At 40.4% G+C, this 57,671-nt stretch carries 49 protein-coding genes (1 of these 49 running past the window's edge); 19 read left to right on the top strand and 30 right to left on the bottom strand.

Annotated features, from left to right (window positions below):
• From AAEU30_RS19340 to AAEU30_RS19310, 7 genes are all read right to left on the bottom strand, one after another.
• A protein-coding gene (locus AAEU30_RS19340; protein ID WP_421961954.1) for a TonB-dependent receptor crosses the window boundary here: on the bottom strand, positions 1-701 show its start. It extends 2,329 nt beyond the left edge of the window; only the first 701 of its 3,030 coding nucleotides appear in the window; its start codon is at positions 699-701; its stop codon lies beyond the left edge, outside the window.
• Between the two features lie 71 nt (positions 702-772).
• Positions 773-3,529 (bottom strand): poly(beta-D-mannuronate) lyase, encoded by a 2,757-nt coding sequence (locus tag AAEU30_RS19335; protein ID WP_421961953.1) that lies wholly within the window; start codon positions 3,527-3,529, stop codon positions 773-775.
• Positions 3,530-4,063: 534 nt separating this feature from the next.
• Positions 4,064-4,996 (bottom strand): sugar kinase, encoded by a 933-nt coding sequence (locus AAEU30_RS19330; protein WP_421961952.1) that lies wholly within the window; start codon positions 4,994-4,996, stop codon positions 4,064-4,066.
• Positions 4,997-5,071: 75 nt separating this feature from the next.
• Positions 5,072-6,379: an MFS transporter gene (locus AAEU30_RS19325; protein ID WP_421961951.1), complete on the bottom strand. Its 1,308-nt coding sequence runs from the start codon at positions 6,377-6,379 to the stop codon at positions 5,072-5,074.
• A gap of 281 nt (positions 6,380-6,660) precedes the next feature.
• Positions 6,661-7,539, bottom strand: a complete 879-nt coding sequence (locus AAEU30_RS19320; protein ID WP_087533074.1) for an NAD(P)-dependent oxidoreductase — start codon at positions 7,537-7,539, stop codon at positions 6,661-6,663.
• Between the two features lie 652 nt (positions 7,540-8,191).
• Positions 8,192-9,004 carry a bifunctional DNA-formamidopyrimidine glycosylase/DNA-(apurinic or apyrimidinic site) lyase gene (gene mutM / locus AAEU30_RS19315; protein WP_421961950.1) on the bottom strand — a complete coding sequence of 271 codons (813 nt, stop codon included), beginning with the start codon at positions 9,002-9,004 and terminating at the stop codon, positions 8,192-8,194.
• 1 nt (position 9,005) lies between these two features.
• Positions 9,006-9,521, bottom strand: a complete 516-nt coding sequence (locus AAEU30_RS19310; RefSeq protein WP_421961949.1) for a hypothetical protein — start codon at positions 9,519-9,521, stop codon at positions 9,006-9,008.
• Positions 9,522-9,686: 165 nt separating this feature from the next.
• Here AAEU30_RS19310 and AAEU30_RS19305 point away from each other — a divergent pair, with 165 nt between their 5' ends.
• Positions 9,687-10,613: a manganese-dependent inorganic pyrophosphatase gene (locus AAEU30_RS19305; protein ID WP_421961948.1), complete on the top strand. Its 927-nt coding sequence runs from the start codon at positions 9,687-9,689 to the stop codon at positions 10,611-10,613.
• 181 nt (positions 10,614-10,794) lie between these two features.
• On the opposite strand, the gene AAEU30_RS19300 is transcribed toward AAEU30_RS19305, so the two are convergent.
• The 5 genes from AAEU30_RS19300 to ftsY all read right to left on the bottom strand — a co-directional run bounded on the left by AAEU30_RS19300 (position 10,795) and on the right by ftsY (position 18,261).
• Entirely contained in the window at positions 10,795-12,666 is a 1,872-nt protein-coding gene (locus AAEU30_RS19300; RefSeq protein ID WP_421961947.1) for a methyl-accepting chemotaxis protein, read from the bottom strand.
• Between the two features lie 406 nt (positions 12,667-13,072).
• The gene (gene rpoH, locus AAEU30_RS19295; protein ID WP_421961946.1) at positions 13,073-13,936 is read right to left on the bottom strand and encodes an RNA polymerase sigma factor RpoH; all 864 of its coding nucleotides are present in this window, start codon (positions 13,934-13,936) and stop codon (positions 13,073-13,075) included.
• Between the two features lie 224 nt (positions 13,937-14,160).
• Positions 14,161-15,147 (bottom strand): permease-like cell division protein FtsX, encoded by a 987-nt coding sequence (gene ftsX, locus AAEU30_RS19290; protein ID WP_421961945.1) that lies wholly within the window; start codon positions 15,145-15,147, stop codon positions 14,161-14,163.
• Positions 15,144-15,821: a cell division ATP-binding protein FtsE gene (gene ftsE / locus AAEU30_RS19285; protein ID WP_421961944.1), complete on the bottom strand. Its 678-nt coding sequence runs from the start codon at positions 15,819-15,821 to the stop codon at positions 15,144-15,146. Before ftsE ends, ftsX begins: the two co-directional genes overlap by 4 nt.
• A gap of 58 nt (positions 15,822-15,879) precedes the next feature.
• Positions 15,880-18,261, bottom strand: coding sequence for a signal recognition particle-docking protein FtsY (gene ftsY, locus AAEU30_RS19280; RefSeq protein ID WP_498049586.1), 2,382 nt, complete (start codon positions 18,259-18,261; stop codon positions 15,880-15,882).
• Positions 18,262-18,384: 123 nt separating this feature from the next.
• Here ftsY and rsmD point away from each other — a divergent pair, with 123 nt between their 5' ends.
• The 13 genes from rsmD to AAEU30_RS19215 all read left to right on the top strand — a co-directional run bounded on the left by rsmD (position 18,385) and on the right by AAEU30_RS19215 (position 33,848).
• Complete coding sequence (rsmD, locus tag AAEU30_RS19275) at positions 18,385-18,984, top strand: 16S rRNA (guanine(966)-N(2))-methyltransferase RsmD (protein ID WP_421961943.1); 600 nt, start codon at positions 18,385-18,387, stop codon at positions 18,982-18,984.
• 163 nt (positions 18,985-19,147) lie between these two features.
• Positions 19,148-19,363, top strand: coding sequence for a 30S ribosomal protein S21 (gene rpsU / locus AAEU30_RS19270; protein WP_002957797.1), 216 nt, complete (start codon positions 19,148-19,150; stop codon positions 19,361-19,363).
• Positions 19,364-19,383: 20 nt separating this feature from the next.
• Positions 19,384-19,830, top strand: a complete 447-nt coding sequence (locus AAEU30_RS19265) for a GatB/YqeY domain-containing protein (protein WP_421961942.1) — start codon at positions 19,384-19,386, stop codon at positions 19,828-19,830.
• Between the two features lie 163 nt (positions 19,831-19,993).
• Positions 19,994-21,748: a DNA primase gene (gene dnaG, locus AAEU30_RS19260; RefSeq protein ID WP_421961941.1), complete on the top strand. Its 1,755-nt coding sequence runs from the start codon at positions 19,994-19,996 to the stop codon at positions 21,746-21,748.
• 124 nt (positions 21,749-21,872) lie between these two features.
• Complete coding sequence (rpoD, locus tag AAEU30_RS19255; protein WP_421961940.1) at positions 21,873-23,717, top strand: RNA polymerase sigma factor RpoD; 1,845 nt, start codon at positions 21,873-21,875, stop codon at positions 23,715-23,717.
• Positions 23,718-23,784: 67 nt separating this feature from the next.
• The gene (gene prmA, locus AAEU30_RS19250; protein ID WP_421961939.1) at positions 23,785-24,669 is read left to right on the top strand and encodes a 50S ribosomal protein L11 methyltransferase; all 885 of its coding nucleotides are present in this window, start codon (positions 23,785-23,787) and stop codon (positions 24,667-24,669) included.
• Between the two features lie 278 nt (positions 24,670-24,947).
• Positions 24,948-25,919 (top strand): tRNA dihydrouridine synthase DusB, encoded by a 972-nt coding sequence (dusB, locus tag AAEU30_RS19245; RefSeq protein WP_421961989.1) that lies wholly within the window; start codon positions 24,948-24,950, stop codon positions 25,917-25,919.
• 20 nt (positions 25,920-25,939) lie between these two features.
• Entirely contained in the window at positions 25,940-26,230 is a 291-nt protein-coding gene (gene fis / locus AAEU30_RS19240; RefSeq protein ID WP_002957804.1) for a DNA-binding transcriptional regulator Fis, read from the top strand.
• A gap of 305 nt (positions 26,231-26,535) precedes the next feature.
• Positions 26,536-28,122 (top strand): bifunctional phosphoribosylaminoimidazolecarboxamide formyltransferase/IMP cyclohydrolase, encoded by a 1,587-nt coding sequence (purH, locus tag AAEU30_RS19235; protein ID WP_421961938.1) that lies wholly within the window; start codon positions 26,536-26,538, stop codon positions 28,120-28,122.
• Positions 28,123-28,230: 108 nt separating this feature from the next.
• Positions 28,231-29,049, top strand: a complete 819-nt coding sequence (locus AAEU30_RS19230; RefSeq protein WP_421961937.1) for a class I SAM-dependent methyltransferase — start codon at positions 28,231-28,233, stop codon at positions 29,047-29,049.
• A 14-nt stretch (positions 29,050-29,063) separates the two neighbouring features.
• Positions 29,064-30,347 carry a phosphoribosylamine--glycine ligase gene (gene purD / locus AAEU30_RS19225; protein ID WP_421961936.1) on the top strand — a complete coding sequence of 428 codons (1,284 nt, stop codon included), beginning with the start codon at positions 29,064-29,066 and terminating at the stop codon, positions 30,345-30,347.
• 99 nt (positions 30,348-30,446) lie between these two features.
• Positions 30,447-32,960, top strand: a complete 2,514-nt coding sequence (locus AAEU30_RS19220) for an EAL domain-containing protein (protein WP_421961935.1) — start codon at positions 30,447-30,449, stop codon at positions 32,958-32,960.
• A gap of 78 nt (positions 32,961-33,038) precedes the next feature.
• A complete protein-coding gene (locus AAEU30_RS19215; protein WP_421961934.1) occupies positions 33,039-33,848 on the top strand; it encodes a DUF2797 domain-containing protein in 810 nt (269 codons plus the stop codon).
• Here the strand turns inward: AAEU30_RS19215 and AAEU30_RS19210 are convergent.
• Positions 33,820-36,339: an EAL domain-containing protein gene (locus AAEU30_RS19210; RefSeq protein WP_421961933.1), complete on the bottom strand. Its 2,520-nt coding sequence runs from the start codon at positions 36,337-36,339 to the stop codon at positions 33,820-33,822. The two genes, AAEU30_RS19215 and AAEU30_RS19210, sit on opposite strands and share 29 nt — an antisense overlap.
• 75 nt (positions 36,340-36,414) lie before the next feature.
• On the opposite strand from AAEU30_RS19210, the gene AAEU30_RS19205 reads away from it, so the two are divergent.
• Entirely contained in the window at positions 36,415-36,711 is a 297-nt protein-coding gene (locus AAEU30_RS19205) for a DUF4144 family protein (RefSeq protein ID WP_421961932.1), read from the top strand.
• On the opposite strand, the gene AAEU30_RS19200 is transcribed toward AAEU30_RS19205, so the two are convergent.
• The 6 genes from AAEU30_RS19200 to AAEU30_RS19175 form a co-directional block, all read right to left on the bottom strand.
• Positions 36,697-37,614 (bottom strand): histone deacetylase family protein, encoded by a 918-nt coding sequence (locus AAEU30_RS19200; RefSeq protein ID WP_421961988.1) that lies wholly within the window; start codon positions 37,612-37,614, stop codon positions 36,697-36,699. The genes AAEU30_RS19205 and AAEU30_RS19200 overlap by 15 nt on opposite strands.
• Before the next feature lie 69 nt (positions 37,615-37,683).
• A complete protein-coding gene (locus AAEU30_RS19195) occupies positions 37,684-39,228 on the bottom strand; it encodes a serine hydrolase (protein WP_421961931.1) in 1,545 nt (514 codons plus the stop codon).
• 21 nt (positions 39,229-39,249) lie between these two features.
• Complete coding sequence (locus AAEU30_RS19190; protein WP_421961930.1) at positions 39,250-39,744, bottom strand: gamma-glutamylcyclotransferase family protein; 495 nt, start codon at positions 39,742-39,744, stop codon at positions 39,250-39,252.
• Positions 39,745-39,756: 12 nt separating this feature from the next.
• Entirely contained in the window at positions 39,757-40,380 is a 624-nt protein-coding gene (locus AAEU30_RS19185; protein WP_421961987.1) for a LysE family translocator, read from the bottom strand.
• 4 nt (positions 40,381-40,384) lie between these two features.
• The gene (locus tag AAEU30_RS19180) at positions 40,385-41,167 is read right to left on the bottom strand and encodes a hypothetical protein (RefSeq protein WP_421961929.1); all 783 of its coding nucleotides are present in this window, start codon (positions 41,165-41,167) and stop codon (positions 40,385-40,387) included.
• A 9-nt stretch (positions 41,168-41,176) separates the two neighbouring features.
• The gene (locus AAEU30_RS19175; RefSeq protein ID WP_087533097.1) at positions 41,177-41,647 is read right to left on the bottom strand and encodes a CreA family protein; all 471 of its coding nucleotides are present in this window, start codon (positions 41,645-41,647) and stop codon (positions 41,177-41,179) included.
• A 122-nt stretch (positions 41,648-41,769) separates the two neighbouring features.
• Here AAEU30_RS19175 and AAEU30_RS19170 point away from each other — a divergent pair, with 122 nt between their 5' ends.
• On the top strand, positions 41,770-42,357 hold the full coding sequence (locus AAEU30_RS19170; protein ID WP_421961928.1) for a hypothetical protein: 588 nt from the start codon (positions 41,770-41,772) through the stop codon (positions 42,355-42,357).
• A gap of 9 nt (positions 42,358-42,366) precedes the next feature.
• Positions 42,367-42,696 carry a 5-carboxymethyl-2-hydroxymuconate Delta-isomerase gene (locus AAEU30_RS19165; RefSeq protein WP_421961927.1) on the top strand — a complete coding sequence of 110 codons (330 nt, stop codon included), beginning with the start codon at positions 42,367-42,369 and terminating at the stop codon, positions 42,694-42,696.
• 53 nt (positions 42,697-42,749) lie between these two features.
• Here AAEU30_RS19165 and zapE read toward each other — a convergent pair whose 3' ends face one another.
• A complete protein-coding gene (gene zapE / locus AAEU30_RS19160) occupies positions 42,750-43,856 on the bottom strand; it encodes a cell division protein ZapE (RefSeq protein ID WP_421961926.1) in 1,107 nt (368 codons plus the stop codon).
• 58 nt (positions 43,857-43,914) lie between these two features.
• Here zapE and rsuA point away from each other — a divergent pair, with 58 nt between their 5' ends.
• Positions 43,915-44,613, top strand: a complete 699-nt coding sequence (gene rsuA / locus AAEU30_RS19155; RefSeq protein ID WP_421961925.1) for a 16S rRNA pseudouridine(516) synthase RsuA — start codon at positions 43,915-43,917, stop codon at positions 44,611-44,613.
• Between the two features lie 114 nt (positions 44,614-44,727).
• The gene (locus AAEU30_RS19150; RefSeq protein ID WP_421961924.1) at positions 44,728-46,356 is read left to right on the top strand and encodes a methyl-accepting chemotaxis protein; all 1,629 of its coding nucleotides are present in this window, start codon (positions 44,728-44,730) and stop codon (positions 46,354-46,356) included.
• 57 nt (positions 46,357-46,413) lie between these two features.
• On the opposite strand, the gene AAEU30_RS19145 is transcribed toward AAEU30_RS19150, so the two are convergent.
• The 10 genes from AAEU30_RS19145 to petA all read right to left on the bottom strand — a co-directional run bounded on the left by AAEU30_RS19145 (position 46,414) and on the right by petA (position 57,088).
• Positions 46,414-47,187 carry a YggN family protein gene (locus AAEU30_RS19145; protein ID WP_421961923.1) on the bottom strand — a complete coding sequence of 258 codons (774 nt, stop codon included), beginning with the start codon at positions 47,185-47,187 and terminating at the stop codon, positions 46,414-46,416.
• A gap of 110 nt (positions 47,188-47,297) precedes the next feature.
• Complete coding sequence (locus AAEU30_RS19140; protein ID WP_421961922.1) at positions 47,298-48,671, bottom strand: Gfo/Idh/MocA family protein; 1,374 nt, start codon at positions 48,669-48,671, stop codon at positions 47,298-47,300.
• Between the two features lie 174 nt (positions 48,672-48,845).
• Entirely contained in the window at positions 48,846-49,919 is a 1,074-nt protein-coding gene (locus AAEU30_RS19135; protein WP_421961986.1) for a phosphotransferase enzyme family protein, read from the bottom strand.
• 49 nt (positions 49,920-49,968) lie between these two features.
• On the bottom strand, positions 49,969-50,850 hold the full coding sequence (locus tag AAEU30_RS19130) for a nucleotidyltransferase family protein (protein ID WP_421961921.1): 882 nt from the start codon (positions 50,848-50,850) through the stop codon (positions 49,969-49,971).
• A gap of 193 nt (positions 50,851-51,043) precedes the next feature.
• Positions 51,044-53,116 carry a M13 family metallopeptidase gene (locus AAEU30_RS19125; protein WP_421961920.1) on the bottom strand — a complete coding sequence of 691 codons (2,073 nt, stop codon included), beginning with the start codon at positions 53,114-53,116 and terminating at the stop codon, positions 51,044-51,046.
• Between the two features lie 227 nt (positions 53,117-53,343).
• Complete coding sequence (locus AAEU30_RS19120) at positions 53,344-53,787, bottom strand: ClpXP protease specificity-enhancing factor (protein ID WP_421961919.1); 444 nt, start codon at positions 53,785-53,787, stop codon at positions 53,344-53,346.
• Positions 53,787-54,413: a stringent starvation protein SspA gene (gene sspA, locus AAEU30_RS19115; RefSeq protein WP_087533162.1), complete on the bottom strand. Its 627-nt coding sequence runs from the start codon at positions 54,411-54,413 to the stop codon at positions 53,787-53,789. The genes AAEU30_RS19120 and sspA overlap by 1 nt, the downstream gene beginning before the upstream one ends.
• 79 nt (positions 54,414-54,492) lie before the next feature.
• Positions 54,493-55,236: a cytochrome c1 gene (locus AAEU30_RS19110; protein WP_421961917.1), complete on the bottom strand. Its 744-nt coding sequence runs from the start codon at positions 55,234-55,236 to the stop codon at positions 54,493-54,495.
• The gene (locus AAEU30_RS19105) at positions 55,233-56,498 is read right to left on the bottom strand and encodes a cytochrome b (protein WP_421961916.1); all 1,266 of its coding nucleotides are present in this window, start codon (positions 56,496-56,498) and stop codon (positions 55,233-55,235) included. The genes AAEU30_RS19110 and AAEU30_RS19105 overlap by 4 nt, the downstream gene beginning before the upstream one ends.
• Positions 56,498-57,088 (bottom strand): ubiquinol-cytochrome c reductase iron-sulfur subunit, encoded by a 591-nt coding sequence (petA, locus tag AAEU30_RS19100; protein WP_087533109.1) that lies wholly within the window; start codon positions 57,086-57,088, stop codon positions 56,498-56,500. Before petA ends, AAEU30_RS19105 begins: the two co-directional genes overlap by 1 nt.
• Positions 57,089-57,671: the final 583 nt, after the last annotated feature.

Genomic DNA, 57,671 nt, shown 5'->3' with positions numbered 1-57,671 from the left:
AACTCAAATTGGTCTAGGTAACTAAACGTACCACGAAAACCAACATCACTTTGTAATGAGTTATCAACATTACTTTCATCTGGGTTATAGTTTACTTTAACTTCACCTTGAATACGTTGCTTACCATAATCAAGTGGCTGTACCGTTTCAAGAGCGATAACACCCGCTACACCACCTTCTATCATTGATGCATCTTGCGTTTTATAAATCGCGATCTTTTTAACTAACTCTGAAGGAAACTGAGAGAAGTTAACCGAGCGGTCACCACTGCCGTTAGTCGCTTCACGGCCATTAATATGGGTAGCACTTAGAAACGGGCCCAAACCACGAATAGTAATTTCAGTTGCACCACCATTTTCACGGTGCGAAGCCGCACCTGTGATAGATTCAAGTGCCTCACCAATTGATAGCGCTGGTAAATCACCAATATCTTCCGCAGATAAGCCATCTACAACCGTGGTTGCTTCACGCTTGATTGCGATTTGATCTTGTATGGTTCTACGCGAGCCTGTAACGCTGATAATTTCAATATTATCATCTTCAACTTCAGCATTTTGAGGTGCTTCTTGTGCATGCGCAGTTAAAGCCAATGAACCAGCCATACCGGCAAAAATAGTTGCTTTAACAAGCTTAGCAACTGGACGAAGAGCAAATTGATTTCGCGCTTCTTTTGCTATTGTGTGTTCTGTTGTCAACGACATGTCGAGATCTCCGTTGTTATTATAAAGGTAGCGTTCGCTACCTATTTAGCAATACAAAATTATTTATGAGGTTACTCTTGCTCTACTGTCCAAGTAGAACCAGCTCCAACTTCAGAGGCTTGGATATAGTGCAGGCCTTTTGCACCAGCAATAGCTTGAGCGCCATTAGGATCTGTCACTGTTAGTGTATTTGGCTCTGTAGCAATAATTAATTCAGGCACTTCTTTACCATTCTCAGCTGGAGATTGGTCAACCGCACCTTTAGAATCAAATTCGCCATTGCCATTTAATTTTCTGATATCTACCCAGTCTTCATCTTCAACATCACCTGAGGCGTAGCTCACAGTGAAACCAAAGTTGTTTGAAAATAAAGATTCGCCATGGTTAATTAAGTCACAATCGTATTCAAAAGCATGTGCTGAAGTACTGTCACCATTCGCTAAGAAGTAGCCATTGATTAATGCATCCGAAATATCATCATCTGACTCATCTGCATCGTCAACACCCACACCATTTGCAATTAGGTTCGCGTCGAAGTTAATTTTGAAAAAGTTTTTGGTTAATCCATATAATACTGGATCAGCTTCTGCGGTCAGTTCATCACAATCGTTAACACGTGATTTAGAGCCAATTTCAGTACTAAATACAATAGGTTGAATAGAATTCAACACGGTATTGTTACTCACATTTAAAGTAAAATCCCCCGCGGCATCTAATACAGCTTGGTTACCACCCTTTGGTACGCCATCATCCCCTTGCGAAAAGGGGTTTGCTGTAAATACGATGCCACCAGCTTCTTTGTTAGTCGCACGAATACCCGCTATATAATTGTTTGTAACGGTATGCCCTAATGGAGTCATAATTACGCCACTTGGTCTATCACTCGAATCCTCAATTTTAGATGTACGAATAATAATATTGTCACTAACCGTATTAAAACCGCCATCTTCTAATGCAATGCCGCCATTTGCATTAATAACTGTATTACCTAAAATAGATGCGTTCGAAGTTTGAACACGCATTAAGCGACGACCAGTAACAAAGTTATCAATACGATTATATTGAATCTTAAAGTTAGAGCTCGAAGCTGCATCAGCTTCTTGAGTGTTACCGGCGTTTATTAAATGTAAGCTTGATTCGCTGTAATTAGGGTTATTACTATTATTGAATAGATTGTATTGAACAATATGTTCTGTGCTTGAAGAAGACATTTTAATAACAGACCCTTTAACCGCGTTGTTTCGGTTAGAGAATGTATTACGCTCAACTAATGCGCCTTTACCTTTTAGTACAATCCAGTGATGTGTCTCTTCATGTAGCTCACTTACATCTACGTCACCGTCCATAATGTTATGAGAAAAAACAAAGTTATCACCTTCTGAATATACAATTGCAGCTTCTTCGTTTTCACAAAAAGAATCTAATTTTGTATTTAAACTTTTAAATGTGATGCCTGAAATTCCTGCACCATCAACTCCACTTGCAACATGAATACATGATTCACCCGAGAAAATAGGAGTCTCACCTTCCACTGCACGTATCGTAACCGCACTTGTTAGTAAGATATCTGGTAGGTCGCTGTATACAGCAGAGTTCAGCCCTAATACTGAACCTTCAACTAAACCACTTGTAAGCGCATTAGAAAGCTCTGTAGAGTCGCTAATGATTTGTGTGTAAACCGTGCCATCAAGTACACCTGTTACTGTCTCATCAAAACCATCATTATCGGTATATACTGCTTTGACTGAAATAGTTGCTCCTGCATAAGCAGTCGGTGTAAAAGTATTGCTATTTGTATCTGCAATTTCAACACCATCCGCTAGCCAAGTATAAGTAATACCTGTTTCATCAACACCATTTTGCTCATCAAGCTCTGCTGTAAGTTCACCTGTATTTAGAAATGGCATAGTACCAGTAATATTAATGCTGCCTTCGATATTAATTGCTTCTTCAGATACTGCTTGAGTTGGCTCAGAAAGGTTGTCTTCTGCAAAGCCGTTATCGTCGGTATAAGTTACTTGTACTGTAATAACTTGAGCTAGCTGTGCTTGCTTAACTACAAATTCACTCGCCGTTTCACCAGTAAGAGCAACTGAGTCAGCAAACCATTGATAAGTAATAGTACCCGTTGCGCCATCAACATCAGTAATCTCAGCACTCAACGTTTTGCCTACAGTAGGAACCCCACTAATACTAACCATGCCTTCAGTGTTAACACGTTCTACAGCTGAAGTAGCCGCAGAGATAGGAGATTCTGTAAAACCTCTCGCATCTTCGAATAGAGCTTTAACCGTAATCGTTGTGCCATACTGTGCTTCTGTTAAAACCAGCTCAGATTGCACCTCATCTTCAATTAGTACGTTATCGGCATACCATTCATAGACAACTATTTCATTGTCAAAACCGTTTTCATCACTTACATTCGCTGTAAGCGTAGAGCCAACTAAGGTATCACCTGAAATGGACACCGTTGCATCAAGAGGTACAGCTGCAACATCATCAGTTGGATCACTGATATGTGACTCATTAATACCGCCGTCATCAGTGTAGCTCGCTTGCGCTGTAATGCTCATATCAACTTGAGCATCAGTTAAGGTAAATGTAGCACTGTTAGCACCAACAATAACTTCGTTGTCGGCATACCAATAATATTTAACATCGCCAGAGATACCATCAGGGTCGCTAACACTAACGCTGAGTGTTTCACCCATTACTGCCACTCCAGACAGAGCAATAGAGCCCAATGTATTGTCTTCGTTCTTCGAGTCACTATTACAACCCACTATCGCAGCTGCTACAGCGCATAACGCAAAATGTTTCAATTTCATAACGGCTCTACTCTCCACTGTCATGGTTTTGGTATGCTTCATTATAATGTGTGTGTTCATTACCAAAACTCGTTAATTTGTTATTACCAAAATAATTACTTAAAAAGATAAATTGTTAACCAGAGTGGTAATATAACCACAATGTAAATATCATTACCAGTATAATCGTTCAAAAAATATAACATTAAATTCACATACTGAAGTATTACCTGCAATTTCGTGCTCTGCAGCCATGTCACTATTTTCAACACTTTATTCTTAACACACAGAAATCTTAGCGTTATAAATAGATTGAATTGGTAAACCAATAAACAAATAGAATCAGGGAGTAGAGTCTTTTAGCGCTAACTTAAATTTTTAAGCAGCAAACGTTTAAAAATAATTCTGTAAGAGTATTTAAATCACGTGTGTTAGTTGAGGGCAATCAGGGGTGACTTTCTGCGAAAGTAACAATAAAGCTATAGTGATATGCTTTTTATTTAGAGGGAATAAAAAAGGTAAGAAGAATAGACAACTCCCCCTACCTTTAATTAATTACAAACCGGCTTTTGCCATCGCTTGTTGGAATACATCTTTAGGTGCAATAGCGCCTGGCTGTTGAATAACCGTACCAGCGGCTTTAGCAGCTAAGTTAACCGCGTCAGCGATTTCACGATCAGATAAACGCGCACCTAGGTAAACACCATTAAACGCGTCACCTGCAGAAGTTGTATCAACAACATGGGTAACTGGGGTAATAGTATGGCTTAGCTGTTCGTTGTTAATAATAGTAACAACAGATTTCGGGCCATTTTTTACAACAATCTCAGCTATGTCATATGGCTTACAAAAATCAATCACACCTTGAACTGTGTCAATTTCGTATAGCATTTCAAAGTCTTCAACTCCAGGCAAAACAACATCTGCAGCAGTAAAAGCGTTATCATATTGTTGCTTAGTTTCATCAATGCTTTGCCATAAACGTGCTCTGTAGTTAGGGTCAAAAACAATTTTTACCCCAGCTTGTTTGAGCTGTGTTACTTTTTGCCAAAATAATTCACGTGCATCTTGTTCAATCACAGCAAGTGAAATACCTGAGAAGAAAAACATATCCCCACAAGACAATTGTTCAACAACATCAGTAGTTAAAAAATCAACGACCTTCTTAGCTGCTGAATCATTACGCCAATACGAAAAGCTACGCTCACCGAATTCATCAGTTTCAATGTAATACATGCCAGGCACTTTTTCATCATGAGCAAATACAAAGCGTGTATCTAGCTGCTCGCCGTTAAAGCGCTCTAACATTTGTGCACTTAGCTTGTCTTTCCCTATTGCAGTAACTACTGCAGCGTTTAACTCAGGAAAACATCGTTTTAAATACACAGCAGAGTTATACACATCACCTGCAAAAGATTGATGTAGAGCGGATTCGTTCATCGCTCTAAGCTCAACCATGCATTCACCTAGGAAGTAAATATTTTTCATTAATCACACTTACCATATGTAACTAACTGTTAAGCTTCACCACCTTAGTGGTAAAACCTAACAGTTACAGTTTAATTATTGTGGCTTTTTAAGAGGCTCTATTTTTGGAATTAATATCCAAACTGCTGCCATCGCAATAATAGCTAACGAAGCACCGATGATAAACGCAGGCGTATAGTTACCTCCCGCAGTTAAGATTGGCACTAACGATGTAAGGCCAACCGCACCTAACTTAGCAGCCATGCCTGAGAAACCAGATAAAGTACCCACGGCTTTTTTGCCTAACAAATCACTTGGTAAAGTTTGTACATTACCGATTGCCGTTTGGAAACCAAATAAGATCACAGCCATAATCATAACAGCGATTGCTGGTGCGCCAGGGTTTGCCATAGCTAGTAACGCCGGTAACATGATTAAACAGCCTAAAGTAATGGTTAGCTTACGCGTTTTATTGGTACTCCAACCTGCTTTAAGCCTATTTTGCGCGAGTAACCCGCCAAACCAAGCACCAAACATAGCCCCCACATATGGTACCCAGCCATATATACCAATAGCTTTGACGTCCATACCATATACTTCGTTTAAGTAAATTGGGATCCAGAAAACGAACAACCACCAAATAGGGTCGATAGCCGCAGAGGCAATAATTACACCCCAGCTTTCTTTGCGAGAAAGTAGCTCACCTGTAGAAGGGTTATACTCTTCAACTTCTGCAGAAGATGCATCATTAGGATCAGAAGTGCGGCGTTGGCCTGTTAATATATATTCACGCTCTTCTTCAGTGATCCAAGGGTGAGATCCTGGTGGCGCTTTTACCAATACTAACCAAGGTACAAGCCATAAAAAGCCCATTGCACCCACAAGTACAAACACCATCTGCCAGCTAAAATAAATGGTTAAATAAGCGATAAGTGGAATCGCAATAATGCCACCAATTGCAGCACCAGAGTTAAATATACCTTGCGCTAATGCACGCTCTTTAGTCGGAAACCATTCTGCATTACCTTTCGCTGCGCCTGGCCAGTTACCAGCCTCGGCAACACCTAAGATAGCGCGGAAGATACTAAAGCTTAAAACACCTTGCGCGAATGCATGAGCAATTGTTGCCAGTGACCAAACACCAATAGAAAGCACAAAGCCAAACCGTGTACCAACCCAGTCAAATATCTTACCAAAAATGGCTTGACCAAATGCATAAGCAAATACAAATACGATTGAAATATTAGCGTATATTTGCTTTCGCTCTAACGCTGATTTATCGGGAAATAAGTCTTCAACAATGTCAGGCCAAAGTACACTTAGTGCCTGACGGTCGATGTAGTTAATTATGGTAGCAAGCGCAATCAGCGCAATAACCCACCAGCGTAAACCTTTAAGTTTCATAGTTAATCCTTAAGATAAGTCTTCACGTAAAGTAAATTAATTCTGCTTTTAGCTATCACTCTACGAACAAAGCCCCATTAAGTTAACATTAATTAAATGTTTGGTTAACCACTTAATATTATGACAAAAGTTGTTCTACACAATTTTTAATACTGTCATAAATTAAAGTAGGCTAAATCTAGCTAACTAATATCAAGTGTGTGTATGACGTTTTAACCACCTACATTAAAATAATAAGCAGATGGTTAAATAAAAAACGTCGAGTTATCTTACTTACGTAATTACTTTTCTAGTTTTTTAAAGTAATCAAAGATCTCAGGTACGTTACCTTGACCCATACCGGCATCAAATGCTGCTTGTAAGTTTGCAGAAGAGCCTTCAGCAATCTTTGATTCAGTGCCTAAGTCTGCAACCATTTGTAAGAAGTAACCTAAATCTTTATTAGCATTAGCTATTGAAAAGCCAAGATCACTTACGTTATCTACAGCGTAGTTCTTACAGAACTGCATAAATGGTGAGTTAGATGGACCTGTCGACATGATGTCGAATAATTGTTGTCTATCAACACCTGCGCGATCCGCAACAGCAAAAGCTTGCGACATTGCACATACCGTTGTCATACCCATAAAGTTATTGATTAACTTAGTTGTATGGCCTGCACCAAGTTCACCTAAATGGAAAACATTTTCGCCTTGCTCATCAAGCACTGGCTTAACTTTATTAAAGGTATCAATATCACCTGATGCCATTATGTTTAGTAGGCCATCTTTAGCGTGCGCTGGAGTTCTACCTAAAGGAGCATCAATCATGCCTACACCTTTATTTGCTAAATCTGCACCAATTTTCTTAGTCGAAGATGGGATTGAAGTACCAAAATCAACCAGTACTGCACCTTCTTTAATCCCTGCTAAAATACCGTCTTCTGAGTAAACTACTTTTTCTACAATTGCAGAAGTAGTCAAACAAAGCATGACAATATCTGCGCCTGCAGCAAGTTCTTTCGCACTATCTGTGGTTTTTGCGCCTCTGGCAACACACGCCGCCACAGCATCTTTATTAAGGTCCATTACAATCAGCTCATAGCCTTTATTTTGTAAATTTTCGACCATATTGCCGCCCATTAATCCTAGGCCGATAAAACCGATGACTGGTTTAGACATGAATAACTCCTAATCTGTTGGCGTATGTTTATTGGTAAGTACAAAGTTATACTTACCTTTATAAAACTAACGCAGTGTCGCTGTTTGAATTCTGTAAAGTTACTTTCATTCACGCGATACAATTTTGCGAGTACGCATAAATAGCTAAATTGACACTCGTAAAATACGCGTTAAGAGTAACTTTGGTTATATACTGATATAGCTCTGACAGAAAAAATCAGAGCTTACCAATCGGTATGTAAAAACATTATTACTATATATCCAATTTGTCAACCAATAAGCAATATTTGTAAAACAAGTAATTTTCAATTTAACTACAATTATTTGACCACGATGAATGACAATACAGCACTGAAGAACTTGAAAAGAAAACTTAACCTGCTATTTTTGAAGAAAATTTCAAAAGATAAATTGGTAAAATGGAGGTGAAAGAGTATTAAATCTAGAGTTAGGTTATTAACCAGCTCAATTGACTGAACTGGTAATAAGCATGTGGTTTAAACTAAAGTATAATAAGTTAATCGGTATTGTTCGACAGCAAGAATGTAGCTGTACAACTGAAGATGGTACATGCTGAGAATAAACTATCCATAGTAAAATATATTGGCCTCCCTTTTAATTAGTATTACGTTTTATCGACAGTATATTTTTGCTATGAACGTTGGCATTGGCTGCAAAATACCGTACTGCGTTGTCCTAACCGGATTTCTGTTAACTCTTTATGACACACAAAACAAGGCTCACCTTTACGCCCGTACACAAGTAACTGCTGCGCAAAGTAGCCTGGCTTGCCATCACTTTGGGCAAAATCTTTTAATGTGGTGCCACCTTGAGTGATTGCTGACGCTAAAGTTTCTTTAATAATAGGCACTAATTTTTGATAACGCGCTAAAGATACTTTACCTGCTTCACGTTTTGGGTGAATGCCCGCTTTAAATAAAGATTCATTGGCGTAAATATTTCCCACACCAACCACCACAGCATTATCCATTATAAATTGCTTAACCGCCGTTTTTTTGTTGCGTGATTGTTCATACACACGTTTCGCGGTAAATTCATCGGTTAGTGGCTCAGGGCCAAGTTTGCTCAATAATGTATGGCATTCATTTGGCGCTTGCCATAAGCAACATCCAAATCGTCTTGGGTCGTTTAATCTGAGTGCTTTGCCATTTTCAAAAATAAACTCAATATGATCATGCTTTTTCAGCGGCTCTATTTTATCTACAACCCGTAAATTACCCGACATCCCTAAGTGTAAAATCACGCTACCAAGCTCACAGGTAAGTAATAAATACTTAGCCCTACGCTCAACAGCAATAACCGGAAGGTTGGCTATTTGGTACACTTCATCTGGTACTGGCCAGCGCATATTCGGGTTGTGAATATTCACCTTAACCACGGTTTGTTGCAAAATATGGGGTGTTATTCCCATTCGGCTCACTTCTACTTCAGGTAACTCAGGCATACTAGTTAGACTCACTCGGTAAAAATTCAAAATTAACAAATAACTGTTGGGCTTTATTTGCATCAATCAAAAATACCCGTTGCGTACTTTTATCTAACAAATAATAACCTTGTGGTGCGCTGTACAACTGATAAAGCCAAGGTAATTGCTCACCTGCCAACCAAAGCGTTGCAACTGTTATTGGCTGGGTCAATTTTGCTGGCGATACATCGCTCACACTTAACTCAGCGCTTTGCCAATCATTTATAAGTTTAACGATGTTTTCTTGATTTGCAGACCAATCGTTGCTGGTTGGATTTTCGATAAGAGGTAGACTGCGCCACGCCGTACCTATTCGCTCAATTTTTTGTTCAGGAAAGCTCAACGCCAGAATAAAACTTTGCACGGGCAAAACGGTTTGTATGCTGGGCTGCTCAGGCACACTGTTAAGCTTTTTATGAAGGCCATTAAAAAAGAAGATCATCAGTAACATAGAGAAGATTAGAACATTGTTCCATGCTTTACGGCTAAGCTGCATCTTATACTCTTTTAAACAGATTCAAGTAGTTAAAGTGTAACTAAAAAAGCCAATTAATGGCACTGGTAAATTTGTTATTGGCTATTACAAAAATTCACCTATGTGAAATGTGCCAAAGCACAATTACTTTGCTAGAATATCTGCAAATTTTAAGGAGCTCCGTCAATGTCAATGTATGTAGTGGGTCACAAAATCCCAGATTCTGATTCTATTTGTGGTGCAATTGCACTTGCTTATTTAAAAAACCAAATCGATGAGCCAGCAATACCAACTCGTCTTGGTGATGTTTCGCCAGAAACACAATTTATTCTTGACCGCTTTGGCTTTGAAGCACCTGAGCTTAAATTAAGCTACGCCGGTGAAGATGTTTACATAGTTGACCATACAGAAAAAACACAAGCACCTGATGATATTGACCAAGCCCGTGTTGTTGGTGTGGTTGATCATCACAAATTAGGTGACTTAACATCGTCCACTCCGCTTGAATGTTGGATCCGCCCCGTTGGCTGCTCAAACACCATCATCAAGATGATGTATGACTTCTACAATGTTGAAATTCCAAAAGACATTGCAGGCATCATGATGTGTGCAATTTTAAGCGACACTGTTATCTTTAAATCACCAACCTGTACGACCGCTGATATCAAGTGTGTTGAAGCACTGGCTGAAATTGCAGGTGTTGAAGACTTTAAAGAGTTAGGTATGGACATGTTCCGTGTTAAATCTGCGGTTGAAGACACCCCTGCTCGCGATTTAGTAATGCGTGACTTTAAAGACTTTAACATGAACGGTAAGTTAGTGGGTATTGGTCAATTAGAAGTTATCGACCTTGCTGTTTTTGATGATATTAAAGCAGACCTTGAAGCTGACATTGCGCTTCTTAAAGAAGAAGGCGGCCGTCACTCAGTATTTTTACTACTGACTGACATCATGAAAGAAGGCTCACAAATGCTAATTGCATCTGACGATGCAACACTTGTTGAAACTGCTTATGGCGAAATTCCTAAAGACGGTAAAGTATGGCTTGATGGCGTTTTAAGCCGTAAAAAGCAAGTGGTACCACCACTGCAAGATGCTTTTGCGAAGCTTTAAGAACTAGCAACTAGAATGATATGACTCTGTGCGGTTATAGAGTCATATCACGCCCCACTCTGTCGCCAGACTATTTCTTCTACCATAATTAATCACTTAAAACTTAGTGAGGGCTATTTAATCACCCCCACATACTAAAGGTTTTCTAACTTGATACTTACCCTTAAACAAACATGCTGTTTTACAGAATAAAAGTGGCGACTTTTTCATTCAGGTTAGCGGCACGATCTTTAAGTATTTTAGCTTGGCTTAAATGATCCGTTGCTGATGACGTGATTTCATCCGTCACATCTTTTATCGCGACTGTATTTCTAGTTATTTCATTAGTTACCTGAGTTTGCTCTTCTGCTGCAACGGCAATTTGCCCTGCCATATCAGAAATCTCATTCACTGCTTGAGTTATTTCTTCAAGTGCCTTTGCCGCTGCATTAACATCATCAACACTATTGCTTGCTAACCCCTTGCTACTACCCATTAAGCTTACCGCTTGTTTTGTGGTATTTTGCAAAGTTTCAATTGTTGTATAAATCTCAGCCGTTGAATTTTGAGTGCGATGTGATAGTACCCGCACTTCATCTGCGACAACAGCAAAGCCACGCCCTTGCTCTCCAGCACGTGCCGCTTCTATAGCTGCATTCAATGCGAGTAAATTAGTTTGTTCAGCAATTTCCTGAATCGTAGTTAGAATACTTGAGATTGCTTGTGCATGCTGACTTAGTTCACCAATAACCACTGTGGTTTCATCTATTTCAGATGCTAATGAGTTAATTGTCGTTCTGGTTTTATCAACCAAGCTTTTACCCTCAATACTGCTTTGCGCTGACTGTTGTGACGCTGCAGCGGTATTTTCAGCATTTGCTGCTATTTCATGTGTGGCACTGGACATTTCGGTAACAGCTGTAGCGACCATAGTGACTTCTTGCTGCTGACGCTCTAACTCATTAACGCTCGAGTGATTTGTTAACAAGCTTTTTTCTGCATCTAAATCCAAATCAATGGCTAGCTGACGAATATGGCTAATTAATTGATGCTGGCTACTGACAAATGAATTAAAACTGTCCGCCAATACTCTGACTTCATCTTGGCTGTCAACACGGATACGTTGAGTTAAGTCTCCATTTCCCTCTGCAATACGTGATAATGCTTGCGATACACGGCTTAGAGGACCTAATAATAACGTTAGTAACCAAGATATAGATAATACACTAACTATTAATGCGATAGTCGCGAGCCCTAATTGAGTGACCATTAAGCGCACCAGCGGTGCTTCTAATGTTTGTTTATCAAGAACAAAAATAAGTTGCCAATCAGTATTAGAAATTTTTTCACTCCATAATAGCTTTTCGCTATTTTCAGTTTCAAAATATACTGGCGTTAATTGACCCGCTTGGTTACTCGATTCAATTAGCCTATTGTTTAACTTACTCTCAATATTGGTTATCTTTCCCATCAGTTTACTCGCATCTTTATAAGCAATGACGGTTCCATCATCATGTATCATGATGGCATGACCATTAGCTGGTAAAGACATATTGCTAACACTATCGACAATACTAGCAATTGATACGTCACCACCAACGACCCCATTGCGAGCTGGCTGAGCAATACTCACAACAAGTAAATTAAAAGCTACATCTAAATAAGGCTTAGTAATAATACCTTGTCGAGCTTGTTGTGCTTGTTGATACCAAGGCCGAGTCCTCGGATCGTAGCCGGTACGATCTATACGCGGATCTGAATCCACCATTACCCCGTCACGATCACCATAATAAGTTAACTGAAAATCGCCTGATGCTTGTGCTTGTTGTAAAGCATTAAGCGTATCACCGTCAACTTTGTTGGCTAGCGAAGCGATAACTCGTTGACGATCTGCCAACCATGCTTCGATACGCTCTGCTTGCTGTTTACCTGTTTGCCTTACACTATCAACGCTACTTTGTAGCAACAACGCTTTTTGTGTGAAATAGCTATACCATGATAAAAGTCCAACAACAATTACAAGGGCAAGAACAACGGATAATAATATTTTTTTCTTTAGTGAATATGAGTTCATATTGAGTGCTAATACTGATTTTAATTAAATAGAAACGGAGATAAATACAGCTTAGGGTTAGCTTAATTTAGAGTATGAATTGAGAGGTAATCTCAACCTTGTTTTATTTTCGCATACAAGCTAAAAAAAACAAATTAAAATCAAAATATTAGGATCGATTTTAAAACAAGTAATATGGATAAAATGTAAAACTTGAATTAAAAACCTACCGACTGTAAATAAATAACTTTGTATAAAAACGGTATGTATATTTTTATTTAAAATACTGTTTTGCTCACCTTCTGTAAAAGGGCTTGATGGGGTTTTTCTCGTGCTTATGACTTACCACTTAAAGCTAAAGCCCCCCTAAACGCAAAAAGCCCCGCATTTTCATGCGGGGCTTTCAAATTCTATACAATATTAAGCGTTAGCTCATTGCTGCTTGTAGCTTTTTCATCGCTGTTTTTTCAAGCTGACGAACACGCTCTGCAGACACGCTGTACTTTGCAGCTAGCTCTTGCAAAGTTGCCTTGTCATCAGATAACCAACGAGCGCTTACAATATCTTGTGAACGTTCGTCTAGTGTTTTTAATGCGCTAAACAAACGCGTGTGAGATTGCTCTTGCCACTGCTGTTGTTCAACTTCTTCAGCTAGATCGTTACTACCGTCAGTTAAGTACTGTACTGGTGAGTAAGTGCTGCTTGGTGCGTCGTCATTATCGTCGCCCGTTAAGTCAAAGCCCATGTCTTGGCCGCTCATGCGCGATTCCATTTCACGTACTTCTTTTTCACTTACACCTAGCTCGCTTGCTACAGTTGCAACCTCAGCTTGGTTAAACCAACCTAGGCGCTTTTTGTTTTTACGTAAGTTAAAAAACAACTTACGCTGTGCTTTAGTGGTCGCAACTTTAACGATACGCCAGTTCTTAAGCACGAATTCGTGAATTTCTGCTTTTATCCAGTGCACTGCAAATGAAACCAAACGTACGCCCACTGATGGATCAAAACGTTTTACTGCTTTCATCAGACCGATGTTACCCTCTTGGATCAAATCAGCTTGTGGTAGGCCGTAACCTGAATAACCTTTAGCGATATGCGCCACGAAGCGTAAATGAGACATGATGAGTTGCTTTGCAGCATTAAGATCGCCGTCTTCCTGTAAGCGGGTCGCTAACTCTTTTTCTTGCTCAGCCTCTAGCATAGGTATTGTACTTACCGTTTGTAGGTAACCATCAATACTTGCGCTTTGCTGTCCAACTGTGAGTGCCATTGCGTATATATCTTTACTCATTTTTCACCTCGGTGATAAACATTTGAAACCATCTTAGCACTCTTTAACCGAGAGTGCTAACTTCAATTTAAATCTTTTTTTCGATTGAAGCAAGTGGTTTTTTTGATGTTTTTCATTGTACTTTAAACGTCTGAATATGCGATGAATTCTAGCTTTATGACGAGTTGATAAAAACAATGGAGGTTATTATTACCAACTCGCTAATTGATGATACACACCAATTGTTACACTTTATCGGGTTCGATTTCTTTAATATAACGATTAACGGATAGGTAGGAACCAACAAACCCTAAAGTGGTTGCTAGTAACACTAAAGAGCCAAATTCAACTAAGCTTAAACCTATTAGATCAAAGCTTGTTTGATACACCCCTGCCACTTCAGTGACAGCCGAGCCTAACCACCACATCATTAATGCAACACAGATAAACGCAAACAAACCACCGATAATACCATACCAAATACCCGTCCATAAAAATGGCGCGTGTATAAAGGTGTTGGTCGCCCCTACAAGCTTCATCACTTGTATTTCTTCTTTTTTATCCATGATAGATAAACGAATGGTATTGCCGATAATTAAAGTAACGGAAGTAAGCAATAATAAAGCAATGGTGATTACACTTTCTTTAAGTAAGCTCAGTAACGCATTTAAACGCTCAAGCCATGCAATATCTAATTTGCCAAAGTCTACTTCACGTTCTTTTTCAAGCTTAATAAGTAACGCTTGGGCTGCTTGTGGTTGACGGTGGCGCGAGGTCGGTGTCACTATCACTACATCTGGCAGTGGATTTTCATCTAAATACTCAAGAGCCTGTCCAAAACCTGACACTTCTTTAAATTCAACTAATGCATTTTGTTTCGAGATAAAGGTAACGTTATCAACCTCAGGGTATAATGCGAGTCGCTTAACTAACGTTTGTGTTTCTTGTTCGTTCATTGACTCTTTAACGAATAACGAAATCTCAGCAGCTTCTTCAAAGCCGCTACTGACTTGCTGTACATTTTTAACCACTAAATAAAGCGTAGCTGGTAGTGTTAAACTTAAGCCCAAAACGGCAATGGTCATCATTGACGCCATCGGCGTGCGCCACATTTCACCTAAGCTGTGAACTCCCTGACGAAAGATATTTAATACAAAAAAGTAGCCAGCAGCTATGAAAGATTTTTTTGCGCGCTCATTTTGGCTTTGTCGTCCTTTAAATAACAAGCTCATAGTGTTGCCTCTGCCAATGGGTCTTGACTCATGCGGCCATCTTTTAAAGTAAGACTGCGATAACGCATGCGTGAAATAAGCCCTAAATCATGGGTAGCAATGAGTACTGTTGTCCCGTGTTTATTAAAGTCTTCAAATAAACGCAGTATATCCATTGATAATTCAGGGTCTAAGTTACCAGTAGGCTCATCGGCAAGTAATAACGGCGGCGAGTTCACAATGGCGCGGGCAATGCCTACACGTTGCTGTTCACCACCTGACAGAGTCGATGGATGGCATTTTACTTTATCTAGCAAGCCAACTTTATCCAGCGCGCCGTGCACTCGCTTTTCGATTTGTTTATGATGCGTGCCCTCAATAACCAGCGGCAAAGCAACGTTATCAAAAATGGTATGACGTTCTAATAGGCGGTGATTTTGAAAAATAATGCCAATATCACGACGAACATAAGGGATCTGTCTTGACTTAACAGCGCTTAAGTCAACGCCATTGATCAAAACTTGCCCTGCGGATGGGCGTTCCATTAAGCTAATTAATTTAAGTAAGGTACTTTTACCTGCACCACTGTGGCCGGTTAGAAAAGCCAGTTCACCAGGCTTTACATGAAAGCTCACTTTTTCCAATGCTCGGTGACCACCTGGGTATGTTTTACTTACTTGCTGAAAATTTATCATTCTTATCCCTCAGCTAAAAAGAGCCTAAACCAGTTTGGTTTAAGCTCCTTTTTAAAATTTATGCTTCGTCCTCGTCTTGGCTAAACAGCGCATCGATAAAGTCGTTACTATTGAATGCTCTTAAATCATCAATGCTTTCACCCACACCAATATAACGGATTGGAATATTAAACTTATCAGCGACGGCGAAGATCACACCGCCCTTAGCAGTACCATCTAGCTTAGAAAGTGTAATACCTGTTAAGCCAACACACTGATTAAATAGGTTTACTTGGCTAATAGCATTTTGACCAGTACCTGCATCGATAGTTAACATAACTTCGTGAGGGGCATCTGGATCTATTTTTTTCATTACACGGGCTATTTTTTCAAGCTCCTGCATTAAATTATCTTTATTTTGCAAGCGCCCTGCTGTATCAGCGATTAACACATCAACATTACGTGCCTTGGCCGCTTGAAAAGCGTCAAATACCACAGATGCACTATCCGCACCGGTATGCTGCGCAATCACGGGGATTTCATTACGCTCACCCCATACTTGCAGCTGCTCAACTGCCGCAGCACGGAAAGTATCACCTGCTGCGAGCATCACTGATTTACCTTCGCTTTGAAATTGCTTAGCAAGCTTACCGATTGTGGTAGTTTTACCCACGCCATTAACGCCTACCATTAAAATAACAAATGGCTTTTTGTCACTCGGGATTTCTAATGGTTGCTCTGCTGTTTTAAGCATTGTCGCCATTTCTTGCTTCATCAGCTCGTAAAGTGCATCACCGTCTTTTAGCTGCTTTCGATCTGCTGCATCCGTTAAACTGTCGATTAACTTCATAGTCGTATCGACACCTAAATCAGCGGTTAGCAATTGTGTCTCTAATTCTTCAAACAGCTCATCGTCAATCTTTTTACCACTAAAAATTGACGCAAAACCAGATCCTATATTTAGCTTTGTTTTGAGTAAGCCTTTTTTAAGGCGAGAGAAAAAGCCTTCTTTCTTAGGTTTTTCAGCTTTTTTGGCTTCATCGTTGGCAAGCTCTGCAGTTAAGCGCTCTTGTTCTAGGCGTTCTGCCTCAGCCTCTGCTGCAATACGTTCTTGTTCTACACGCTCAGCCTCTGCTTGCTCTGCTGCTATGCGTTCTTGTTCTACACGCTCTGCCTCAGCTTGCTCTGCTGCTATGCGTTCTTGTTCTAGGCGCTCTGTCTCAGCTTCTGCTGCTATGCGCTCTTGCTCTACACGCTCAGCCTCAGCTCTCTCTGCTGCAATACGTTCTTGTTCTACACGTTCTGCCTCAGCTTGCTCTGCTGCAATACGTTGTTGTTCTACACGTTCTGCCTCAGCTTGCTCTGCTGCTATGCGTTCTTGCTCTACACGCTCAGCCTCAGCTTGCTCTGCTGCTATGCGTTTTTGTTCTAGGCGCTCTGTCTCAGCCTCTGCTGCAATGCGCTCTTGCTCTACACGCTCAGCCTCTGCTTTTTCTGCGGCAATACGTTGTTGCTCTAATTCTGCATCACGCTGAGCTTGCTCTGCAGCTTTGCGTTCAAGTTCCAAACGCATTGCTTCTTCTTGCTGTGCTAAACGATCTGCTTGCTCACGACGAAGCTGTTCAGCCTGCTCTGCTGCAAGTAGCTGTTCATGCGCTTTTTCTGCCGCAATGCGCTCTTGCTCTAAACGTTCTGCATCGCGTTTTTCTTGTGCAATGCGTTGTTGCTCTAACTCTGCGTCATATTGCGCTTGCTCTGCAGCTTTGCGTTCAAGTTCCAAACGCATTACTTCTTCTTGCTGTGCTAAACGATCTTCTTGCTCACGACGAAGCTGTTCAGCCTGCTCTGTTGCGAGTAGCTGTTCATGCGCTTTTTCAGCGGCAATACGCTCTTGCTCTACACGTTCAGCTTCTGCTTTTTCTGCAGCAATGCGATATTGCTCTATACGTTCAGCTTCGGCTTGCTCTGCAGCACTACGCTCTTGCTCTACACGTTCAGCTTCTGCTTTTTCTGCAGCAATGCGCTCTTGCTCTACACGTTCAGCTTCTGCTTTTTCTGCAGCAATGCGCTCTTGCTCTACACGTTCAGCTTCTGCTTTTTCTGCAGCAATACGCTCTTGCTCTACACGTTCTGCTTCTGCTTGCTCTGCAGCAATACGCTCTTGTTCTATGCGTTCAGCTTCTGCTCTTTCTGCAGCAATACGCTCTTGCTCTATACGTTCAGCTTCTGCTTGCTCTGCAGCAATACGCTCTTGCTCTATACGTTCTGCTTCTGCTTGCTCTGCTAATTGCTTTTGGTTATCAGCCTCTGCTGCCTGCTCTGTTTGTTGTTTATTTTCTGATTTGCCAAAACCTAGCCAAGACAGGAATTTACTTTTTTTTGCCATAGTTGCTAATAACCACTTATAAAAATCTGATAAACTAATGCAAATAGTTTTATCTGAAACCGCTTTTAAAGCCATTGATAAAACTATTGTCCAAGATGCTTATGGTAACACTTTTAGCGCAGTTGAAAAATGACGCGCTACGATATCAGTACAATATTATCTGAGCAGCGTAACAGATACCATTTTTTAGTGAGTTAAATGAGAAAAAAATCACCACAAAAACAGCCAAATAACAAATCAAATGATGGCTTTATTCGAATCATCAGCGGGCAGTTTCGCAATCGTAAGTTACCTGTTAAAGATGTACAAGGATTGCGTCCAACGACCGATCGTATAAAAGAAACTGTTTTTAACTGGTTAATGCAAGATACTCGAGATGCTAAAGTACTCGATTGCTTTGCGGGTTCAGGCGGGCTGGGCTTTGAAACACTCTCTCGGTTTGCTCACAGCGCCACATTTTTAGAAATGGACAATTCAGCCTGTGCGCAATTAAAAACAAACGCGCAAACGCTTAAGTTGAATAATGCAGACATTCATTGCACCGATAGTTTGCGTTATTTAGGTCAAAACACCAACGAACAACAATTTGATTTAGTGTTTGTTGACCCGCCTTTTCGCCAAAACTTAGCTAAACCATGCTGTGATTTACTGATAGAAAATAACTGGTTAAGTGAAAATGCTTTGATTTATGTCGAAGTTGAAAGTGAACTTAACAATTTAGCTCTTCCTAGCAATTGGCTGTTATTAAAAGAAAAAGTCGCGGGACAAGTGCTTTGCCGCCTGTATCAATCTCAGTAAAATTAGCAACATAGCGATATTTTTCGTTTACTATTGGAACAGACAATATTTATCCTTTACATGTGGTGTGGCTTCGGATTACAATACCGCACCATTTTTGAACCACTTGATCATTGTTTGATCAACTTGAGCAACGCTCATTATTTAGGTAGGTGAATTTTTAATGCCAGTAATTAAAGTAAGAGAGAACGAACCGTTTGACGTAGCACTTCGTCGCTTCAAGCGTTCATGTGAAAAAGCAGGTATCCTTTCAGAAGTTCGTCGTCGCGAGCACTATGAAAAGCCAACAGCTGAGCGTAAGCGTAAAAAAGCTGCAGCGGTTAAGCGTCACATGAAGAAGCTTTCTCGCGATAACGCACGTCGCGTTAAATTATACTAATAGTATTAGGTCTTGTATAAATGAGCCTTTTAATAACGCTAAAAGATGCGCAAAAAGATGCGATGCGAGCGAAAGACAAAACACGTCTTAACCCTATTCGTATGGTACTTGCTGCAATCAAGCAGCGTGAGATTGACGAGCAAATAACACTTGATGATGACGGTATTACCGCGGTCTTAGTGAAGCTTGTTAAACAACGCCGCGATTCTTACACTCAGTATAAAGATGCTGGGCGTGATGATTTAGCTGAAGTTGAAGCCAGTGAAATTAAAGCACTTGAAGAGTTTTTACCTCAACAATTGAGTGAAGACGAAATCATTGCTCTCATTGATGCGGCTATTGCTGATACTAATGCAGCAGGTATGCAAGACATGGGTAAAGTAATGGGTATAATCAAAAGCAAAGCTGAAGGTCGCGCCGATTTAGGTAAGATCTCCGGTTTAATTAAGCAACGATTAACTGCCTAATACGCCCACATACATAAAGTATGATTGAAGCAAACCGAGCCATGTGCTCGGTTTCTTCGTTTTTAGCTTTAATAAAAATAGCATTTGTGTTCAAATCTAAATTTGCAGAACTAAAGCTAGTTCTTACTCCTTTTTCTCTTTATTTCAGGACTACACTTTACTAATGGCCGGAAAGATCCCACGAAATTTTATTGACGATTTACTCGCCAGAACAGATATTGTCGAGCTCATTGACTCTAAAGTTGGTCTTAAAAAAGCCGGTAAAGACTACCAAGCGTGTTGCCCATTTCATAACGAAAAGTCTCCGTCGTTTACTGTTTCACAAGATAAACAGTTTTATCATTGCTTTGGCTGTGGCGCTAACGGCAACGCCATCTCCTTTGTTATGGAGTACGATAAACTTGAGTTTGTTGATGCAATTGAAGAACTTGCCAGCTTATTAAACCTCGACGTACCACGCGAACAAGGTAACACCAGCTCAGGTCCACAAAGAACCGCTGAACAAAAACGTTCTGATTACGATTTAATGTTGCACGCCGCCCGCTTTTATCAGCATCAATTAAAACACCATGCAAATTCTGCTGATGTGATTGAGTATGTAAAAGGCCGTGGCTTAAGTGGCGAAACCGTTAAAAAGTTTATGATTGGCTATGCACCAAGCGAATGGGAAGGCTTATGCCAACAGCTAGGCCGTAACAAAGAACAAAAAGAGCAACTAGTAGAGCTAAAACTTGCTTCAGAGAAAACCCCTGGTAGGCAGTTTGATTTTTTCCGCGACCGCTTAATGTTTCCCATCCGCGATAAACGAGGTCGTGTAATCGCGTTTGGTGGTCGTGTTATGCAAGCTGACCAAGGCCCTAAATATTTAAACTCCCCTGAAACTCGTATTTTTCATAAAGGTTTTGAGCTTTATGGACTTTACGAGGCAAAGCAAGCACATAAAAAGCTCGATCATATCCTTATAGTTGAAGGCTATATGGACGTGGTCGCGCTCAGTGAGCAAGATATAGAGTACGCGGTAGCGGCTCTAGGCACTGCGACAACAGCTGAGCACATGCACACTTTATTTAGAACCACAGACAAAGTAATATGTTGTTATGATGGTGACCGCGCAGGTCGTGATGCCGCTTGGCGTGCGCTAGAAAATGCGCTGCCTTATTTGACTGATGGTAAAGCACTGCAATTTGTATTTTTACCTGATGGCGAAGACCCTGATTCACTCGTGCAACAAGAAGGTAAAGATGCGTTTGAACAACGTTTAGCCCAAGCCGATGATTTCACTCAAGTGTTGTTTAACAAACTAAGTCAAGAAATTGATTTAACAACAGATGCTGGTAAAGCAAAGTTACTGAGTGCGGTACTCCCTCTGGTAGAAAAAATCCCTAGTGAGTTTTATCAAGAAAACTTACTAGAGCAACTTGGTCGCCTTATCGGGCGTACAAAAGAGCAGCTAAATAGCCGTTTAAAAACACCGAAACAACAGCATTCTATTGAGCGTAAGTTTAAAATAACGCCGATGCGTCGCGCAATTGGTTTATTAGTTCAGCACCCAAATTTAGCAAACGCAGTACCTTATTTACCCGACCTCGCGCAAATGAATATCGCGGGTATCGCTCTGTTGATTAAATTACAGCACTACGCATTACAAAAAGGCACAACTACTACTGCCCAACTACTTGAGGCGTTTAGAGAAAGCCCTGAATATGAAGCACTTATAAAACTTGCAACGTGGCGTCATGAAATAAATGACGACCGGTTAGAGGATGAATTTAAAAATACTTTTAAGTTTATTGAAGATCAGTGTTTAAATTATCGACTCGAGACCCTATTAATAAAGGACAAGACCCAAGGGTTAAATAGCGACGAAAGACTTGAGTGTCATTTATTAACTCAAGCGCTAAAAGGCACTAACGGCTAGTCAAAATTGATAAATGCTGTTATACTGTGCTATTCACTGCGTCGAATTATACTTAGCTTGGCTTTATATGTAAGCAAGCTGGCGCCTGTTGTATCAACTTATCAGAGTGGAAGAAACAATCTCTATGGATCCAACTCCTCAGTCACAATTAAAACTTCTGATTCAAAAAGGTAAAGAGCAAGGTTATTTAACTTTTGCAGAAGTTAATGATCACCTTCCACAAGATATTATCGATTCAGATCAAGTAGAAGATATCATTAGTATGATCAATGATATGGGTATCAAGGTTAGCGAAAACGCACCTGATGCCGATGAATTGATGATGCAAGAAACCACGACAGATGAAGACGCAGCAGAAGCCGCAGCCGCTGCGCTTGCTACTGTAGATAAAGAAATCGGCCGTACAACGGACCCGGTTCGTATGTATATGCGTGAAATGGGTACGGTTGAACTACTGACCCGTGAAGGCGAAATTGTTATCGCTAAGCGTATTGAAGAAGGCATCAACCAAGTACAGATCTCGGTTGCTGAATATCCTGAAGCAATTACTTACCTTCTTGAACAATGGGATAAATTTGAAGCGGAAGAAATGCGCTTAAGCGACATTATCTCTGGTTTCTTTGATCCTAACGAAGATGAAGCTCAAATTTCTGCAACGCACATTGGCTCTGAATTAAGTGAAAAAGAACTTGATGAAGAAGATGAAGACGATGCTGATAGCGACGATGATGATGACGAAGAAGAAGTAGATACAGGCCCAGATCCTGAAGAGGCTCGTGTACACTTTGAAAACCTTCGTGATCTTTATAACAAAGCGCGCGACACTTTTGATAAAAAAGGTCGTTCACACCCAGATTCTCAAGCCGCTATTTTTGAGATCGGTGAGTTATTCAGAACATTTAAATTAGTACCAAAACAGTTTGATCGCATGGTTAATAACATGCGTGAGATGATGGACAGAGTACGTGTACAAGAACGTCTGATCATGAAACAAGCGGTACAATTTGCAAAATTACCAAAGAAAACCTTTGTTAAACACTTTGCAAATAACGAAACAGATGCATCGTGGCTCGATTTAGAAATCGCAGCTAACGAAAAACATTCAGCTAAACTTGAAGAAGTTAAGCCAGAAATCATTCGTTGCATCAATAAACTATCAGTCATTGAAGAAAGCACTGGTTTAAGCATTGAGCGTATTAAAGACATCAACCGTCGTATGAGTATCGGTGAGGCAAAAGCCCGTCGTGCGAAAAAAGAAATGGTTGAAGCAAACTTACGTCTTGTTATCTCAATTGCGAAAAAATACACCAACCGTGGTTTACAGTTCTTGGACTTAATCCAAGAAGGTAACATTGGTCTAATGAAAGCAGTTGATAAGTTTGAATACCGCCGTGGTTATAAGTTTTCAACTTATGCTACGTGGTGGATCCGCCAAGCAATCACTCGCTCTATCGCCGACCAAGCACGAACAATCCGTATTCCTGTGCATATGATTGAAACGATCAATAAATTGAATCGTATTTCACGTCAAATGCTACAAGAAATGGGTCGTGAGCCAAACCCTGAAGAATTAGCAGAACGCATGATGATGCCTGAGGACAAAATCCGTAAGGTACTTAAGATTGCAAAAGAGCCTATTTCGATGGAAACGCCAATCGGTGATGATGAAGATTCGCACTTAGGTGACTTTATCGAAGATACAACCATTGATTCGCCTATCGATTCAGCAACAATGGAATCTCTTCGTGGTGCTACCAACGATGTACTTGCAGGCCTAACAGCCCGTGAAGCTAAAGTATTACGTATGCGTTTTGGTATCGATATGAATACCGACCATACTTTAGAAGAAGTAGGTAAGCAGTTTGACGTAACACGTGAGCGTATTCGTCAAATCGAAGCGAAGGCACTGCGTAAACTACGCCACCCTTCTCGCTCTGACTTACTTAAGAGCTTCTTAGACGCTAAATAATTAGCAGCTAACAAACATAATCAAAAGGCCGCTGTAGCGGCCTTTTTTCTATTTCAAGGAAAATATCATGGCTTGGATCCAAATCCGTATTAATGCGAATGCCGCAACGGCTGATGCTGTAAGTGACTTATTAATGGAAGCAGGCAGCGCATCTGTTACCTTCATTGATGCTAAAGACACACCTATCTATGAGCCTAAAATTGGCACTGTCGAGTTTTGGGCTGATACCACTGTTATTGGTCTGTTCGAGGCTAATCACGATATGAACGCGGTCATTGAACTTTTAAAGCGCCATGACGAAATAAGAGACTCGTTAGTTTATAAAGTAGAGCAACTAGAAGATAAAGATTGGGAACGTGAATGGATGGATAACTTCCACCCAATTCAATTTGGCAAAAAACTATGGATTTGCCCAAGCTGGCGCGATATTCCAGACCCTGATGCAGTAAATGTATTACTCGACCCAGGCCTTGCTTTTGGCACCGGTACTCATGCAACTACTGCACTGTGTTTAAAATGGCTTGAAAGCCAAGACTTAACAGGTAAAACTGTAGTCGACTTTGGTTGTGGCTCAGGCATTTTAGGCATTGCAGCTATCAAATTAGGTGCCGAGCGTATGATAGGTATCGATATCGATCCACAAGCACTTGAGGCAAGTTTAGATAATGCACAGCGTAACGGTGTAGCCGACAAACTGGAAGTTTACCTACCAGAAAATCAGCCTGAATTTACAGCTGATATAGTAGTAGCAAACATTTTAGCCGCACCACTTCGTGAATTACACAGCGTGATTTTAGGCTTGTTAAAACCAGGCGGTAAAATTGCTATGTCAGGTATTTTACAAGAGCAAGCACAGTCAGTGGCTGATGTTTATGCGCCGTTTATTGCCCTTGATGAAATTGCTGTTGAAGGTGAATGGACACGAGTCAGCGGTAAAAAACACGCTAACTAATCGTCTTCCCTTTGTTTAAGCATTAACTCTAAATACGTTTGTAAAGCCTGTAGTTAACAGGCTTTACCTATTATTCACACATTAATTCACCGTGCTAATTATTACCACTAAATTTGTTTTGTATAAATATCAAACAAATCAACCCGCCCGTCAAACTGTTATCAAAAGTCAATACGAAAAAGGCAAAAAAAAGTCACTTTTGTTCAATTTATAGCCTTTGATTTTTGGTGAAAACACCGTAAACTTAGCGCCCCTTGAAAAGAGGCCTATTGAATACAGTGCGTATCGGTTCATACCAACTTGAGAACAATGTAATTGTCGCGCCAATGGCAGGCATTACAGACAGACCATTTAGACAGCTTTGCCGACGCTTAGGTGCGGGGCTTGCCGTGTCTGAAATGCTATCGTCAAATCCCAAAGTATGGAAAACCGAAAAATCGATGAACCGTATGGATCACAGCGGTGAATCAGGAATACGCGCGGTGCAGATCGCAGGAGCTGATCCTGAGCTTATGGCTCAGGCCGCACAATTCAATGTCAGTAATGGTGCACAAATCATAGATATAAATATGGGGTGCCCAGCTAAGAAAGTGAACAAGAAACTCGCAGGCTCAGCGTTATTGCAGTTTCCTGAGTTAGTCGAAGAGATTATTGATGCAGTTGTAAATGCTGTTGATGTACCTGTGACACTAAAAATCCGCACAGGATGGGATCAGGAAAACCGCAATGGTGTAGAGATTGCGAGCATAGCTGAACGTTATGGTATTGCTTCATTAGCCGTACATGGGCGTACTCGCGCATGTATGTATAAAGGTGAAGCAGAATACGCCACGATTAGGGATATTAAACGTTCAGTGTCGATACCTGTGGTTGCTAATGGTGATATTACCTCACCAGAAAAAGCAAAACAGGTTTTAGACTATACGGGTGCAGATGCCATTATGATTGGTCGAGCCGCCCAAGGTCGCCCTTGGATATTTAGGGAGATAGACCACTATTTGCGAACTGGAAAACACTTACCAACACCTGAAATTCCAGAAGTGCGTGGTATTTTGATGGAACACTTAGTGAACCTTCATGCGTTTTACGGGGAACCAATGGGAGCGCGAATAGCTCGCAAACATGTATCTTGGTATTTGCAAACCCATGACAGTGACGGTCAGTTTAGGCGAGTATTTAATGCTCTCGATAATCCACAGGCACAAATCGAGACATTAGAGCAATACTTTAAAACACTAGCAGCTAACTAAGAAAGAAAGAGATATAAACAATGTTCGAACAAAACGTGACTTCTCCATTTATCACTAACCCTCATGTTCAGTCGCACGAGAAACCGCAGCCATTACGCGATGCAGTGAAAAAAGCTGTTCATCACTACTTAAAACAGCTTAACGGTCAAGATGTGCAAGACGTTTACGACCTTGTTCTTTCTGAGCTAGAAGCACCATTACTTGAAGAAGTAATGACTTACACACGTGGTAACCAAACACGTGCAGCAATCTTACTAGGTATCAACCGTGGTACTTTACGTAAGAAGCTTAAGAAATACGGCATGAACTAATACCAGCTATATTGAAACCGTAATCATTCTAACGAGTTAAATAAGCCCCTAACTGCGTTAAAAATTTTTTATGTAGAATAACTACACAGCAAAATTTTTGCCTTGTTATTGACTTATTTCTCTGTCGTTATAATTGCTTACTAATCCAATACAGCTGGTATAAAGTATTTTGAGTAAAAAGCACCTTCGGGTGCTTTTTTTATATCTTTAAAAATCCTCACCCTTTAAATATCGTTTTTTAAGCGATATTCAGTTAAAATAGCGCCTTTCTAAGCTAGCTCAAACACTGAGGTAATCAAACTACAATGGATACACATCGTCCAATTCGTCGCGCACTACTAAGTGTGTCAGATAAAACCGGTATCGTTGAATTTGCTCGTTCACTTGAATCACAAGGTGTCGAACTTTTATCAACTGGCGGTACTTGTAAATTACTTGCTGATAACGGCATTAAAGTCACTGAAGTATCTGACCACACAGGTCACCCAGAGATCATGGATGGTCGCGTAAAAACTCTTCATCCAAAAATTCATGGCGGCATCTTAGCGCGTCGTGGACAAGATGAAGATGTAATGAGCGAGAATAACATCTCAGCTATCGATATTGTTGTAGTTAACTTATACCCCTTTGCGAATACAGTCGCTCAAGAGAACTGCAGCCTTGAAGATGCGATTGAAAACATCGATATCGGTGGTCCAACTATGGTGCGCGCTGCGGCTAAGAACCACAAAGACGTGACTATCGTAGTAAATGCAAAAGATTACGATCGCGTGATCAGCGAAATGCAAAGCAATAATGGCTCAACAACGTACAAAACCCGTTTTGATCTTGCCATTGCTGCTTACGAGCACACCGCACAGTACGATGGCATGATTGCTAACTACTTCGGTAAAATGGTTGCTGACTACACTGATGAAGCGGCTGAGGAAACTAAATTCCCACGTACAATCAATATGCAGTTCACTAAAAAGCAAGATATGCGCTACGGTGAAAACTCACACCAAGATGCCGCTTTCTATGTTGAGAACGACGTACAAGAAGCCTCTGTTGCAACTGCAACTCAGTTACAAGGTAAAGCTTTATCGTTTAACAACATTGCTGATACTGACGCTGCTCTTGAATGTGTTAAAGAGTTTGATGTGCCAGCCTGTGTTATCGTGAAACATGCAAACCCGTGTGGTGTATCTATTGGTGAAAACATTCTTGAAGCCTACGACCGCGCATTTAAAACAGACCCTACATCTGCATTTGGTGGCATCATTGCATTTAACCAAGAGCTTGATGCTGATACCGCTGAAGCTATTGTTGCACGTCAATTTGTTGAAGTAATCATTGCACCTAAAGTATCTGAAGCTGCAGCGAAAATCATTTCAGCTAAGCAGAATGTTCGCTTACTTGAATGTGGTCAATGGACAGGTAAAGCAACCGGTCATGACATCAAACGTGTTAACGGCGGTGTATTAATTCAAGACCGTGATTTAGGTATGGTTACACAAGGCGACTTAAAAGTTGTTTCTAAGCGTAAGCCTACTGAGCAAGAACTTAAAGATTTATTATTCTGCTGGAAAGTCGCTAAGTTTGTTAAATCAAACGCTATTGTGTATGCCCGTGACGGCATGACAATCGGTGTAGGTGCAGGCCAAATGAGCCGCGTTTACTCAGCTAAAATTGCCGGTATTAAAGCTGCTGATGAAAACCTTGAAGTAAAAGGTTCAGTCATGGCATCTGATGCATTCTTCCCATTCCGTGATGGTATTGATGCTGCAGCTGATGCTGGCATTACTGCTGTAATACAACCTGGTGGCTCTATGCGCGATGAAGAAGTTATCGCAGCAGCTGATGAAGCAGGCATGGCAATGGTGTTTACTGGCATGCGTCACTTCCGCCACTAATCACGCAAAGAGCTAACTGCATCAGTTAGCTCTTTTTGTTTGCATCAAATTCACGTATTCTGCTTATTCTATAACCTCTCGTAAAATTATAATGTGAAGGAACAGACGATGAAATTTGCACTAAAAACGTTACTGGTTGCCACTTTGGCTGTTAGCTCAACTATCGCCGTTGCCCATAACCATGGCCATGACTCAGCACTAAAGCACACAGTAAAAGCAAGCGAACGTAATGCTGAACGCGACCAATACCGTCACCCAGTCCAAACACTGGAATTTTTTGGCTTTAAACCAAGTATGACAGTGGTTGAAATTGCCCCAGGCGGTGGTTGGTACAGTGAAATTTTAGCACCAGCATTGAAAGATCACGGCACCTATTACGCTGCGCACTTCCCTGCTGATTCATCGGTTGGTTACTATCAACGTTCATTAGCTGGCTTTAAAAAGAAGGTTGCTGAGGATGAGCGTTTTAGCAAAGTGAAAATCACTGAATTCGCTCCTTCATCACATTTAGATATTGCACCAGCTGGCAGTGCGGATATGGTTTTGACCTTTCGTAATGTTCATAACTGGTATATGAGTAAAGATAAAGAAGCGGCAGCTAACGCTTTTAAATCATTTTACACTGCACTTAAACCAGGCGGCACCTTAGGTGTAGTTGAACACCGTTTGCCAGAAGAGCGCGCTGATGAAATGCAAAAATCATCTGGTTATATGAAGCAAAGTGTTGTGATTGAACTTGCTAAAAAAGCAGGTTTTGAACTTGAAGCAAGCAGTGACATAAATGCAAATTCACTTGATACAGCCGATCACCCTAAAGGGGTATGGACACTACCACCTAGCCTAAGACTTGGCGAGCAAGACGCAGCTAAGTATAAAGCCATTGGTGAAAGTGACCGCATGACGCTGAAATTTAAAAAACCGCTTTAAATAGGATATTCGCCATGAATGTATTAGTCATTGGCAGCGGCGGCCGCGAACACGCACTTGCGTTTAAGGCTGCTCAAAATACTAAAGTTACTACCGTTTTTGTTGCTCCAGGTAATGCAGGTACTGCACTTGAGCCAAAACTTGAAAACGTTGCGATTAATGTTGAAGACTTAGATGGTCTACTTAATTTTGCAAAGCAAAACAATGTTGGTCTTACTATCGTAGGTCCTGAAGTACCACTGGTACTAGGTGTGGTAGATAAGTTCCGTGAACACGGCTTAGCTATTTTTGGCCCAACCGCCGGCGCCGCACAGTTAGAAGGCTCTAAATCGTTTACTAAAGACTTTTTAGCACGCCATAATATTCCAACTGCGGATTATCAAACGTTTGAGCAAATCGACCCTGCCCTTGCCTATTTAAAAGAAAAAGGCGCACCGATTGTCATCAAAGCTGACGGTCTAGCTGCAGGTAAAGGCGTTATTGTTGCTATGGACGAACGCGAAGCTGAAGCTGCTATCCGCGATATGCTAGCTGGAAACGCCTTTGGTGAAGCAGGCAGCCGCGTAGTCATTGAAGAGTTTTTAGAAGGCGAGGAAGCGTCATTCATCGTGATGGTTGATGGCGAAAACGTACTCCCGTTTGCTACTAGCCAAGACCATAAACGTGCTTACAATGGCGATAAAGGTCCTAACACAGGCGGCATGGGCGCATACTCACCAGCACCTGTTGTAACTGACGAAATCCACCAGCGTATTATGAACGAAGTTATCTACCCAACAGTAGAGGGTATGGCACGTGAAGGCCACCCGTACACTGGTTTCTTATATGCTGGTTTAATGATTGATACCGATGGCACACCTAAAGTTATCGAGTATAACTGCCGCTTTGGTGACCCAGAAACGCAACCTATGATGCTACGCCTGCAATCAGACTTAGTTGAGCTGATTGAAGCTGCTAACCGCGTTGAACTTGATAAAACAAGCATTGAGTTTGATTCACGCGCAGCTGTCGGTGTGGTATTAGCTGCTAAAGGCTACCCTGATAGCTACCCGAAAGGCGATGCAATCAATGGCCTTAAAGTTAGCTACGCTGAAGGTGAAAAAGTGTTTCACGCAGGTACTAAGCAAGATGGCGATAATGTAGTCACTGCTGGCGGTCGTGTATTATGTGCCACGGCTCTTGGTAATACAGTGACGCAAGCACAGCAACGTGCATATGAACTTGTAGACGAAATCAGCTGGGACGGTATGGAATATCGTACTGATATAGCTTATCGCGCTATCGCTCGTGAAAAATAATTAATTGGTATAACCAGTTAAGATTTAATAAAAAGCGCAGTTTATCTGCGCTTTTTAATGCTACACTCATTTCTAGGAACTGAAAAAGAACGTTAAAAATTGAAAAATAATTACTTACGCTATCATTTTATTGCCGTATTAATATTACTTGTGTTGTTTTATGTAATAGCAACGCTTGCAGGCCATTTAGCGACCCCTACAAAATACACTATTGACAAAACCACTCCTATTTACCTATCCCATAGTTACTTTATTGATGAAACAAAAAAACTACCAATCCATCAAATTATCGATAATCTAGATGATTTCACTGTGGGGTCATTTGCAGATATAAACTGGAACTTTACACCCCGTAATTATTGGTTGTTAGTAGAACTGGAGAATCGAAGCCAACAAAATGAAAAAATTGTCGCTCATTTTGATAACCCTATGGTCGATCATTTAACGATTTATCACTTGGATAAAAGCAATCATATTATAACGACTACGCAACTTGGCGACTTAACCCCAGAGCTCACTCGTTTTGAGTACAGTGTACCGCATATTCGCTTAACAGTTACCCCGCAAAGTAAACAGAAACTATTAATAAAAATTGATACAACCGGAATTAGTAAAACGCCGATCAATCTTTATGGTGAAACTGAGTTTCAAGATTTAACCCGTTCACAAACAGCCATTTGGGGAATTTTTGTTGGCGTGCTGATCATGGCGGCACTGTATAACTTAGTGCTCTTTTTTGGCATAAAGGATCGCGTTTACTTAATTTATATCGGTTATATTATTAGCGCGATTATTCTAATGGGCTGCGTACTCGGCTTTGGTTTTTACTTATGGCCTGTTAGTTGGCAACTGTTTTTTCAAAAGTACATTATTTTTAGTAACTATGCGATTGCAATATTCACCCTTGCATTTTGTACTATGTTTTTACGCTACCATAAAGAGCAATGCTGGCGTTATAAACTCAGCGTTTACTTTATGGGGCTCATGTTTGTTTTAGGCTTAAGCTGTTTTATCACTCCTGAAAACATCGCTGCGCCGATATTTTTTACTATTTTAGCACTGCTTTATGTAATTTGTATCATCATGATTTATAACAAACTGCGCAGTGGATTTCGTTGGGCAAAGTTTTATGTTATTTCATGGATACCCTTAATTATAGGTGCAGCTATACAGCCACTTGAGTTAACGGGAGTATTGCCGTATAGCTTTGCAATTCGCCATACTTTTTTAGCTGCTATATTGTGCGAAGTGGTGCTCATGGCCATGGCCTTGGCTGATAGAGTTCGCTATCAAAGAGAGCGAGCGCTTTATCATGCCACTCACACCCAGCAAACCAAACTTCTTAATAGCGCAATGTTAAAGCAAGCTTATATGGCACTTGAGCAGCAACATAGACAAAATACTCTCTGCCTAATTAAAATTCGTTATTTCAACTCATTAAATACTATTTTAACACCGACAAAAAGCAATGAATTAATCATCAAGGTAGCAAAATCATTAGAGCTGCAGCTAGTTGGTGAACGTCAGTTTTACTTTTTAGATTCAACCTTAGATAGCAACTCTAAACTTGCCGATTTAGGCACGGGGGTATTTGCCTGTATTTCAACTAAAGCACAAACCGCTGCAGAGTTATCTTTAAGTTTAACAAAGATCATTAAAGGCTTACCAAAAAACTACCAAATACAAGGCTTAAACTTACAGCTAGAGTACAGTGTGGGGATCAGTTTTCCCGATACAGCCAATAACTTTGAAGCGAGCCTACAACGTGGTTATGTGGCATTAAAACAAGCAAAGACCACAATGAGTCGCATTAGTAACTCACAACAACAACCTAACCAAGCCATGGACATTGAGCTCGCAGCTAAACTACAAGAAGCAATAAGAGCCAATGAACTGGCATTATATCACCAACCGCAAATTAACCTCGCCAACAACCAAGTAGTAGGCAGTGAGTCTTTGTTACGTTGGCCAATAGGTAAGTATCAGCACATAAATATAGAGCAGCTTATTCAATTAGCCGAACGCACAGGACTTATTAACGAGCTCACCTTATGGGTAATAGACAAAGCTTGCCAAGACATTGCCCAGCTCAATAAGCAAGGTTACAATGGGCACTGCGTCAGCGTTAACTTAAGTGCTAAAAATATAACCATAGCGCAGTTAGCTGAAAAAATTGAAAACACCTTATTAAAATATAATGCACCTGCAAAGCAACTCAAATTAGAGCTCACTGAAACCGCACTAATTGGCGATCAACAACAAATGCAGGCGCTCATAAAGCAATTAGACAAAGTTGGCGTTACGGTAGTACTTGACGACTTTGGAACTGGTTATGCTTCTTTGACCTATTTACTGCATTACACCTTTACTAATTTAAAAATTGATAAGTCATTTGTAATTGATATGGAAGCAAACCCCAGCAATAAGGTGGTCGTAAAAACGGCCATTGATATGGCCCATAACCTAGGCTTAAGTGTCACCGCTGAAGGGGTTGAAGATGAACAAACTCACCATTTGTTAAAATCAATGGGCGCAGACTTTAGCCAAGGTTATTACTATTCAAAAGCGCTACCATTTGATAGTTACCTAGACTGGTTAAGTAAAAATAAATAAGCCAATTGCAGTTAAAGTGCCACAACTTTACAGATTACTGATAAAATCCTCTTTTTAAACATCTTTAGGGGCGTAAAGATGCAAGGTACTATTAAGAAGTTAAAATCTTCTCTTACTCAACCAATCCAATATCACCTACCTGTAGGTGAAGAGCTGGTTGATTTGAATGCTTATATTGGCAAACAACTAACACTCACTTTTAGTGGCACTATTTTATGCTCAAACTGTGGTAAAAAAACCAAAAAAAGTTACTCGCAAGGACACTGTTTTGTCTGCATGCGTAAGCTAGCCAGCTGCGATATGTGCATTATGAAGCCCGAAACCTGCCACTATGACCAAGGCACATGCCGTGAACCACAGTGGGGTGAAGAAAACTGCATGATCCCACATTACGTGTACTTGGCTAACACCTCAGGGCTTAAAGTAGGGATTACACGCCACACGCAAATTCCGACTCGCTGGATTGATCAAGGTGCGACTCAAGCATTACCAATATTTAAAGTGCAAACTCGGTTACAATCAGGCTTAGTTGAAGTTGCATTAGCGCAGTTTATTGCTGATAAAACCAACTGGCGTAATATGCTTAAAGGACAAAGTGAAGTGCTTGACCTAAAAGCTGCTGCAGCTGAGTTAATTCCACAAATTGCAGATAAGCTTAATGAGCTCGCTGAGTTATTTGGCGCAACAGCGATTGAACAACTTGATGAAGACGTTGTTAATTTAGAGTTCCCTGTAACGGCCTACCCAACCAAAATTAGCTCGTTTAATTTTGATAAAGAACCAGTAGTCAGTGGCATTTTACAAGGTATAAAAGGTCAATATTTGATTTTTGATAGCGGTGTAATAAATATCCGTAAGTTTACTTCTTATGAAGTAACTGTTGGCTAAACTGCGTATAAAACTTAATCCATTGCCGCTGTGTTAGCGGGCGGCAATAATAATACCCTTGTATTACATCACAACTTAAACTCTGCAAATATGCTTGTTGTGAAGCTTTCTCCACCCCTTCTGCAACAACGAGCAAATTTAAGTTATTTGCTAACGCAATAATAGCCGCGACAATTTCACTATTACCATATTCATCAGGGACTTTAGCAATAAAACTCGCATCTATTTTTAACGTATCAAAAGGTAATTTTGTTAAATAGCTAAGAGCCGAATAACCCGTTCCAAAATCATCCAAAGCAACGTTTACACCCAGTGACTTTATTTGTTGTAATTGTTTTTTTGCTTGAGAAAATGAGCTTATAAAGCTGCTTTCGGTCAACTCTATTTCCAACAGTTTACCAGGTAGTTGGTAGCGATTAAGCATCTGCTCTATATTAGATACGAGCTTTCCCTGACTTAAATGACATGCTGAAATATTAATTGCTAAACGCCCTGCATCTATACCTAGGGTTTGCCACTTAGCTAACTCTTTTCCTGCTTGCTCAATGACCCATAAATCTAAACGCACGATCAAGCCTAGCTCTTCAGCTAATGGGATAAAATGCGCCGGTGAAATCATACCCAATGTAGGATCTTGCCAACGCAATAGAGCCTCAACACCTTGGATCCGTTTAGTTTTTAAGTTTAATTTAGGTTGAAAGTATAACTCAAACTCATCATTTTCAAGTGCATACTGAAATCGGCTCATCATCGCTAGGCGCTCTAAAGAGCGAGCATTCATTGATGATTTAAATAATTGAAAGGAGTTGCGCCCTTGCTCTTTAGAGCGGTACATTGCTATATCAGCATGCTTTAAAAGCGTTTCACTGTCCTGGCCATCTTCAGGGTAAATAGCAGCACCAATTGAAGCTGTTACGCCAACTTGTGCACTATCGAGTAAAAATGGCGCATTGAGTTTATTCAGAATTGTTTCTGCGACTTCACTAACATACTCAAAGCTATCCACATCAAACAATACTACAAATTCATCGCCACCTAAGCGTGCAAGCGTATCACCTTCATTTAAAATACATTGAATACGTTTTGCCACAAGCTGTAATAAGCAATCACCAGCACTATGACCTAACGTATCATTAATTTCTTTAAAGCGATCTAAGTCAATAAACATCACCGCCAACATAGTACTATCACGGTGGGCTGTTGCCAGCGCCATTTGTAACCTATCGTTAAACAAACGTCTATTCGGTAAGCCTGTGAGCTCGTCAAAATAAGCTAATTGAACTATTTTTTCTTCTGCATTTTTGCGCTCTGTGATGTCACTAAAAATGGCAGCATAAAGTAGCTCTTCGTTATGTGGTTCTTTTATTTCAATAATAGTTAACCATTCAACATAAAGATCACCGTTTTTTTTACAGTTGCATATCTCCCCTTGCCAAACGCCCTTAGTAGTAATCTCATGCCACATATCAATATAAAACTGTTTATCATGGCGCCCTGAGCTAAGGATATTTGGCCCCTTACCAATAACCTCAAATTCTTTATAACCCGTTAATTGAGTAAAGGCTGGATTTACTTGCACAATGACCCCTTCTTGCGAAGTAATCATGATGCCATCAAGAGAGGAGTCTATAATTTTATTTGCTAGATAAAGATTGCGCTGAGAATGTTGTAATGCGACATCTCGTTGTTCCAGCACTTTTTCAAGTTCACAGCAGTAGGCGCTTTCAATTTCATTGACCAAATGATCTAAAGATAGCACTCCCATAATTTGTTTGTTATCAATAACAACTAGATGGCGTACATTATTATTAGACATCAATCGGTAAGCATCAAATAAACTTCCAGTGGAACTAATTTGATAGATAGCTCTACAAGCAAAGTCCCAGCATATACCATCACCTTGATGCTCAAGTATAAGACTTAAAAGATCTCGCTGAGTAATAATACCGTGCTCTTTCAGCTGCTCATTGAATACTAAGATAGCTTTATCATTGCGTTCTCGCATGAGCTTGATAGCATCGGTAACAACCATTTCACTCGATACGATAAGTACATCTTTGTTATATTGCTCGTTAATCGCTCTAAATTGTAAGTAATGATCCAACCCTTGGTTACGCACAATATCACTGACGCTAATTACACCGCACGCAAAGCCACTCTTATTTGTTACCAATAAATGGCGTACTCCATTTTGATGAAAAATAAGTGCAGCATCGCTTAACAAACGTTGACTTGAAATAGTTAACACAGGGCATGTCATCACGCTTTCAAGTGTTAACCCATTAATAGTATGATTAGTGAAATCAAGCTTCATGCAATCGGATTCAGTCCAAACACCTATAACGTCTTGCTGCTCTTTAATGAAAATGGCACTTACATTATGTGCTCGCATGAGTTTCACAGCGTCGCTAAGGTAAGTGTCTTTATGGCAAGCAATGACCTTATTAGTAAACACATCACAGACTTTTTGATAACGACTACTTTTTGGCATCTTCAAATTCTTTTGCACAATAGAACCTATGAGTATAAATTAAGCAACAGGCTACTATTTGATTTAGGACAAAAAATGAGTGATTTTCAGCCTCAATTACTAATTTATAATGATGAAATAGACATCATAGAACATGAAAGCGATATCAATGATTTGCTTTATAGCGTGGATGATAAACAAAAAGAAACCGTTGTGTTATTAGATAAGAAAAGAGGCTATCTAACACTCGCGGGGAGACAGGCAAAAGAACGCTCAAGCGAGGAGCTCGCTGAGCTTGTGAAAAACTATTTAGTTAAAGAGGGGCAGTGTTGTCTCGGAAAAATAGATACCCTTACACCTGCTCAAGCATTTACATTACTAGCTATCGACTAACGCTTTTACATGAGCGATTGCGCTTCTACCAAGAGCTGAAAGCGCATACCCGCCTTCGAGGTAAGAGATAATCCCTTTACAATTCAGCTCTTTGCTCAATGAAGCTAATTGTTCTGTAAGCCAAGCATAATCATCTTCTACAAATTTTAAACTTGCCATATCATCTTCAAGATGAGCATCAAAACCTGCGCTTATAAAAATAAGCTCAGGCTTAAAGTTATTTAGTTTTGGTAACCATTGTTGCTCATATAATGCTTTTAGATCAGTGCCATCACTGGCAATGGGCAACGGTGAATTAACCAAAGTCGCATTATTTTCAACTGCCGTATTTGGGTAAAACGGGTATTGGAACAACGAGCAAAATAAAACAGAGTCATCATTGATAAAAATATCTTGCGTGCCATTACCATGGTGAACATCAAAATCAACAATGGCAATGCGCTTAACCCCTTTACTTTGCGCATACTTTACTGCAATTGCTAAATTGTTATAAACACAAAAGCCCGCAGATGTAGCGCGTGTTGCATGATGACCTGGCGGTCTAACCGAACAAAAAGCGGCATCGAGGTTATCAGCTAAAATTTCATCAACAGCAAGCAACCCAGCGCCTACTGCACGCTCAACCGCCTTTTGAGAGTCTGGGCATAACCAAGTATCACCATCAAGCGATACAAGTCCTTCGGTTGGTAAGGTGTTTTCTACGTGTTTTACCAGTGATTCTTCATGGGCCAATAAGTAATGTTCACGCAGTGCTTTTGGCGCCTGCTTTTGTTGTATTGCGATATCGAGTCCACTTGCCAATAAACGATCTGCTATAGCATCTAAGCGCTCTGGGCACTCTGGGTGATCGTCAATCATTTTATGTTTACGACAATGTGGATGAGAAATAATCGCGGTACGCATACCAAGCTCCAAATGAGTTAATCGAGCCATAATAACAAAGCCACCTAATGGTGGCTCTGCGACTTTGGTTTACTTTGCTTGTAAATTTAAGTTTCTAAAATCAAAGCTAAAGTCTGTAACCGACGTTGATACTGCGCGCATATCTGCACTTTTTACACGATTCTTAGGGCTCATTTGAAACTGAATAAATGCATCAGCTTCTAATAACTTCTCATCCCATTTCACGATAAAGGTATTACCTGTGTAGTGCTCAAGTTGCCCTTTTAAACGCTTAGTATGAGTAAAGTCGATCCGTAACTTGCCATCTAATTCTTCTATGATCACATCACCATACCAATCATCATGTAACGTGCCTGTATAGCTGATATTTGGTAACTGAGGTTGATAATCTGCTGGGGCTTCAGGCTTTGCATTTGCGTAGGCTTTTTGTTTACCCTCAAAGTGTTTTTTTGCTAAGTCTTCAACCCAATCTTTATCTTCAAGGTCAAATGCATCCTCTAGCACTTCGTAAGTAATCGCAGATAATGCACTAAATGCTTGTTGATTACTCAGGATAACAATACCTAGATTTTTCTCGGGTACCAAGGTTACCTGCGAAACCATGCCTAAAATCCCACCGCCGTGCGCAAGCTTTTTAACCCCGTGGAAATCTTCAATACTCCAGCCTAAACCATATCCTCTAAACTGTTGGTGATACGCTTCATATGCTTTTTCTGACGCCATAGAGGTAATATGTGGATGCCACATTTGTGCTTGCTGTTTTTCACTAAAAAGTTGTTCGCCATTTGGCATTTTGCCACCAGCAAGTTGCGTACGAAGCCACTGACTCATATCACTGACACTTGATGCAATTGCTCCAGCACCACGAAAGTCTTCTAAGTAATTAACAAAAAATGGATTTAACTTCCCATCCATAGGTATGTGACCCGTCGCCCAGTTTTTATTGCTACTTGGGATACGTGAAAAACCAGCGCGTGAGTTTTCCATTTTTAGCGGCTGTAAAATGTTTTTTTCAATGTAGTCATTCCAGCTCATACCTGATACACGAGCAACCACTTCGCCTGCAGTGACAAACATTAAGTTGTTATAAGCATATTTACTACGAAAGCTACTCGCCGGTTTTAAGTATTTTAAGCCAGCTAAAATTTCTTCTATTGATTTATCCGTATCAGGCCAAATCATTAAGTCGCCTTGACCTAAACCTAAACCACTGCGATGGCTTAATAAATCACGAATAGTCATTTCTCGGGTGACATAAGAGTCGTATAAACGAAACTCAGGTAGATGATCAATCACTTTGTCATCCCAGCTAATTTTGTCTTCATCGACTAATTTAGCCAACGCAGCTGCAGTAAAAGCTTTAGTATTTGAAGCTATGCCAAATAAAGTATTTTTATTAACTTTTTTTCCTGTGTCTAAATGGCTTACACCAAAGCCCTTAGCAAATACGACTTTATCATTTTCAACAACAGCGACAGCCATCCCAGGGACATCAAAACGTGCCATGGAATTTTCGATTACGTGATTAAGCTCCGTGGTGTTTATTTCTGCGTGGCTGTTAAATGCAAAGCCCGTGAATAACGAGGCTGCAATGGCGAGTTTTGTTAATTTCATAACATTCCTTGGCGTATTTTTTTATTGTTGATGTACGGCAAACTCAACAGCTGCACGTACTTTATCGCTATCTTGGCGGGTGGGCCGAGATTTTATGTTTTCACTGTACTCATTTGGTAACCCGGCTTCAAGCGCACCGCGATGAACGTGCTCTATGTACCAGTCATAAGGTAGAATTGTTGCATCTGTGGTATTTGCAATATAACAATGTGCGGCTATTTTTTTGCCATCAAGTAAAATAACTTCAACATCAACACAATCGTAACGCGGTCCTTCAATCGCATCGAGAATCTCTTTTTCATCAGCAGTTACTTGATATACCACGCCATACACTTGTGCGTCTTGGGCTGTGCTTTTTCTTACACTGCACTTACCAGACCCATCAAGACTAACCATATCAAACGTTAACTCATACCCCATTAAGCGTGCAGTACCTACGCGTTTAACTTCAGGAAGGCGTGCTAATAAGCGATTTGACGACATATTTGAGCCAAACGAAAAATTATAAAGTGCCATGCTTGTTTACTCCTATAAAACGACGCGTATTGCTAATGCGATTAAAACCACACCGATACCACGGTCGAACCAATAACCACTTTTTTGAAAAAAACCACGTACATTAGATTTAGATAACACCAGTGATAAAAATGAAAACCAAAGCCAGGTTGCGACTGCCATGTACAGTCCATAACCTGCTTGCACCAAAAGCGGTGTTGTTTGACTGATCACCAAGGTAAATAACGACATAAAGAATAATGTAGCTTTAGGGTTCAGTGCATTCGTTAAAAAGCCACGACGAAACGCAACCCAAACTGATTCTTCACTTTGCGTTTGTGATACTTCTTCGCGAGTACTTTCTTCAGGTTTAGCACTGCGTAACGCTTGAAACCCAATATACGCTAAATAAGCGCCGGCTAAGTATTTCAATGCCATAAATACAGTGGGTGATTGAGCTAATAATACCGCGACCCCCAATAAGCAATAACCCACATGCAGCAATATCGCTAAGCCTACGCCAAAGCTCGTCCATAGTGCATTACGCCGACCATGTTGAACGCTTTGCTTGAGCACAATTGCAAAATCTGGCCCAGGGCTGGCTACAGCAAAAAAATGAGCTAATGCGATCAGTAAAAATTCATCTAAATAATTCAAAACTTCATCCTGCTTTTTTATCATCGAGCGCTAAAAGCAAAGGGTTTGCAGTGTCATTAATTAACGCTTTAATTTCTTTTTGCGCCTTTTTAAATTGACTGCGTAAATGAGGCTTTAAATACTTTTTAGAATCTCTATGCCCTTTAAAGTGACACACAAGTGCATGCATAAATAATGTTTGTGATTCGGTTAATGCCGCTTGCCTATTAGCATACGGGTTATAACAAGAACCACATCCACCTTTAAATTGGTAGACGGTATTGCTCATCATTACACCAAAGCCTAAAAAGCACGCTAATGCATCACTGGCTTGTGGCAAAAACTCTTTACCACCGGGGGGTAATACACCCACATGGTGAATCATAATGGTTGCTAATGTGCCTGCAAAACTCGCTACTAAATCTTGTGGTTGGTTTATTTGATTTGGGTTAAACGACACATTAACTTTATGTGGAGGAGGCACTATTAACTGACTCGCTTCGCCACGTAAGTATTCATTAAATACAAAATGCGGAAATACTTGCGGTTGTAATTGCGCAGGCCCTACAAGTTGAATAGGCCATGCCTGCATACCAGCATAACCCGAAACGCGTTCAAATACCTTACTCGCCATTTCTTCAATACTCGATACAGAGTCCGGAAAAAACTTATGGTTAGGTAAAATAAGCTGCGTATGATTGTGAAAAAAATCACTATCAAAGTTTTCCACGGTCCAAATAAATGTGTCGATAAGCCATTGTTGCTCTTGCTCTTCTAACAATGGTTTAGGTTTAAATAACGCTAACATAAAATGCTCTTATTCTTGCTCTTGTGCCCATTGCCAAGCTTGCGTGTTATACAAAGGTACCGTCGATAATGCATGATGATGACTACCTGTAGACTCTTTTGTTGAATACGATAAATACAATAGACTACGTGTTTGTGCATCATAGATTCGGCGTACTTTTAGGGATTTAAATAAAATACTTTTCGATGATTTAAAAACCACTTCACCCGATTTACTGCGGTCGATACCTTGAAGTTGCTCAGCAGTAATAGGGCCAGTTTGGCGACACGCGATTGACATATCCGAAGGGTCTGAGAAATCTAAGTTAGCTTCAATATGACTAATGTGACAAGTCACCCCTGTAACCAACGGATCTTGCTGAGACACGACCTTAATATCTTTAGTGGTAAATAACCCTAAACTTACTGATGCAGCATCGTCTGAGCACCCTGCTTGTAAAGCCAATAACCCTAATAGACTAATTACTTTTAATGATTTCATACCATTCCTTTTATTCAATGTGTCAACAAACCCACTACAATAGTGCGCTGCATGGTTACATTGTTATAGTAGCTATGCTTCAATAGTAACTGAAAAATTCTTCAACAACGAGCTGCAATACAATGAAAAAAATACTCATCCCGCTGTGTTTTTTAACTACCACGGCTTACGCCCAAGATGATTACTCTGTAAGCCTCTATGCTGGTAAAAACTTTAACCAAACATTAGAAACCAAAGAAGCACTTGAAGTTGAAGTTAATGACGGCAACCACTTTGCTTTTAGTATTGACCGTAATATTGACCGCGCCCGCTATGGCTTTTACTTTGCACAAAGTAACAACGAGCTAGAAAACACTGAGGATAAAGAAGTAACCATGAAATACTTTTTATTCCAAAGTGCGGTTGAAGTCGCGTTAAGTAATCATATAAATAGTTATGTAGGTGCTCAAGTAGGCGCCAATTATGTACAAACTAATTTTACAAATAATGACGTATTCTTTGCCAGCGGCTTATATGGCGGCGTTGAATATTTGTTTAGTGATAAAACCCGAGTTTTATTTGAAACCCGCTGGTTGGCAACTATAGTTAACAACGAAAGCACGGTTAACTGCACTTTGCCCACCGACGAAGATGATCAATGTTTATGGCATTTCGATGGCGACGTACTAAGCCAATTTCAAACAAGTTTAGGTTTTACTTACCGCTTTTAGGAGCCCTCAATGCCCCATGTTGTGATCGAACATTCTGAAGACTTACCACTTTTACCACAAGTTTTAGTTGATAAAGTACATCAAACTACCTTTGAGAGTGGTTTATTTGAATTATCAACCATTAAAACCCGCGCCATCGCCTACCAACATTATCAATTAGGCGAAGGTAAAGACGGCTTTATCTATATCGCGGCTTATATAATGGCAGGTCGAACAACAACAGAAAAACAAGATCTCAGTGAGCGATTACTTAATTGCCTGCGCACCTATTGCAGAGAATCCTACAGCTTGAGTGTTAATATTTATGAGAATAACAGCGACACATACCGAAAGTGTTAAGCTCTTTGTGTGTTTAAAGTTTAGGTATACCTATGGCGAATGATTATTCTCTATCACCAGCTTTGCATTTCAACTAATCTGGATTCTGTTCGTGCATATTCAAAGGCTAACTTTTTACCGCAATATAGGTTAGCCATGTCAGCTTGGGTGCTTATAACCAACAATTTACCTCGGTCATAAAACTCATCAACTAAGGCTATAAAGCGTCGTGCTTCATCATCTAAAGTATGCTCTTGTAAATTTTGCTTTTCTCGTTGGTAGCTGTCTTCAATACCATGCACTATTTGCTTGCCTGTTGCCCTACTTCCCATGACGGGAACATTCGCAATATACACTCGCTCAAAATGCTCCGCTAAAAAAATATAATCAGTGGTACTTCTCGGCCCTGAACATAACGCCATGAAATCAAAAAGAATAGCTTCCTTTGCTAGATGTATAAAGTGAATAGGTCGGTGACATACATTTAAATTAGAGTGCGAATTGAGTTTAATTTCACGCTGCTCAAAGAATGTCGTAAGTGCAACATCATCATTAATAAAATAATACTTAAATTGATGGCCAAACCGAAAACGATGATCGCACTCCCCTTCTACGCTAATCACTTTACAGTGCTCTTTGAGTAAATTTATAGTTGGTAAAAAGCGCGCTCGTTGTAAGCCGTTCCTATATAATTCGTCGGGATGGCAGTTTGAGGTTGCAATTAGGATAAGTCCCTGCTTGAAGAGTGCTTTAAATAACCCTGCCATCAACATAGCATCACCAATATCACTGACAAAAAATTCATCAAAGCACAAAACGTTAACATTGCTACGCCATTCTTTAGCAATAATCTCTAACGGGTTTTTACTGCCTTGCAACTGCCCTAACCGTTGATGAATTTGTGCCATAAAATGATGAAAGTGCAGTCGTACTTTTTTATCATCGTTTAGCTGACGATAAAATAAATCCATCATCATCGACTTACCCCTTCCTACGGGGCCATATAAGTATACACCACAAATATTTGGTTGTTTTCGCCACCAAGGTGTCGGAGTCTGAAGGCGTAAAAATAATCTATCTAATGCAACGATAGCGCGCTGTTGTGCAACATCTACAGATAACTGTTTAGAGGCGACTAACTGCTCATAATGTTGTAGGATTTGCCCGCTTTTGTCTGTCATGAAATTCCACGATAAGCTATACTCGGCGCCATTGTAGCCGAGAAAAAGACCGACCCCAATGAAATTTCCATGTCGTTTAGATAAATTTATTAGCCATCTTGCTGAGCTGCCCCGCTCAAAAGCAAAAGCAGGAATAAAAAGCAAATTAGCAACCGTTAACGGCGAAATAGTCACTGCTTTTGATTATTCAATCAATGCCACAGATGATATAACATGGCATGGTAATCCGTTGAAATTCCTTGGTAAACGATATTTAATGTTGTACAAACCTGCTGGGTATGTCTGTGCAAATTCAGACGATATGCACCCAACAGTCTTTGATTTACTTGACGAACCTATCATGAGTGATTTTCATGTTGCAGGCCGCCTTGATATAGATACCACAGGGCTGGTTTTAATTACCAATGACGGCGATTGGTCGCACAAAATCACTTCACCTAAACACAATAAATTCAAGACTTACTTGGTTGAAACTCAAGAGCCACTAACTGATGATGCACTTGCGCAGCTTCGCCAAGGGGTGCAATTACACAATGAAAAAGATCTTACTCGGCCAGCTAAAGCAGAGGCCTTGGCCAGCTACAGTTTACGCTTGTCGATCAGTGAAGGTAAATACCATCAAGTTAAACGAATGCTTGCCGCTGTAAATAATAAAGTAGTTGAATTACATAGAGAAAAAATAGCAAACATTGAACTTGACCATTCTCTTGCTCAAGGAGAATATCGACCCCTTACAGAACAAGAGCAACAACTTTAATATAATCTTGAATATATTTCATGATAGCGTTGTCATTTTTTATTAATAAAAACTAACAAATCGACGAAAAACGTGGTAGAAATTACTTAGGCATACATGATAAGGGGTTACATTGTGCACTCAGGTCTACCACTAAAAACAAAAATAACGATCTTCGCAATTGCAATTTTTATTGCATTAATAGCAATCGCAACATTAGGGTTACAATCATTAAGTCATGCAAGCCAAAGCGATAATATCGCGCGAATAAACCAACTTATGAAAAGCACCAGTAACATCGTGTTGCAATTTGAAGAGATGGTAGAAAAAGGCCAATTAAGTAATCAACAGGCTCAGCAATTAGCAATGCAAGTGTTGCAAGAAAACAAATACCATGACTCTGAATATGTTTATGTTGTTGATGAAAAATTAAACTTTATAGCCGCCCCTCATGATCCACAGCTTCATCATACCAGCTTTAATGACTTTAAAGATGCCAAAGGCAACAGTATTGGACGAATGGTTGAACGATTAGTTGGTAATAAAACAAACACAATTATTACGTATCACTGGGACTCTGTCAGAGACGGAGACACGGTTAATTTAACCTCAGTTGTACAAAAGACCCCATTATTTGGCTGGTATATTGGCACTGGTATCAGTGAAAAAGAAGTTAATGAGCGTTACTGGAATACTGCAAAATGGTTGCTTGGCTTATCATTAGTTATTGCGGTTGCACTGACCATTGCAATAGCTCGCTTTGGTATTTCGTTAAGTAATGCACTGGGCGGTGAAGTTAATGAAGTTATTAATATTGTTAAGCAAGTCTCGCGCGGCAATTTAAATTCTCATATTAGAACAGATGCCCCACCTGAGAGTATCATAGCTGCGATGCATTATATGCAACAGGGCTTACGAGGTGTCGTTGGTAGTATTAAAGATGTAACTGACAGCCTTAAAAGTCAAAGCGTAGATAACGAATCGCGCTCTACTGAGCTTGATAAGCTAACCCGTAGTCTCAATGAAGAAACCCACATGGTTGCCTCAGCAATCACCGAGCTTACTGCATCAGCGCAAACAGTGGTTGAACATGCCGAGCAAGCTGCCCACTCGGTGCAAGAAGCTGAAAACCAAGGTCAAAACGCAAATCACTTAACCACAGAGGCTGCTGATACTATAGTTCTTTTAGAGCAACAAATTGATAGCGCTGGTAATAACATCCAACTTCTTGATGATGAAGTAAATAATATCGCAAATGTGCTAAGCGTTATTCAAAGTATAGCAGAGCAAACCAACCTACTTGCGCTCAATGCAGCGATAGAAGCCGCACGAGCAGGAGAGCAAGGCAGAGGCTTTGCTGTTGTAGCCGATGAAGTTAGAGGGCTTGCACAACGTACTCAAACCAGTACTGAAGAAATACGTAACATGATTGGTAAACTGCAAGCCGCGACTCAAGATGCTAAGACTTCTGTTCATCTAAGCATTACCACTAGTGAGCAAACCGTTGCTAAGTCAAAACATGCTAGTGAGGAGCTGCAACGAGTCGCTTCGTCATTAAGTGCCATAGCACAAATGAGTCATCAAATAGCGATTGCAGCAAAAGAGCAACTTGATGCTGGTGAAGATACTGCAAAACGAATTGTGACTATTTCAGATACGGCCTCACAGACTGCTGACGTATCAAATCAAGCGCATGCAGCAACAGATTTAATTAAAGGGCTAACCAATGATTTAGAGGCTGAGACAGATAAGTTTAGCTCTTAGTTAGTTCTTAAACAAACAACTTCCCTAACAAAACCCGCCATATCTAAGCGGGTTTATTTACGATTTTATTTGTACTAGGTCGTAGTCAGCAAGGTCTGGCACGATCATTTGTAAGCGTGATTCTGTTACATCTAATGAGTTTAAACACTCACAATACTCAGAGGCTTTAAGCTCAAGCTGATGCGCTTTTTTTTGCAACGACTTATCAATTTCTTTCGAGATAATATCCATACGCTGACCCATGTCATTAATACGATCCTCGATGTTACCTTCGCGAGATTTAAATGCATCACCCAGCGATACTAAAATAGCACCTAATGAGCCATGAACTGCAGAGTGAATTTTTTTACTTATCTCTTCGGTAAAAAAATCATCAATTTTAGATAGTGATTGTGGCGCAATAAAAAAGAAATCATCGCCACGTTTAAACTTATCCATTAATGCGCGCTCAACGTATTGTAATTGTGTTTTCAGCACTTCAGGCTCTTTATCTGACATACCTTCAACAACTTGCTCAATGGCGCTTAAACCGAGGTTAACACCATCTGTAGCGAGCTCTACCAGCTCAGGGACGGTATCGCGTATTCCTTTACTGAACTGCTCCAATACTTGGCTTTCTTCATTACTTAAATCTATCCAATAACCGCGAATAAAAAGTTGGTTATTATTATTTATTTGAACTCGTGTTTGGCCTTTATCGACAATGCGAATGACGTCATCTGTGATGATAAGACCGTGGCTAAGTTCAACTTCACATTGAGCTTGAGAAAAAGCGAATGGGCTTGAAAGTGCTATAGACAACGCCAATATCGACCGAGATAAAAACGCCATAAACACCTCAAAAAGACAAAAAATGGAAGGCGGCTAGGTTAACAAAAAACCAATTTTATGCAAGAAAAACTAGCTAGAACACATTTGCTCTAGCTAGTTTCAAAAGTGTGTTAACTCACAATCCCAAGTGGTTGTGCTGTTTGCCATGCTCCACGGGTAAAGTCAGGAATATCAATCGATGCACTACGATTACCTACAGATTGTGCTGATAGCGGAGATATAACTGACCAAGCAGCACCATCGTATACATCTTGATCTAAAGGTTCGCCATTACGTAAACAATAAATCATGCGCCAAAACATTAAGAAATCCATGCCTCCATGGCCACCATTGCGTTGCGCTTCTTCGCCCATTTTAGTCCATAGTGGATGGTCGTATTGTTTATACCAATCAGCCATTTCATAATCCCACTCATGAAAGCTTTTAGAGCTCCCCTCTTCAAGTGCAATTCGGTTAGGGAAGCCGGCGAATACACCATTGGTGCCTTGAATTAAGTTATGACGAGAATAAGGCCTTGGCGTAGTTGTATCATGCTGTACCATGATACTGCGTCCTTTCACTGTTTTAATCAGTGTTGTGTTCATATCACCAGCTATATATTTAAGCTGATTGCGCTGATGTCCCTCGGGAAACTCTCGTTTGGCGTAAGCTTGACGACCCAGTGCCGGTGAGCTCATTGAAGTTAAAAAGTCAAAACGGTCACCACGGTTAATATTCATATATTGAGATACTGGCCCTAAGCCGTGAGTTGGGTATAGGTTTCCATCACGCTTAGCATGCCAAGCGGTTCGCCACGACCCTGTTTTATGATCAAGTTCTTTCATTTGCCAACGCAGCTCATGAATGTAAGCTGCTTCACCATGAAGCAACTCACCAAATACGCCTTGACGAACCATGTTAAGTACCATCAACTCATCACGACCATAGTTGACGTTTTCCATCATCATGCAGTTCTTTTGCGTGCGTTCAGCTGTATCAACAATTTGCCACATTTCATCGACCGTTAACGCCAGTGGCACCTCGACAAATGCATGTTTACCACTGTTCATAGTATCAATGGCCATTGGCGCATGCCACGCCCACGGGGTTGAAATAATGACAATATCGATATCATCACGGTTTAGCATTTGTTGATAAGCTTTATCAGTACCTGAGTACAGGGCTGGTTTTGCTAGCCCATTCTGGGTTAAATAATTGGCTGAACGTTGTAATACTTCATCATGGGTGTCACAAATTGCGACGATTTGTGTACCATCAATATGGCTCATTCGCTTTACGTGACCAAAACCGCGTTGACCCACACCAATAAAGGCGACTCTGACAACATCCATTTTGGGCGCTACTAAGCCGATAACAGACTGGCCTTGCTGAGCGGGTGCGGGCACACCATTAGATGTGTTACTACTAGCACAGCCTGTAACCACACTTGCAGCGGCCGCGGCACTGGCGGCTTTGAGAAAGTCTCTACGATTAAACTGCTTCATTTTTTTATCCTTGATTAACCTCATTGCAACTTACCTAAAATAGGGTTCAAGGTAAAGTAAATGGGCTAAACAACAGACAAGTCAGATTAAATTAGGTAAGAAGTATAAAAGGTAGGCGCTAAAAGCAATGAGGCCGGTAATCACCAGCCCCTATAAAAGTTACTTTTAAGCGTTTCAAACATCACTTAAGATTGCTTTAAGCGTTTGCTTTTTTGCTAAAATATCACGGTACAGAGCAAACTGGTTTTGCGCTCGCTCAAGGTTGTGGTTTTCATGTTTAATTGCAAAGTAATTATCACCATCAATATAATCGGTTAGAAAACGTAAACCTATCATGAAGGTCATTACTTTTGTGCCTAACCAAAAACTTTGCTTTTCTTGCTCGGTTATCAAACCCTTTAATGGTTCAACATAGCCTTTTACTACTGCTGCAAAGATTTCTTCACGTACGCGTACGTTATCAAGATTAGTTGAATCTTCTTCTTCTGGAGAGCAAAAAGTGCGTACCATGTCGCCAAAATCATACAGCCAATAACCCGGCATGCAGGTATCTAAATCAATCACCGCTTTTGCAGTATGAGATTTATTACAAAAAAGCATGTTATTGATTTTAGTGTCGTTATGGCAAGGCCTTACTGGAACTACACCACGCAATTTTTTTAGCTCATCAACTAAACCAAGTTGCGATAAACAAAAATCGACCTCAGCTTGGCAACTCGTCAAACGATTAACAGGGTCTCTCGCAATCACAGATTTTAACTTCTCAGCCCGCATTGCTAGATTATGAAAATCAGGGATAACATGGTGCAACTGCTCGGCATCAAAATCTTCTAATGCCACGGCAAATTGACCAAATGCATTGGCGGCAATTTCTGCTTGCGAAGTATTCGCTACTACATCTTCACTATAACTGCCGCCAATAAATTCGAGTGCGCGCCACACACCATTATCACAATCGACTAAGAAATCGCTCGCCTGAGTCGGTACATGACGAATAATGTCTAAGTCATAGTCACCTAGTTGATGTTTTTGCGATAAATGACCTTCAATTAAACGTGCGTTCTTAACCAACATTTCAGGCTCAGGAAACACCTCAGTATTTAGCTTTTGCACAACCAACGATTTATTTTCAGCAGTTAACAGCATGGTACTATTTATATGACCATTGCCGATTGGCTTCATACTAACAAGTTCATTGCCCAAGCCAAAACGCTCAGACAAGTAAACCGCAACGGGGTTTGACTTCATACTTATTTCACTATTATTTCGCCCAGAACAGGGCAATATCGGGGATAACTCATCCATGGCGTAGCTCATATAACTTTTCTGCAACTTCCTGTAATTCTGATTTATATGTCACGCCATACCAAGGCTCTTGTGCAATATATACAGACACTTTTTGTTTTTTTGTTAAAATTAATTTTTGTATTTGATCAGGTAAATAATACTCTTTTCTGACACCGCTGTCATGTTTTTGCAAGAACTCAGCAAATCCACGCTCTAAACTATCAAATAAAGTCGGTGTAATACCCCAAAAGCTCATCGAGCTCAAAGCATTATCAGCTATTTTCTCCCGAATGCCAGTGGGTGTATCTCCCATCAAATCTCCATTTTCATCTTTTATATTTAAATACTCAACCACTCCCTGAAGGCACTCACTTTGAACTTGGCAAACACCGCGGTTCACCCCCCCTTCAGCGGATAAAGTATCAGCAATAGGATAGCCGACCATTGCCCAATTTGATTGATTTTTAAAATGCTCACTGATTAATTTGAATGACGTTGCGCCATAATAATCATCAGCGGTGATCACAATCGCAGGGTTATGAATATAGTCTTTAGCACACAATAACGCATGTCCAGTGCCCCACGGTTTTGTGCGATGCTTAGCTATTTCAGCAAATTGTTTTGGTATTAAATCAATACGCTGCTCTACTAATATTACTTCTAGTTGCGCTGGTAATCGAGGTAGGATTGTGTTCTCAATTTCAGCTCTTACGGCTTGATTAATAACAAGCACAACTTGTGTAATGCCTGCAGCGTAAGCATCTTGAATACTCAGCTCCATAATCGTGCAACCTAAGCCTGCGATTTCTGCTATTTGCTTATTACCACCAAAGCGACTGCCTAGACCACCTGCTAGAACCACTAAACTTAATGCATGTTTTGTACTTTCCATGTCTTACCTAATATTGCTCTATTGTAAATAATTGTACCAGCTTTACTTATCAAATCTAGCCTGTGAGGGAGTTGGATATATTACTCCAACAAAAACGGCGACTTAGTACTAAGTCACCGTTTTAAAGCTAATCTAAAATAGGCATGAATTAAGAATTCGCGTACATTAATTTATGCTTGATATAGATTTATGATCACCAGATCTTTACCCGATCCTCTGGTTTAATGTACATTTTATCACCCTCTTTTACATCAAACGCTTGATAAAACTCAGGCATATTAGACAAAATACCAATTACACGATAATGGCTCGGTGAATGTGGATCCGTCATTAAACGGTTACGTAGTTCTTCATCACGGTATTTACGGCGCCAAATTTGAGACCAGCCCATAAAGAAGCGTTGATCGCCTGTATAGCCATTAATCACTGGCGCTTTGGTTTGCCCTAGTGATAACTGGTAAGCTGTATAAGCTACCGTTAAGCCACCCAGATCACCGATATTCTCACCCAAAGTGAGCTCGCCATTAACATTGGCGTCTTCAAATGGTTTATATTCGTTATATTGAGCAACTAATTGACCTGTACGCTCTTCAAACTGCTTAAGATCTGACTCACTCCACCAATTGCGAAGATTGCCGTCACCATCGTATTTAGCTCCCTGGTCGTCAAAACCATGACCAAGCTCGTGGCCGATCACAGCGCCTATCGCGCCATAGTTCACGGCATCATCCGCTTCTAAGTTAAAAAATGGTGGCTGTAGAATCGCTGCTGGAAATACAATTTCATTATTTACAGGGTTATAATAAGCGTTCACTGTTTGTGGCGTCATATGCCATTCTGAACGATCAACTGGCTTACCTAATTTTGCAGTCATATCTGCATACGACCACTGGCTATGACGAATATAGTTACCGACAAGATCATCCGCTTTAATTTCAAGTTCTGAATAGTCTTTCCATTTATCAGGGTAACCAATTTTTGGCGTGAATTTATCCAGTTTTTCTTTTGCTGCAACTTTAGTCTCAGGGCTCATCCATTCTAGGTTTTCAATGGCAACGGCATAACCTCTAATTACGTTATCAACGAGCTCTTCCATGCGCGCTTTTGCTTCTGGTGGGAAGTTTTCTTTAACATAGACTTTACCTAGGATCTCACCTAATACACTATTAGATGCATCAACTGTTTTCTTCCACAGTGGCGCTTGCTCTTTTACCCCACGCAAAGTGGTACTATAAAAGTCGAAGTTAAGATCTACTAAGTCTTTATTTAATAAATTGGCATAGTTACTTACAAAATGGAATTTAAGGTAATTCTGCCAAGTTGCTAAGTCGGTATCTTTATAAATATCTGCAAATTTTTCAAAATAGCTTGGTTGACCCACAATTATATCTGCGGTATCAACACCTGATGCTTTAAAGTACTCGACTAAATCAAAATCCCCGGTTAGCTTACTTGCATCAGCAACCGACATTTTATTATACGTTTTAGTTGCATCACGTCTTTGCACGCGGCTCCATTGCGCCTCGGCGATACTCTTTTCAAGAGCAAGAATATTGCTTGCAGCTTGTTGGGCATTTTCAACGTTTGCACGCTCTAATACTTGTGTAACATAAGTGAGGTACTGCTCACGAATCTTGCTAAACTTTTCATCGTCTTTTATGTAGTAATCACGATCTGGTAAACCCAATCCTGATTGATACGCATATAAAGCATTTTCACTTGAATTTTTAGCATCGTTATTAACATACCAACCAAATGGTACGCTGCCGCCTTGGATACGCAATTGCGCCATTAAAGACACTAAATCCGACTTAGCATTAACTGCATCAATATTTGTTAAAATTGGTGATAACGGCTTAATGCCCAGTTCTTCGCGCTGCGCTTCATTCATGTAACTATTATAAAAAGCGGCCAATTTAGACTCATCACTGCCTGGCTTAACATTTTTATTTGCAGCTGCTTTTTCAAGCACTTTTTTCATCGCTTCTTGTGAGTCATCGTAAAGCTGAGTAAATGAACCATAGTTAGATTTGTCGCCCGGAATTTGTGTCGTTTCTAACCACTGGCCATTAACATGATAGTAAAAATCATCTTGGGCACGAACTGATTTATCCATATTCGTCAATTCAATACCTGAATTTAATTGCTCAACTGGTGCTGTTTGTGCCGTGGGCTCAGGTGTTTTTACTTGTTCTTGTTTATCACCACAGCCAACCAGCCCTAATGCAAGCGCAATACTTGCAGCGCTAAGAGTTACTTTTTTCATGAGAGTCTCGATTGTTAGATATTATTAAAATATTCAGAAGTAAAATACTTCAAAAAGCGATTCGCTGACCTATCTTAAACCTGTTAGTGATAACAATAAACCAACAAGTTAAAACGACTGTCTTTAATATGTAACAAAATCTATCAAGTCGTGTCAGCTAATTTTGTTGACCCAAATTTAAGATATAAAAAAACCGCTAAAAAGCGGTTTTTTTTATCAATTACAGGTTATTTTATAACGCGTAAATGTGAGCCTTTTTTCTTGTCTGGTTTAGGCGGTGTTGGTTCATCATCAGCGATAAACTCTTCGTCTAAATCAACACTTTCAAGCTCAGTAGCAAACTCGTCTTCGTCCTCTAAAAACTCATCTGCGGTAAATACTGTGCCTTCTCCGTTTTCGCGGGCATAGATAGCAAGTACAGCACCTAATGGTACGTATACCTGCATTGGCTGACCACCAAACCGGGCATTAAAACTTAATTGTTGTTTATCCATCGAAAACTGCGTGACGGCTGAAGGACTAATATTCAATACAATTTGGCCATCTTGGACAAATTGCGTTGGTATTTGCACAGCAGGAAAATCAGCATTCACCACTAAATGAGGTGTACATTGATTATCGACAATCCAATCAAAAAATGCGCGAAGTAAATAAGGACGATTAGGCGTCATTACAAACGGATCTCACGTTCTGCTTCAGTTAGAGATGCTTGGAAAGATTCACGTTCAAATAAACGGATCATGTATTCTTTCATCTCTTTAGAACCTGCACCATTAAGCTCAATACCAAGCTCTGGTAAACGCCATAATAGCGGCGCTAAGTAACAATCAACTAGACTGAACTCTTCGCTCATAAAATATGGCGCTTCAGTGAAGATTGCAGATACAGCAAGTAACGCTTCTGTTAGTTCTTTACGTGCTTGTGCTGATTCGGCACCGTTTGCGTAAATCTTTGCAGCTAAACTATACCAGTCTGTATCGATACGATGCATCATCAAACGGCTACGACCACGCATTACCGGATATACTGGCATTAGTGGAGGATGAGGAAAACGCTCATCAAGGTATTCCATGATGATGTTTGCCTGATATAAACCAAGCTCACGGTCGATCAGTGTTGGCACTGTACCGTAAGGATTAATTTCATGAAGTGCTTCTGGTAAGTTATCCTTTTCAGCCAGATGAATGTCTACACTTACGCCTTTTTCAGCAAGTACAATACGTACTTGGTGGCTATACATACAGTTAGCACCAGAAAAAAGGGTCATTACAGGGCGCTTATTGGCAGCTACGGCCATGCCTACCTCCATTAAATAACAAAAACAGCAATAGGGGCTTAAGCCCCTATTGCAAAATTACCTTTAAAAACGTTCAAAATTAATGAACATCTCTCCAGTATTCTTTCTTCAGCATAAATGACAAGATAAATAGGATGATTAAAAATCCGATTACCTTAAGGCCAAGCGCTTCCGATTCAAGACGTGTAGGTTCACCTACATACTCGAGGAAATTCGTTAAATCACGAACAGCTTGGTCATACTCATCTACACTTAATTCGCCAGTACCATCAGTTTTAGTGCCAACAACTTTAGTCACAGTGTGACCATGTTCTTGTACTTCTTCAATGATAGGTGTCGGTAAACCTTGCAGCTCTTGCAGAACATGCGGCATACCTACCGATGGAAATAACGTATTATTTACACCGAACGGGCGAGATTCATCTTTATAAAACGATTTTAAATAGGTGTAAATCCAATCACTGCCACGCACTCGCGCAACATTTGTTAGATCCGGCGGAGCCGCACCAAACCATTTTGCAGCATCATCTTTAGCCATTGCATTGGTAATATGGCTACCTACTTTTGAACCATCAAAAATAAGTTGCTCTTGCCCTACTTCAGTCGGAATACCAATATCGCGGAAAGTACGCTCATAACGTTGATACTGCATTTGGTGACAACCAAGACAGTAGTTCATGAACAACTTAGCACCACGTTGCAACGAAGGCTGATCAGTTAAGTCATTACCCGCTTCCAATAATGGAACTGACGGTCCAGCCGCCATTGCCGGTAATACGTTTATTGATAAAGCAAATAAACCGATAATTAGCTTTTTCATCATTTCGTTAACCTCTCTGGCAATGGCTTAGTTTTTTCATTCTTACTGTATACAAATAACAGTACGAAGAACATAAAGTAAGTCACAGTACACACTTGTGAGATAATCGTTTTCAAATCAGTTTGAGGAGTTGCACCCACCCAACCTAATAGCACGAAAGTAACCACAAAGCCTGCAATATTCCATTTATGGAAACCACAACGGTAACGAACCGATTTCACTGTACCACGGTCAATCCAAGGTAATAATGCGAGAACAACGATTGATGCACCCATAGCTGCAACACCGATTAACTTATCAGGGATTGCACGCAAGATTGCATAAAACGGCGTAAAGTACCAAACAGGGAAAATATGCTCAGGCGTTTTCAGCGGGTTTGCCGCTTCAAAGTTTGGCGCTTCTAGGAAGAAACCATTCATCGCCGGCATAAAGAACACTACCCAACAGAACAAAATTAAGAAACCAACCACGCCCATAATATCTTTTACTGTGTAGTATGGGTGGAACGGTATTGCATCAACAATATCTTTCTTGTCAGTGTAATACTCGTGGAATTTAAACTTAGGCTTATCTTCTTCAGCTACAGAGCCTTTCTTACGCTTAATTTCAACACCGTCAGGGTTATTTGAACCCACTTCGTGAAGTGCAACAATGTGTAAGAATACTAAGATAACAATAACTAATGGTAAGGCAATAACATGCAATGCAAAGAAGCGGTTAAGCGTTGCACCAGATATTACGTAGTCACCACGGATCCACAGTGTTAAGTCATCACCAATTACCGGTATAGCACCGAATAATGAAATAATTACCTGTGCACCCCAAAATGACATTTGACCCCATGGTAATAAATAACCCATGAACGCTTCAGCCATTAATGCTAGGAAGATAAACATACCAAACAACCACAGTAATTCACGTGGTTTTTGATAAGAACCGTAGATCATGCCACGGAACATATGTAGATATACAACGATGAAAAACGCTGACGCACCCGTTGAGTGCAAATAACGTAACAACCAGCCGTATTCAACATCACGCATGATGTATTCAACAGATGCAAACGCACCTTCTGCTGAAGGCACAAAGTTCATCGTTAACCAAATACCGGTTAGGATTTGGTTTACTAGCACTAACATGGCTAACGAGCCAAAAAAGTACCAGAAGTTAAAGTTTTTAGGTGCTGGATACTGTGCAATATGCATGTTCCAAACACGAGTCATTGGGATACGGTCGTCGATCCAACCAATAATCTTACCAAACATTAGGCTACCCCTTTTTCTTCGCCCACTAAAATAGTGGTCTCATCAAGAAAAGTATAAGGTGGTATTTCTAAATTTAATGGTGCAGGTACCGCTTGGAATACACGGCCAGCCATATCAAATTTAGAACCATGACATGGACAGTAGAAACCATCATCCGTGCCTTCTACTTTTTCACCAAAGCCACCGTTAAGGAAACCAGGCGAACACCCTAAATGAGTACAAATACCTACAGCGACAAAAATCTCTGGACGTATTGAACGGTAGTCATTAGTTGACGATTCTAATTGTTGTGGCTCTTGCGATTGCGGATCACGAAGTTGACCTTCATGAGCTTTCATCTGCTCAAGCATTTTTGGGGTCCGTGATACAACCCATACAGGTTTACCACGCCACTCGACACGTATTAATTGCCCTGGCTCAAGTTTGCTGATATCTACTTCTACAGGCGCACCCGCAGATTTAGCTCGCTCACTTGGATTCCAAGACGCAATAAAAGGAACAGCAGCCCCAGCCGCACCAACACCACCAACAACAGAGGTAGCTATGGTTAAAAAGCGACGTCGGCCATTGTCTACAGGCGCATTGCTCATCCACTTATCTCCACTATGATTCCCAACACTTGCTATATTGAGAACATCAGTTACAGCAATTTAATTTTTAGAAATTTTAAAATAGAAGCGATCATAATTAAAACCCCTGATTAAAACAAGGTTATTAACAGCTTCATGCTCGAATATTCCCGACTTTATCAACCCCGTTGACTAAGTCAGCTCGAGCATACAGCCGTTTTTATGATATTACTTTTACAAAAACAATATACTGACCGAGATCAACCCCACTAAGCGGAAGCAGATAAACTGCAGATGGTGCTGTTGAACTCACTCACATTACTTGCCAGACAATTGTAGCAAAAAAATCCACCAATTAACTGATGGATTTACACTTATTATGATTATTATTGAACTTTTTTTAAAGTTATACGCAGTAAAGGCCTAAGCAGGTTAATTATTAGGCGCAAATTTGATATGAGTTTGCTGGTTACTTATAAAAAATGCGAGTTTGCGAGTTTGCGAGTTTGCGAGTTTGCGAGTTTGCGAGTTTGCGAGTTTGCGAGTTTGCGAGTTTGCGAGTTTGCGAGTTTGCGAGTTTGCGAGTTTGCGAGTTTGCGAGTTT

Source organism: Pseudoalteromonas mucoides (genome assembly GCF_049257175.1).
Lineage (GTDB): Bacteria > Pseudomonadota > Gammaproteobacteria > Enterobacterales > Alteromonadaceae > Pseudoalteromonas.
This window is presented reverse-complemented; position numbering and strand designations above follow the sequence as displayed.

Coding starts and splice junctions, on each gene's coding strand:
- AAEU30_RS19335 (WP_421961953.1), bottom strand. CDS start 3,529: ATGAAATTGAAACATTTTGCGTTATGCGCTGTAGCAGCTGCGATAGTG.
- AAEU30_RS19330 (WP_421961952.1), bottom strand. CDS start 4,996: ATGAAAAATATTTACTTCCTAGGTGAATGCATGGTTGAGCTTAGAGCG.
- AAEU30_RS19325 (WP_421961951.1), bottom strand. CDS start 6,379: ATGAAACTTAAAGGTTTACGCTGGTGGGTTATTGCGCTGATTGCGCTT.
- AAEU30_RS19320 (WP_087533074.1), bottom strand. CDS start 7,539: ATGTCTAAACCAGTCATCGGTTTTATCGGCCTAGGATTAATGGGCGGC.
- mutM (WP_421961950.1), bottom strand. CDS start 9,004: ATGCCTGAGTTACCTGAAGTAGAAGTGAGCCGAATGGGAATAACACCC.
- AAEU30_RS19310 (WP_421961949.1), bottom strand. CDS start 9,521: ATGCAGCTTAGCCGTAAAGCATGGAACAATGTTCTAATCTTCTCTATG.
- AAEU30_RS19305 (WP_421961948.1), top strand. CDS start 9,687: ATGTCAATGTATGTAGTGGGTCACAAAATCCCAGATTCTGATTCTATT.
- AAEU30_RS19300 (WP_421961947.1), bottom strand. CDS start 12,666: ATGAACTCATATTCACTAAAGAAAAAAATATTATTATCCGTTGTTCTT.
- rpoH (WP_421961946.1), bottom strand. CDS start 13,936: ATGAGTAAAGATATATACGCAATGGCACTCACAGTTGGACAGCAAAGC.
- ftsX (WP_421961945.1), bottom strand. CDS start 15,147: ATGAGCTTGTTATTTAAAGGACGACAAAGCCAAAATGAGCGCGCAAAA.
- ftsE (WP_421961944.1), bottom strand. CDS start 15,821: ATGATAAATTTTCAGCAAGTAAGTAAAACATACCCAGGTGGTCACCGA.
- ftsY (WP_498049586.1), bottom strand. CDS start 18,261: ATGGCTTTAAAAGCGGTTTCAGATAAAACTATTTGCATTAGTTTATCA.
- rsmD (WP_421961943.1), top strand. CDS start 18,385: ATGAGAAAAAAATCACCACAAAAACAGCCAAATAACAAATCAAATGAT.
- rpsU (WP_002957797.1), top strand. CDS start 19,148: ATGCCAGTAATTAAAGTAAGAGAGAACGAACCGTTTGACGTAGCACTT.
- AAEU30_RS19265 (WP_421961942.1), top strand. CDS start 19,384: ATGAGCCTTTTAATAACGCTAAAAGATGCGCAAAAAGATGCGATGCGA.
- dnaG (WP_421961941.1), top strand. CDS start 19,994: ATGGCCGGAAAGATCCCACGAAATTTTATTGACGATTTACTCGCCAGA.
- rpoD (WP_421961940.1), top strand. CDS start 21,873: ATGGATCCAACTCCTCAGTCACAATTAAAACTTCTGATTCAAAAAGGT.
- prmA (WP_421961939.1), top strand. CDS start 23,785: ATGGCTTGGATCCAAATCCGTATTAATGCGAATGCCGCAACGGCTGAT.
- fis (WP_002957804.1), top strand. CDS start 25,940: ATGTTCGAACAAAACGTGACTTCTCCATTTATCACTAACCCTCATGTT.
- purH (WP_421961938.1), top strand. CDS start 26,536: ATGGATACACATCGTCCAATTCGTCGCGCACTACTAAGTGTGTCAGAT.
- AAEU30_RS19230 (WP_421961937.1), top strand. CDS start 28,231: ATGAAATTTGCACTAAAAACGTTACTGGTTGCCACTTTGGCTGTTAGC.
- purD (WP_421961936.1), top strand. CDS start 29,064: ATGAATGTATTAGTCATTGGCAGCGGCGGCCGCGAACACGCACTTGCG.
- AAEU30_RS19215 (WP_421961934.1), top strand. CDS start 33,039: ATGCAAGGTACTATTAAGAAGTTAAAATCTTCTCTTACTCAACCAATC.
- AAEU30_RS19210 (WP_421961933.1), bottom strand. CDS start 36,339: ATGCCAAAAAGTAGTCGTTATCAAAAAGTCTGTGATGTGTTTACTAAT.
- AAEU30_RS19205 (WP_421961932.1), top strand. CDS start 36,415: ATGAGTGATTTTCAGCCTCAATTACTAATTTATAATGATGAAATAGAC.
- AAEU30_RS19200 (WP_421961988.1), bottom strand. CDS start 37,614: ATGCGTACCGCGATTATTTCTCATCCACATTGTCGTAAACATAAAATG.
- AAEU30_RS19195 (WP_421961931.1), bottom strand. CDS start 39,228: ATGAAATTAACAAAACTCGCCATTGCAGCCTCGTTATTCACGGGCTTT.
- AAEU30_RS19190 (WP_421961930.1), bottom strand. CDS start 39,744: ATGGCACTTTATAATTTTTCGTTTGGCTCAAATATGTCGTCAAATCGC.
- AAEU30_RS19180 (WP_421961929.1), bottom strand. CDS start 41,167: ATGTTAGCGTTATTTAAACCTAAACCATTGTTAGAAGAGCAAGAGCAA.
- AAEU30_RS19175 (WP_087533097.1), bottom strand. CDS start 41,647: ATGAAATCATTAAAAGTAATTAGTCTATTAGGGTTATTGGCTTTACAA.
- AAEU30_RS19170 (WP_421961928.1), top strand. CDS start 41,770: ATGAAAAAAATACTCATCCCGCTGTGTTTTTTAACTACCACGGCTTAC.
- AAEU30_RS19165 (WP_421961927.1), top strand. CDS start 42,367: ATGCCCCATGTTGTGATCGAACATTCTGAAGACTTACCACTTTTACCA.
- zapE (WP_421961926.1), bottom strand. CDS start 43,856: ATGACAGACAAAAGCGGGCAAATCCTACAACATTATGAGCAGTTAGTC.
- rsuA (WP_421961925.1), top strand. CDS start 43,915: ATGAAATTTCCATGTCGTTTAGATAAATTTATTAGCCATCTTGCTGAG.
- AAEU30_RS19145 (WP_421961923.1), bottom strand. CDS start 47,187: ATGGCGTTTTTATCTCGGTCGATATTGGCGTTGTCTATAGCACTTTCA.
- AAEU30_RS19140 (WP_421961922.1), bottom strand. CDS start 48,671: ATGAAGCAGTTTAATCGTAGAGACTTTCTCAAAGCCGCCAGTGCCGCG.
- AAEU30_RS19135 (WP_421961986.1), bottom strand. CDS start 49,919: ATGAAGTCAAACCCCGTTGCGGTTTACTTGTCTGAGCGTTTTGGCTTG.
- AAEU30_RS19130 (WP_421961921.1), bottom strand. CDS start 50,850: ATGGAAAGTACAAAACATGCATTAAGTTTAGTGGTTCTAGCAGGTGGT.
- AAEU30_RS19125 (WP_421961920.1), bottom strand. CDS start 53,116: ATGAAAAAAGTAACTCTTAGCGCTGCAAGTATTGCGCTTGCATTAGGG.
- AAEU30_RS19120 (WP_421961919.1), bottom strand. CDS start 53,787: ATGACGCCTAATCGTCCTTATTTACTTCGCGCATTTTTTGATTGGATT.
- sspA (WP_087533162.1), bottom strand. CDS start 54,413: ATGGCCGTAGCTGCCAATAAGCGCCCTGTAATGACCCTTTTTTCTGGT.
- AAEU30_RS19110 (WP_421961917.1), bottom strand. CDS start 55,236: ATGATGAAAAAGCTAATTATCGGTTTATTTGCTTTATCAATAAACGTA.
- AAEU30_RS19105 (WP_421961916.1), bottom strand. CDS start 56,498: ATGTTTGGTAAGATTATTGGTTGGATCGACGACCGTATCCCAATGACT.
- petA (WP_087533109.1), bottom strand. CDS start 57,088: ATGAGCAATGCGCCTGTAGACAATGGCCGACGTCGCTTTTTAACCATA.